Source organism: Nostoc sp. (genome assembly GCF_036917815.1).
Classification (GTDB): domain Bacteria; phylum Cyanobacteriota; class Cyanobacteriia; order Cyanobacteriales; family Nostocaceae; genus Nostoc.
The window spans coordinates 1-57,671 of sequence record NZ_JBALEK010000037.1; the positions used below are offsets into that span (position 1 = coordinate 1).

Genomic DNA, 57,671 nt, shown 5'->3' on the forward strand with positions numbered 1-57,671 from the left:
CGAGAGTTCAGCCCTTTGGTGACAGTAATCTGCTGTCGGACTGGATTAGTTATTTACGGACTGATTACCGTGATTCACTAATCAACGAATCGCACTCTTCAGAGAATGGCTGGTCTTGAGAAAACTGAATTGGGACAGGCTCTTTACCAACAAGAGAAAAATTAAAGTGTAAATCAGGTGTTGTTGCTCTACGGAGAATATCTCTGATTTCATAATCCTCCATTGCAACCGACTCAAAATTAAAACGTTTGTAATACCTCTTGTCGGCAGCTTGATGAGGTGCTCTCGTTGTAGCTTGAGGAATGGAAACTACATACAATACATGACCTGGGTTAGTAGTAATCAGTTCTATTTGTTTAATGATAAGTTCGTTGATACGAGGATGAATGTTTGAATTTATAGTCTGTTCTAATCTCTCTTTTGATAAGGCATTAGGATCAAATCCTGTATCAATTTCACTAGGGATCTGCCCATTTTCTTTTATACCGTAGATAATTCTGCCTCCAGCAGAGTTAGCAAAAGCTGAGACATCTTTGCTAAGTTCTATTTTCTTTTTATCAGTAAGTGGAAAGATTGCAGGAGATTCCTTATAATCAAGTTCAAGGCTTTCCTGAACTCTATCCTTAATCATAGAGAGAATAGTTTCTTCAGACCATTCTTTGAGTGGTGTCGTCATCGTTATCTTAAAAGCTCATAATTGAATGGAGAGCATTGCTTATCATTTATATTGACAAGCAATGTCATATTCTAACCTCACTTATCCTCTCGCACAGGCAACGGCATATCCAAAATCTCCATCAGCAAATCCAGACGGGAGGGGCGCGTTAGCAGTGGAACGATGTTCGGCAAACTGTAGTAGTCACCCGCGAAAGTGAACGTATCTACAGGTGCTTGCTGCTGCTTCAATTGACTCTCCACCCAGTTGTAATGAGTACCCACGCGGACAATCACCACATTAGGCATTATCGCCAACTCCCGGCAGTAGTTCTTGTAGACTTCACCGAAATAAGGAGCAGCATTTTCGCCCTCATCCGTCACTATAATAATCTGGTCAACTACCTGCTTCTTCTTCCGCATTGCTTCCAATGCACAGCCGATGCTAGTACCACCCCCTGCATTGATGTGCTGGAAGGCACGTTCCCAGTCGGTCAACTCCTTGCCTTTTGCCGTAACAGCGTAAGGAATAGTGTCAAAGGCGTAGACAAACAGTTCTGCCTTAGTGATACCAGAGATTAGGGCAGCGAGTTGCTTACCGATCGCGATCGCATTTTCCATTGAACCAGACTTATCCACCAATAAAGCAGTTGGACGAGCGATCGCACCGCGCCGTTTCACCTGTTCGTTTGTCACCTTTTCCAGTTGGGCAACGGTGTCTGCGTCAAAATCTCCCGCATCTGCCGCAATCTGTGCTTTGAATGCTGAGACACGCGTACTCTTAGACGCTGCTTCTAGTTTGGAATCAATCAGCTTCTTGACTTGTGGGTGATCCATTGCACCTCTAGTCTGGAGAGACTTGAGGTTGTTGATCGCTTCTTGAGGAGTCATGCTGTTGATTAACGCCACCAATACAACTGGTGTAAGTTGCTTGATTGCACCAATTGCGATCGTATAGGGAATGTTGAACTCCACAATCAGCCGTGCCTGTTCTACGGCACTTTCCGCCTTAGCAAGCTGCTTCAGCACATTTGCTAAGGAACCCTCTGGAGGAGTATCGCGGAATAGAATCGCATTTGCCCGCTCATTTGGCTTGATGTGCAGCGAAGCATATAAGTGCTTCATTGCTTTACGACCTCTGAGCGCAGCGCGATCGAACAGAGCGGGATTGCTCTCCCGTGTCTTCAAGTAACGCCGTACCGCAGTCCGAGCGGAACGAGGCAGTTTATTCTGCTGCTCCTTCATAAAGTCCACCACACGAGCCACTTGATAGGGAGGAAACTCTTGCAGCATCATAAATCCAGCATCTCGGTGTTCAGTTAAATTGCTGGTTAACAAATGAGCAACAAACACTTCCTTGTGATCGCGGACATCACCATGACGGTGATACCAAACTGCCAGGTGTCCGTAGAAGATTGGATCGAGTTCAACAATCAACTGATGAATTTCTGCGACTTGCTCAAGCTTGCGGTGAGGAGTTGTCAGCAAACTATTAAGCATTTCCAAACGCAGATCACGTTCTGCGGTGTTCATTATGAACCTCCTCTAGTTGTGATGGATGAGGAGGCAGATGTTGCACGCGGGGCGATCGAGTCACCGCGCAAGTTGTAGAAGCATTTTGTATAACTTATGCAGAGTTATGTAAGCCAGGACTTACGCAACTGGCATATTATTTTCAGTTCGTAGTGTTCGCGCAGCGTCTCGCAGAGAGGACTTTAATCCTCAAAATAAGGGCTAGAGCCGCTTACTAAAAACTACAAATCCGATTTTTTTGTGACACTTCCGTAAGTCCTATAAGCTTCTACGATCGGGGCGCGGCAACAGCTGCCAATTGAGAAATTTGATGTGATGAAATAAGATCACTTCGTGCAAGTCGAAAAAGCTGTTGATTCACACACGGGATTTGAACCCGTAGTTGCTTGATCTCAAGTCAAGCGCCTTACCATTCGGCTAGTATGTAAGCTTTTTCAGTTAGGGCACGAAGTGAAAATTTTAAGTTTTAGAAAGTTGATTTAAAATAAATCGAATTTCTTTCTTGTTACACTGCTGTTTACTAACAGCGTAAATCATTCGACCTCTATATATTGCCGCAGAACGATGAATTATACCTTTGACAACATCCGTCACATAATGAGTTGGTGGCGGTGGAAAATCTTCAAAGGTAATTAAATACCAAATCTCGTTTAGCTTCTGGTATTGATGATAATTATCAATGATGACAATATCAGTTTGTTCCTGCTTTGGCTTCTGCTTTTGAGGTACTTTCTCGGCTGCACAAAGAATTCCAGTTTCAGGATGAATATAGAAGCGATCGCGATGGTTTGTATCTAGCTGACTTCGATACCCTCGATAAGGCTTGGTATAAAAACCACCATCAATTATTTCTACATGCCGTTCAACATAGCCCCAAACATGATCGATAACATGCCGTCCTGCCATTGTGCTGGGATCTAATCGTTGACACAGTTGGCTGTAAACGTCATTCCAAGGCTGTCCAACTTTTGAGTGCAAAAACCGACGCAGAGGGCCAAGATGATCTGAAAGATACTTAGATTTATTTATTGGTTTAATCAGGTAGGGATTCAACAATCCATCCTGAATTGCATCCTCGGTGATTTTGTATAATTGCTTCTTAAAGCCAGTCACCTTTTTGAGGCTAATTCTTCTCCCACCGCGAGGACGCTCAATCACAATCTCGCTCAAACGATGTTCGCTCATATCTCACATTGTTTAAATGCAGTTGTACTAATTGAGTTGTTATTAAACATGAGTTAGCTAACATCATTGAACTCACCTCTGTATTGAGTAGCATATTATAGATAAATCCGATTTACAGCAGAAATCATGTATTTGAACCACATCTGTCGTAGGGGTACAGCACTGCTGTGCCTCTACCGCGTGGTCTATTTACCTGAAAATAGCTGTAAATAATTGAAATTCCGCACAAGTTAGCAAAGCAGTTTTCACAATTGCCTATACCAATTTGGCTACGCTCCCATCAAAGGGAGCGGCAGGAATCGAACCTGCATTCCGTTGCCGGATGGTGTGTGTAGGCTTTACAAGTTAGGGCGCGGAATTTAAGTCTTAAATCATTCCGTGCAAGTTCAAGAAGCTTTTTACAGCTACGGTCGCTCTTACCAAATATTGGCAGTGGGCACGCACGCTAAATCTGCGAGAGACTTAGAAATCATGCTTCGCTGATTCGATCGCTCGAACTTTACTACCTTAGGACCGTTATCAATGTGTATGTATGCTTCTTCTGTTAGGGCACGGATGACTCGGAAACTTAACCATAAACAGCTTCAGGGCGAACGATCAAATCACCACTAGGACGGCGATCGATTACGTAAGCAGAAAGGCGATCGCTATTCACATCTAAATGCCGAGCAACGCGCTCCTTCACTGCCACATCATTCATCCCTGCTGCGATTCCCAATTGGGTTTTTGGTACATCAACAGAACGTCCTTCAAATCGAATATGAACCATTGCAATCACCTCTTGTTATAATTACAAATTACGAATTCGTATTAGTGGATCTGATCGGAATTGAACCGATACCCTCCCTGTGAGAGTTACACTCACACCTCGTGCGAGTTGAAAAAGCTGTGGTAACACCGCAGGAATTGAACCTGCACTTATCGTTTTAGAGACGATCGCTCTACCATTGAGCAAGTATGTAAGCTTTTTCTGTTAGGGCACAAGTGACATCCGGGATCTCTACCGTTAGAGCTACAGACCCAAGGAAAGCATAATTGCGATGCTCTTATCTTGCTCCTAGAAGTGTCTACACAACTTCAACCGCAGTCAAGAAAGAGTGGAGCCGTCGGGAATTGAACCCGAATCCTGCAACCGTCCGTTTGTTGGCTTCGGAGCAGTCGAACACCAATCGCAGCCCCAAACAGTGGCATCTATGCAACTGTCTAGCTTCTGAGAGGTTTTAGTTTTGCCTTTGAGGAGGCTTTTGTTTTTATACTACAAATGTAGTACTAACTCTACAATATGTCAAGGGGATACTACAAATTTCGTATTCTAATGCGTGTTAAGTAAGTGGGCACAATAAAACCAAACTGTGTGAAGAAAAGTAAACAAGGCTCAAACTCTTTTTCCCCCAGCTAAGTGCCCCCAGCTAAGTGCCTTATCCCAACGATAATTATTTACGCCGACCTACTTATGTCATGTTCGCTTAATTACTTAAATCAGCCTCATCTCAATTCTGTATGAAGATGCGCTAAACCATATTTAAGTATAAGATAAAAATTTTAAGTCTAAGTATTGTTTATTGTTAGCGCTATTCTACGAAAACTGCTGTTCGCTGATAGCGCTAACATTTAAATTTGGTGTCTTTTCAAAATTACATTGTCAAAGATTGAGGATTTGTCTCAATCATTTTCGCTAAATCTTGCAAGAACGCCGCAGCATGGGCACCGTAAATAATTCGATGGTCAGAAGTAATATTAACTTGCATTTGTTGCCGCACGGCAAATAAACCATCGGGTGTTGCTACAACTTGCGGACGCGATGCCCCGATCGCTAAAATCGAACCTTGTCCAGGCGGTAAAATCGCATCAAATTTGTCTACGCCAAACATCCCCAAATTCGACAGGGTAAAAGTACCACTGTTATATTCTTGGGGCTGTAGTTGTTTTGCCCTCGCCCGTTCTACCAAAGACTTCCAAGTACGCGATAGAGAATAAATATCTACTGCATCTGCATTTTGTAGTACAGGTGTAATCAATCCGCCATCATCCATCGCCACAGCTACAGAAATGTTGATATCAGAATGATAAACAATACCCTGGTCTGAGTAGCTGGCATTTAAAAGTGGGTGTTTTTGCAACGTTACCGCTACAGCTTTCGCCAGTAGCGCTGTCATTGTCACGCCTTTGGATTTAATTTGTTTATAAAGTTTGTCTAATCCATCGGTGGTAATTGTATAACCGACACGGAAGACGGGCACGGATATGGTGGCTACCATGTTCCGCACTACAGCATTTTGAAAGGTAGTTAGAGGCACGATTTGACCAGGAACAGCCGTTACTACTGGCGTGGGTGCTGGTGTCCGAGGTGCTGGCGGTGCAACTGGGGCGCTGGTTGCTACGGGTGCTGCTGGGGCAACTGGGGCAGGGGCAGGTTGTTTGCCCTTATTAGACAACGCTTCTACATCTTCGGCGACAATGCGACCGTGGGGGCCACTACCTTGGAGTGTAGTTAAATCAACTTTGAGTTCTTTGGCTAACTTGCGGGCACGGGGTGAAGCTACAAGCCTTCCTTCTTTGTGGTTAGACCCGTTTTGAGATGCTAAGGCAGGTGTAGCGGCTGAGGCGGTGGCGGCGATTGGTTCAGGGGAAGAGGTAGTAGTAGCAGCCGCACCGGAGGAATTGGCGAGAGATTTCGCCTGTTCAATTTCAGCTTCCGTTTCGGCGATGAAGGCGATCGCAGATCCTACCGGGGCAGTTTCACCAGCTTCAACTATGATATGGGCAAGAAAGCCTTCATAAAAGGTTTCTACATCCATATCTGCCTTATCTGACTCTACAACCACCACTGTTTCGCCTTTTTCCACTTTGTCACCTGGCGATTTCACCCAGGAAACGATTTTGCCTTCGGTCATGGTAGAACTCAGAGCCGGCATAAATACTTCGTGAATGCTCATAGGGTGGTTTGGAAATCAATGGTTTATGGACTTTAACAGCTTTTGTCAGATCGAATTGTATCTTGGTGGGAGGGTTTTAGACTGTTTATATTTTAGGTTGGGTATTGGGCATCCCTTCTCTACGAGACGCTGCGCGAACGCTCCAATTAAAAATTATTATTATTCTTAATTTTTAATTAAAAAAAGGTCAGGGGTATCAATACACCAATATTTATATTTGATGTGGGTCGAAGAATATCTGACGAGAATCGCTTGATTATGGCGGAAGGGACTCATATCATGTCCGCTTGATTGCTTATTAAACCCGAAGAACCCCACCCCGCCAAAGCTATGCTTTGTCTCCCCTCCCCGCTTGCGGGGAGGGGTTGGGGGTGGGGTGTAATGACTGTGGTTAGCATAACTAATTATGCGGACATGATATCATGGGGTGATTTTGGTGAAGGATGAGTGTGAGATTGCACCTTGGCAAGTCGCGGTTAGCAGCATCACTAAAGACCCAGCTTTGAGATCAACGTCTGCGAGTTTTGTATCTTGCGTCACAACACAAGTTACTCACTGTTGACTCAATTTTGAGGGGTTAGAGGTAACTATGTCTGCGTTTTGCCAGGATGATTGCCTGAATCCTACTTGATGACAAAGTTAGACGGGTCTTGATCTCGTCGATGCTTAGTGGGAATGGGGGCTGGCTGCCCATCACCCGCAAGGGCTGCGGTTTGCTCTAGGGATTCCCTCAATCGCTTGGCTGCGTAGATGGACATATCTCGGGGTACATTAATGCGATCGCGCAAATATCGGAGACCGACATCAGATCCCGATGGAGGTATACAGTCTTCACCTGTCATCATCTGTGTTAAAGCACAACGTAGCGCTTGATCAAACAATTTATCATCTAAGGGGTTGACTCGGATGATATTAATGCGGTGTTCGATGGTTCGTTCAAGAGCTTCCATGCGGGAGTTTTCGGGTTCTGGATAAGTAACATCTGGTAGCCCAAACCAGGGACCATTATCCACCCGCGCTTTATTGAGAAGCATCTGGGTTTCGCCGTTTTCCCAACAGCCCCCCATCTGGGGCGGTAAATCATGTACGTGGGTGTGAAAGTCGCTCTGGGTACCGCAGTAGGTCAGTCGGCTTTCCATTGCCGCAAACCAGAAGCTCAAGCGAGGGTTTTCTTCTCGCAGTGAGTAGCCCTTGTAGTAGTAAAGGCTCGCATTCATCCGTTCGAGATATGGCGTAAAAATGACATCGACGATGCCGAAGCTATCTAGAAAGTAAGGGCTTGGGGTGCTACCCAGAGCCGACTCAACCTTAGCCACCACGGCCATAAATTGTTCTCGGTTGCGTTGTTCTTGTTGAGAGGAACCGACTCTAGAGCAGAGCCAAGCGCACCAGGCTCCAAATAAAAGTCGTTCTAATTGACGTAGAGGAATCACCGTGCGGTCTTCCATCCCTTGGCTCAATGGAGCAAAAACCTTTTCCAAAGCGATTAAAATGTCATCGCTTTCCTTAATAATCCGTCCATCTAGCTCGATCGCGGGGAGCATTCCTGATGGTACTTTGCGTTTGTACCAACTTTCTTTCTCCCCATAGCAGAACATTGTCACTTTTTCGATGCGGTAGGGGATCTGTTTTTCCTCTAGCCATAACCAAACTTTTTGACAGTAAGGACACCAGGCGTGGTTATCACGGTACAGCGTTACCCGCACATCAGATTCTGGCTGACCAAACAAGCGCAACCTGGCTCTAGCGTTGGTGAGACCATTAACGGTATCTATTTGGTAGTCCGTGAGAGTTTCTAGTTCTTGCCAGCTTAAGGGTGCGGTAGTCATAGGGTGAATTCCGTAGGGCAATACTTAGGACAATTCTGTACTCTACAATATTTTCAATTACAACAAGGCTTAATTTAACCGATAGGTTCCCCCACTTGGAAAAGATATTGGACAAATAGCAGCCTGAAAGGACGGTTACTATTACACTCACTAGGAATATTAAAAGGGTTTGGCGCAGCCTCACAAATAAATGGTATAAGAACTATTTATTTGCTAGACACTTGAGTTAGCTGCCCAGGCAAAAAAAAGCAATATATGCTAGGATTGTATCAAATTATAGCAATTATTCAAGAGCAATTTAGAATAATTTTGCGCTTTATTGAGTAAAAAAGCTAAAATCTACGATTTTTGGAGATTTTTAGGTTATGACAACCTCACAGGAGAGGATTATCCCGATAGACTTGCGAACGGAAATGTCGCAGTCTTATCTGGAATACGCCATGAGCGTGATAGTGGGTCGGGCGTTGCCAGATGCCAGGGATGGTCTAAAACCTGTGCATCGTCGCATTCTCTACGCAATGCACGAGCTAGGTCTACTTCACGATCGCCCTTTTAAGAAATGCGCCCGTGTGGTGGGGGAAGTATTAGGTAAATATCACCCCCACGGTGACACGGCAGTATATGATGCCCTGGTGCGGATGGCACAGGATTTTTCCATGCGATCGCCCCTAGTTAACGGGCATGGTAACTTTGGATCGGTAGACAACGATCCGCCAGCCGCCATGCGGTACACAGAATGCCGCTTGCAAGCCTTAACTAGTGCTGGTCTACTCCACGACATCGAATTAGAAACTGTAGACTTTGCTGATAACTTCGACGGTTCCCAGCAAGAACCGACAGTTTTACCAGCACGGATTCCCCAGTTGCTCCTCAATGGTTCCTCTGGAATTGCCGTGGGCATGGCCACCAACATTCCCCCCCACAACTTGGGCGAATTGATTGATGCTTTGGTGGCAGTGATCCACAATCCAGAAATCACCGACATTGAGTTAATGCAGTATGTCCACGGCCCAGACTTTCCCACTGGGGCGCAGATTTTGGGCACATCTGCCATTCGAGAAGCTTACACCACCGGGCGTGGTTCCATCACCATGCGTGGTGTCGCTAACATTGAAACCGTTGAACAGCGAGGACGGCCAGATAGAGAAGCAATTATCATCACCGAATTGCCCTATCAAACCAACAAAGCGGCGCTGATTGAAAAAATCGCCGAAATGGTCAACGAGAAGCGTCTAGAGGGCATCGCAGATATCCGGGATGAAAGCGATCGCGACGGGATGCGAATTGTCATCGAACTCAAGCGTGATGCTTATCCCCGCGTCGTTCTAAACAACCTCTACAAACAAACGCCACTGCAAGCCAACTTTGGCGCAAATATGCTGGCGTTGGTGAATAGCGAACCCCAAGTACTCACTCTCAAGCAGTTCTTAAGCGTCTTTTTGGATTTCCGCATCGAATCCATTGCCAGACGCACCCGCTACGAACTGCGGAAAGCTGAGGAACGCGATCATCTCCTGCAAGGATTATTAATTGCCCTGGCTCAGTTAGATCCAATTATCGTCTTGATTCGCCATGCTCCCGATGCACCCACAGCTAAAGGCGAATTAATCACAACTTACGGACTTTCAGAAGTCCAAGCAGATGCCATTTTGCAAATGCAATTGCGGCGCTTGACTGCCTTAGAAGCAGACAAAATTCGTCTAGAACACGATGAATTACAAGCGAAGATTACCGACTTGCAAGATATTTTGGCACGCCGGGAGAGAGTGCTAGAAATCATTGAAACCGAAGTCGGGCAACTAAAAACTAGCTTTGCCACACCCCGCCGCACGGTGATTTTACCAGGGGAAGGGGAATTAGATGACCGTGACCTAATTGCCAATGAAAAAGCGATCATTTTGGTGACAGAGCAAGGTTACATCAAACGGATGCCAGTCAACACCTTTGAAGCCCAAAGCCGTGCTACCAGAGGCAAAGCCGCAGCGAAGGTAAAAGATGATGATACTGTTGAGCATTTCTTAACTTGCTGCGATCACGACAGTATTTTATTCTTTAGCCAGCGTGGTGTCGTTTACTGCCTGAGAGCGTATCAAATTCCAGTGAGTTCGCGTACCAGTCGGGGGACACCAATTGTCCAAATGCTACCGATTCCCAAAGAGGAAAAAATCACCTCCATTGTACCCGTTGACGAGTTTAGCAACGAAGAATATTTGGTCATGCTCACCAAAGGTGGCAATATCAAGAAAACCGAATTGGCAGCCTTTAGCCATATTCGCGCCAATGGCTTGATTGCCATTTCCTTAGAAGAAGGCGACCAACTGCGGTGGGTGCGACGTGCCAGAGTAGAGGATAGTGTAATCATTGGTTCTCGTAACGGCATGGCGATTAACTTCCGGTGCAACCACGAACAATTGCGTCCTTTAAGTAGGGCGACTCGTGGGGTGAAAGCCATGAAACTCAAAAATAAAGATGAACTGGTGGGTATGGATATTCTGCCCGCAGCAATTCTAGAAACTTTGGATATAGTTACAGAAGCCGAAATTGAAGATATCGAAGTTATCGAAACAGAAGATATCGAAGTTATCGAAATTAATGAAGAGGCGGCAGAAGTACCTGCCAACGCCAGTATTGGCCCTTGGGTGTTGGTAATTACAATGGGAGGATATGGTAAGCGCGTACCAGTTGCCCAGTTCCGACTGCAAAATCGTGCTGGTCAAGGTTTAATGGCGACCAAGTTCAAAAACCGCAAACACAAAGATAAATTGGCAACCCTACGCATTGTCAACAACGATGACGATGAAATCATGATGGTGACAAATCGCGGTATTATCATCCGTCAAGCGGTAAATGCGATTTCTATCCAATCGCGATCGGCGACTGGGGTAAGAGTGCAACGTTTAGATGAAGACGACGCTATTACCGGAGTGGCAATAGTTCCACCTGATGCTGTCGATGCAGAAGAAGCAGAATAAAAAGCAGGGGGAGAGGTTAACTTCCTCACTCCCTTACTTGATTGCCTTAACTAGCGGCATTTCTATGGGGCTGACTGTTGCCCCTGTAGGCGCATGGTTCTTGGCTTGGATTGCCCTAGTACCCTTATGGGTACTAGTTGTCACTTCAGCCAAACGCAAAAACCAATCCCCCCCTGCTCCTTCATCTTCCCCTGCTCCCCCTGCTCTCCTCTGGGGTATCGGTTATCACGGTGTCGCCCTATCGTGGATTACGGGAATTCACCCGATGACTTGGTTGGGCGTTCCGTGGTGGCCGAGTTTGGCAATCACCCTTTTTTGTTGGGGATTTATCAGCCTCTTGGGAGGGATATTCGTTGCTATTTGGGCGGCTGTGATGGTTCGCTTGGGTGGACAAAAACCGTGGCTACGTATACTGATTGGTACAGCCGTGTGGTGCGGATTAGAAAGTCTATGGAGTGCTGGTCCTTTATGGTGGAGTTCCCTGGCTTACACACAAAGTCCGCATAATCTCGTAATTTTACATCTAGGTCAACTCTCTGGGCCTAATACTGTGACAGCAGCGATCGTTGCTGTTAATGGCTTAATTGCTGAAGGATGGACGAACCGCCAAGACGCCAAGGACGCCAAGATTTTCTCTGCGTCCTCTGCGCCTTGGCGGTTCGTTAATAAATACTGGGTTATCGCCACAGGACTATTAATTACCTTACACCTTATAGGTTTTATCTTATATAGCCGCCCCATCGCTCAACCCCCAGAAGCCGCCTTGAAAGTGGGGATTATTCAGGGTAATATCCCGAACCGACTTTTACGAAGTTCCGAAGGGTTTCGTCGCGCCCAAGAAAATTACACCAGTGGGTATATAACTTTAGCAAATCAAGGTGTAGATGCAGTCCTCACCCCAGAGGGAGCCTTACCTATTTTCCAGCGTAACTTGATGGCAACTGCCTTAGTCGCAGCAGTGAAAGAAAAAGGCGTAGTTGCTTGGATTGGGGCTTTTGGCGAACGGGGAGACAGTTATACAATTAGTTTGTTTACTTTTAATAGTAAAGGTGAAATTGTCAGCCGCTACGATAAAGCCAAACTAGTACCTCTGGGGGAATATATTCCCTTTGAAGGCATTTTAGGCGGAATCGTTCAACGTTTGTCGCCTTTGGATGCACACCAAGTTGCTGGTTCAGCAAATCAGGTATTTGACACTCCTTTTGGTCGGGCGATCGCTAGTATATGTTATGAATCTGCTTTTCCTGAACAATTTCGCCGACAAGCTGCTATGGGTGGGCAATTTATCCTCAGTTCTTCTAACGATGCCCATTACACTGCATCCATGCCATTCCAGCACCATGCACAGGATATCATGCGGGCAATTGAAACTGATCGATGGTCAGCACGAGCAACCAATACCGGATATTCCGCCTTTGTAGATCCTCACGGCAAAACCTTGTGGATGTCTGGATATAATACCTACGAAACTCATGCTGAAACAATTTATCGGCGACAGACACAGACTTTATATGTGCGTTGGGGTGATTGGTTAACACCGTTATTGTTGATCTCCTCTGGAGGAGCTTGGCTGGTAATTCAAGGTAGGGGTGTGATTTTGTCCAGACTTTAATACCTAATTTTACCCTTGCCAGTGACTCAAAAGTTGAGCAAAGTGGAAGCGATCGCTGTGGCAATGAAAGCTAAATTCTGGACATCCATAGCGACTCATTTAAACCACTTTTGAGGCTTTCCCCAAATGAATAAATTACTTATCGGCATTGGAATGTTTTTGGGATCTACTATTGGCAGCTATATCCCGATATTATGGGGTGGAAGTTTGTTCTCGATTACCTCGATCCTCTGGAGCGTTATCGGGGGACTTGTGGGTATTTGGATTGGGTATCGCATCTCAAAATATTTAGGGTTTATTTGAGTCGCCTTGGTTGGAGGTAGAAACCTGGTAACAGGTTAGTTTCGATACATTTTGTGGGATAGCGAGAAGTCTGATCTGAGGCTTGCTTAAATCAAAATTCTGGAGCATCTCGCCCTTGCTAAATAAGGCTTTCTCAGCTATTTCACCAAAGAAAATGTAGTGTATTAAATGAATAAAAGCTATACTTTGTCGATGTGAAAAAAATTACATTTTACTAGATAATAACTATTTATATACACATATCTAAAAAATTTACCATTATCCATAAGGGTGAAATTGCAATAGAGAATTTCATACCAAATTAAGTTTAAAAAAAGTGTGTGAGCGATAACTCGCGGATTTTAAAGTGTTTTAATAAAGTTATTACCCAAAGTTTAAAGAAGCAAAAACATGAAAGGTTTCAGGAAGCTATCGTCAATAGCAATGTTGCTGTTTGCCTTTGTGTCTCCGCCCTCATTAGCTGAAGCGAAGGATATTTCTCTAAGCAATACTCTGAATGAACAGAGCGTTGCGCCAGATGCCAACCTGGTTGGAAATCAAACCGGAGAGCTTTTGATTGCTCAAGGGCGGTTAGAACGACGGCAGATTATTCGACGACGGGAGCCGTTAAGACAACGCCAGATTATTCGACGGCGGGAGCAGTTAAGACAACGCCAGATGATTCGACGACGGGAACCGTTAAGACAACGCCAGATTATTCGACGACGGGAGCAGTTAAGACAACGCCAGATTATCCGACGAGGATATTGAGGACTGGTGATACAAATAACTAATGGTTAGTGGTGGTTGTATTACAATACAGTTCAGAATCAGCAACAAAACACTTGTAGAGACGGCGATTTATCGCGTCTCGAAAACCAAAAATTGTTGCCAGTAGCCCTTAACCCAAGCGTATTGAGTTATATTACACTTATTTTCAGGTAAGTAGATCGCGCGCTAGGGGCACACCAATGAGCAATGCTATGCCCCGACGATAAATGTGGTTCAAATACATGAAAACGGCTGTAACCACTAACCATTAACTATCGTTATAGCAATCCGATTTGATTTCTGAATCACTCGTAGAGGTAAGGGACTGGGGACACTTCGACAAGCTCAGTGCATCGCTGGGGACTGGTAAGAAGGAATAAAGGTGTACTGAGTTTTGTTCAAAAATCAAATATGAGTCCTATATGTTCTAAGGCAATATAGCAGTTCCCAGTTGAGTGAGGTACAAGAATCCCACCCCCAACCCCCTCCCCGCTCTTCGAGAGGGGGCTATTATGTACCTCAGTAAAGTAAGAAACGCTATAGCAAAAAATAAATTATCCATAACATGAAGGTGCGTTAGGCTAAAGCCTAACGCACTCTACAGCTTGGATATTTTTTAATTGGAAGTCCCTAATGGCTTGCCACTACCTCTCCTTCCAGGCGAACAAGCCGGTCTGCTAAAAGTTTTTCAAGGTCTTCTAATGCCTTGGTAAAACCTTTGATACCCTCGTCTAGTTTGTCAGTTGCCATCCGGTCAGCAGCGTGCATTTTGTCATAAGTAGCTTTGTCAATGGATATCTTGGCAATTTCCAAGTTTGCTACCTTGGCTGGGTCAAGTTTACGTGGTAGTTCTGCAACAGTTGATTGCAATTCAGCCAAAAGTGATGGTGAAATCGTCAACAAATCACTACCGGCAAGTTCAGTAATTTCCCCAATGTTACGGAAGCTAGCTCCCATAACTTCGGTTTTATAGCCGAATTTCTTGTAGTAGTTGTAGATTTTGGTGACTGATAAAACTCCTGGATCTTCGGCTGCTGGGTAGCTATCGCGTCCACTATCTTTTTTGTACCAGTCGAGAATGCGACCGACGAAGGGAGAGATTAGGGTGACACCTGCTTCGGCACAGGCGATCGCTTGGTGAAGACCAAACAACAAGGTAAGGTTACAGTGAATACCTTCTTTTTCGAGAATTTCCGCAGCGCGAATGCCTTCCCAGGTGGTGGCAATTTTAATTAACACGCGATCGCGACCAATGCCGGCAGCTTTATACTGGGCAATTAAGTCCCGTGCCTTAGTCAGGGTAGCTTCGGTATCGTAGGACAAGCGAGCATCTACTTCTGTAGACACACGACCAGGAATAATTTGCAAAATCTTTAATCCAAAGGCAACTGCCAAACGGTCAAAAGCTAGAGAAACTATTTGTCCTTGGGTAGCTCCAGCTCCAGCATCTTTCTTTGCTTGGAGTAAAGTTTGATCGACAATTCCCTGGTATTCTGGCATCTGCGCCGCAGCAGTAATCAGAGAAGGATTGGTGGTGGCATCTTGGGGTTTGAACTTTTCAATTGCCTGAATATCCCCTGTATCTGAGACCACAACGGTCACTTCTCGCAATTGTTCCAGTAAATTCTTAGACATAAAATACTCCGTGATGAATGTTACAGGATTTACTTGTTCCCCAGTTCTCTACACTCTTTACTGTCCCTTCAATTCTGATTCTGGCAATTTTTCTTAATCATTGCCCAAGTTTGCTTACTATCCAGAGCCACAGCCTTATTCTAAGTGCCTTATGCCGAAATTGGCTGTCCAATGGAATGCACTTTGATTAAACTAGTTGTTCCTGATTTACCAATTGGAACACCAGAGGTAATTACCACCTTATCGCCCTTATTGGCTAGACCCATCTCTACAACTGTGTTCACCACATTGGTAAACATCTCTTCGGCATTGTGGACTGGTGGAATGAGCAAAGCTTCCACACCCCAAGAAAGCGCTAGTTGGCGATAAGTGGTGATATCAGAGGTGAGGGCAATAATGGGAGAAGTTGGCCGGTATTTAGACACCATTCTCGCCGTATTCCCTGAAGAAGTGTTACAGAGAATTGCCCGTGAGCCTGTTTCATAAGCGATACGACACACCGATTCTGCCACAGATTCGGTAACGGTGAGACTACCCGCTTCATGACACCAGGAATGTCTGCTACCTTCATCTAGAGCCTGTTCTGTCCGCACGGCGATATTGTGCATCATCTGGACGGCGGCGACGGGATATTGTCCCACAGCTGTTTCACCAGAAAGCATGACTGCATCCGTACCATCTAAGATGGAGTTGGCAACATCGGTTGCTTCAGCGCGGGTAGGATCGGGGGCGCTAATCATCGACTCTAGCATTTGGGTGGCTGTAATCACCGGCTTGCCAGCCAGATTGCAACGGCGAGTTATATCTTTTTGAATTAGAGGTACTTCGTGAATTGGGACTTCCACCCCTAAATCGCCACGGGCGATCATAATCGCGTCGGCAACTTTCAGAATGGAGTCAAAGTTTTCTACTGCCTCTGCTCTTTCGATTTTGGCAATTAAGCGGATGGAAGCGCCAGCAGCTTCAATCATCCGTCTGGCGGGTTCTAAGTCTTGTGGCGATCGCACGAAGGACACCGCTACCCAGTCTACACCTAACTGAATCCCAAAGCGGAGATCCAGCAAGTCTTTTTCGGTGATGGAACTGACAGGTAAAGGAGTTTGGGGCAGGTTTACGCCTTTGTGCGTGGAAATTAGCCCGCCAATCTTCACTTGTGCCCGAATGCGATCGGCATCACGATTGGTAACAACCAACTTGACGCGACCATCATTAATCAAAATCGGTTCGCCTGGTCGCATCATGGCGAATAAAGTCGGCAATGGTAGAGGTATTTCCTCAATACTCTCACCCTTTTCTTGCAAAACAAAAGTGACTTCACTACCAGCTTCCAGATTTAACCCTTCCGGTGGTAAAGTTCCCAAGCGAATCTTCGGACCACACAGGTCTTGCATAATTGCGATCGGCTTTTGCTTCTCAGTACTAATCTGCCTGAGATAGTGAGCCGTTTGCGCGTGGAATTCATAAGCTCCGTGGGAAAAATTCAGCCGCGCCACGTTCATTCCAGCTTCTACTAAGGCTTGTAGCTTTTCAGGGGCAGATGTAGCAGGACCAACAGTACAAATGATTTTCGTTCGACGCATAGGGATTAGGGGTTGAGGAGTAACCTGCAAATTTGGATGCTTGGAGCGATCGCCCAAAGCATCCAAATTCACACGTGCTTCATATCACTCGTTTGCTAAAAAAAGATACTAGATGAAGTTTTATTTTCAGGGTATTTACCACCTGACCCAAATCCCAAAAGTCCCTAGTACGACACGGCGTAAATAAAGCAACCATTTTAAATAGCCAGAAAGCCTACAAAATAAGCATTCTTTCTTTTTACTTTTGCCTTTTTACTTTTGCCTTCTTGTACTAGTAGTCTGTCAATAAATAATTGATGGATAGATTCCTTGTAGAGACGGCGATTTATCGCGTCTCTCTAACCGTCAAAATTAATGGGACAGACTACTAGTAGTCTGTCAAGCTAGTTTTGAGGGGTTCGTAGTTGCGCTTTAGCGCTAAAGCGCAACTACGAACTAAATTAATACCCCTTAATTTAAACTTGACGGACTACTAGTCAAAAGCTAATGACTAATGACTAATGACTAATCAAACCACAGCTGCTGTCGATGCAAGTTTTTCCTTCTGTGACATAGACAACATCAGGTCAATCACGCGATTTGAGTAGCCCCACTCGTTGTCATACCAGGCAATTACCTTGAAGAAGTTAGAATTCAACTCAATACCAGCACCTGCGTCGAAGATACTAGAATGGGTATCGCCTTGAAAATCTGTGGAAACGACTTCTTCATCGGTGTAGCCCAAGATACCTGCTAGAGAACCTGCCGCCGCCTCCTTCATGGCAGCACAGATTTCCTTATAACTGGTGGCTTTGGCAGTCTTGAAAGTTAAATCAACTACAGAGACATCGGGAGTCGGAACTCGTAATGCCATCCCAGTCAGCCTACCCTTCAACTCTGGTAAAACTAGGGCTACGGCTTTAGCTGCGCCTGTGGAGGAGGGAATAATATTTTGAGATGCACCTCGACCACCGCGCCAGTCCTTCTTACTAGGTCCGTCTACGGTTGGCTGGGTGGCAGTCATAGCATGGACGGTGGTCATCAGTCCTTCCGTCAACCCAAAGTTGTCATTGATCACCTTAGCGATGGGAGCTAGACAGTTTGTGGTGCAGCTAGCATTGGAGACAATGATATCCTTGCCGGGGTCAAACAGGTGATGATTTACGCCCATTAATAGGGTAGGAACTGTATCAGGGTCTTTGGTGGGAGCGGAAATTATCACTCGCTTTGCACCTGCCTTTAAGTGGTTTGCAGCCCCTTCATACCCAGTGAAGAGTCCCGTAGATTCCACCACATAATCTGCACCTAATTGTCCCCAAGGCAATTCGGCTGGATTCCTCACCGATACACAAGGAATGAAGTGCCCGTCAATGAGGATGCCATCTTCTTTGGCTTCAACCTTGAACTTTAATCTCCCGTGGGTTGAGTCGTACTTTAATAGGTAAGCGAGGTTATCTGGTGGTACTAGGTCGTTAATGCCCACAAACTCAATATTGGGATTATCGATGCCAGCACGAAGCACAAGCCGCCCGATTCGACCGAAGCCATTGATACCAACTTTTAATTTAGTCAAGATTAAACCTCCCGTTGTGGAAAGTTGAACAAAAGGAGCAAGTTAAAAGTCAAAATAGATTGCCTTTTACTCTTTACACTCTGATCCTGACAGTCTCAGTCAGCTAAGGCATATTTACTTGGCATCTTTTAAGGATTGGGGATTTAACTTCAACTGGTTGTGTCCAGGATTCCCCAATTTGTCTAGGAAACGCGATCGCATTCAGCTTAAGCTTGTTGGGGTCACGAGCGATCGCTCTTTTGGTAAAAGTTTGTCATCTAATTACTTTATGCTTCTGCACTCTCTGCTACTCAAAGGCGATCGCACTGGTCACAATTGCGGGAAACTAAAAGCAGATCTATTAGGAAAGGAGAACCTAATGAGCTGGACTAAAGTTCTTGCAGTCGAAGCACTTTCCCCTGGTGCGCGAGAAGTGGTAAAAGTTGGCAACCGAAAAATTCTGCTTTTGAATCACGAAAATCAGCTTTATGCTGTAGATAACACCTGTCCTCACTTAAAATTACCTCTGAAAAGTGGGAAAATCAAAGATGGGGCAATTGTTTGTTCTTTCCATCACAGTGCTTTTGACCTGCGGACTGGCGAGGTAAAAGACTGGTGTTCTTGGCCACCTGGTGTAGGTAAGGTACTCTCGTTGGTTTCACAACCAAAAACATTGCCAGTGTTTCCGACTCGTGTAGAAGAAGGTAGCATCTGGGTTGATGTGCAAGAGGAATAACAACCTCTCCCTGAACTTAGGGACTGACAAATAAAAAAACATCCCAAATTTTTTGTGGGATGGGTGTCCCACCCCTCCCAGATTTAGAGCGCTCATGTTGCCCACCCCACAAAATGGATAATTTATTTCTTGGAAATCCCTTACCGAAACAGTGCTGAGTAAAAAAAGCAATACAAACCCCAGCCGATGAGTTTAGCTGGGGTTTTTCTCAAAATTGACCTATTTCAGAGATATAGGAACTGTTGATTGACACTCTCAGACACTTTAGTGTCTGAGATTCTCAAGAATCAGAATCTCCATAGATTTTGATTCGTAACGGCTATGCCAAATAGCCTCTAGACAGTCCGGTAAAACCATTCCGCTTACTTTTATATTCAGGGCTTATCAGAGTGCGATGCACCAAACCAACCATTTCGGTAAGTCGTCATTTAACTGAGCGTCCTGAAATAACTATAGCAGAAGATTCACAGCGACCTATTGTCGCTCGTGCCGTTTCCCTCTCACCACTAAAGTGACTGAGTTTCCCACATCCCGCGAGATTATATGAGAATAGGACTTACGCACAAGTTACGGAATAGCGAACCGCAGAGGCGCAGAGGACACGGAGAAATCAGAGTTTGAGAGATATTTTGCGTAAGTCCTGTGAGAAAATAGAACATCTTCTCAAGTAGTTTTAACGCTTTGCTGTGATGAAATGTTGGGTTGTGTATTACTGGCTGCTTCTATAGGAGCTGTAGCATTTTGAGACTCGCCTAAATTGACTTTGAATACCTTGTTCTGCTCTTGCTCCAGTTTGGGTAAAGTCAAAATTAAAATCCCATCTTTCAGGTCTGCCTTAACTTGTTGATTCTGAACTTTGGTTGGTAGAGGAATTACTCTAGTAAACTTGCCATACCGGAATTCAGAATGAACTTTAGCGTTAGATTGGGAATGTTTTTGGTAACGATGCTCACCAACAATGGAAACTGTATCTTGAGTGACCTGAACATCCAGGTCTTTAGCCTCAACGCCTGGAATCTCAACTCTTAATAGCAACTCTGACCCATTATCAGATAATTCAACAGCAGGAACCCATGCTGTTCTCGGTGATGTAGAAGTCTCAGAATTGCCGCGCTCGGCTACTGTCAGATCAGAAAAGAGTTGATCCATTTGACGACGTAGAATCTCCATTTCACGGAATGGTTCCCAACGAATGAGTGGCATATTTCAATCTCTCCTTAACTTTCTAATTCACTTTTGGGTAATCAAACAAAGTTTTAGAGGTATTTAGAGGTTTCAGATATTTAAGCAATTATTGAACCTCCAGTTTTTTAGAGAGGAGCTTTATTTGCTTTGCTTCTCTCTAGTAAGTAGTTTAATAAAAGAAAAACCTAAAAACAGTTGGGTAAACCGTACAGACATCGGTTGGATTTACCGTATCAAACTAACTGAATTTTCACGATATCTGGAAAACCTGTCTTCTATTTCTCTCACCTACAAGGAGAAGTCACTCTTGTTGCATGTGGCATCAGAGACGAATGAGTTAAGATACAACTCTCGCCCTGACTGGTTCCCAGCTTCTAGTCTGGGAACCCATTCTTGGAGGGCTGCCGCCTCCAGTACCTTGACGAGAGGCAGCAGCCCTCTTTGAATACATTCCCTCCAAGGGCAGGAGTCCTGGTTCCCAAAACCCAAATCTTTCTCTTGCGACATATACCTAAAAGCTAATGGTTTTCGCTTATGGCATTGATGGTCAAGACAGTAGCTATCTTACCATTCAAAATCCCCACCTTATGAGTACATTGAAGGTGGAGACTTCCGCGACACGTTAAGAACCGTGTTTTGATCACAGACAGAGCTATAGAACTAGTATTTAATTTTTGAAATACACCTAGGGTAGCCGGTGCGTTGCGGAGGTTCCTTCCGTTGTCGCAACTGGCGTTGTGTTAGCGTCGAAAGTAGGGTACCACAAGCTCTGATCAAATCAGCATGGTTGGTGTATGGGCGATGTCAGCTTTGTTGTATCTTCATACTCCGATCTTCCATCACAGAGATTTGGCGGTATTAAGCACTTCTCCTGCTTCATCTGCAACTTTTTCAGACATCTTGTGCGGAAGGGATGGTGGCAAGAGACAATGGTTTTATTTACAATTTTGTAACAGAGTTTTGCTTTCTGATTTTATGTTCAGTTTAATTCAATAAATTACTCTTGATTCAAAATTAACTTAGTAACTGATATGGATGCTCAAGAAATAAAAATTTTATTAGTTGATGACAACTTAGAGAATTTACATTTTTTATCAGACATCCTTCAACACCAAGGTTATCAGGTACAAAGTGTCATTTCTGGACAATTGGCAATCAATAGGGCGCTTGCTTCTCCCCCTGATTTGCTCTTGCTAAATATTCTCATGTCAAAGATGGATGGTTATGAAGTTTGTCAAAATTTGAAAAATAACTCTAAAAGTCAAGAAATTCCGATAATTTTTTTCGGTATTTTAGATGAATTACCTGAAAAAATCAACGTCTTTGATTTAGGAGATATTGACTATATTACCCAACCATTCCAAACTAAAGAAGTTTTATTACGCGTCAAAAATCAACTCACTATCCAAAGGCTGAGAAAACAGTTAAAAGAAAAAAATTCCCAACTGCAACAGGAGATTAAAGAGCGTCAACGGGTTGCAATTGAGTTAAATGTTTGCAACAAACAAATAGAAGATATTTTTAAAGACATTTCCGTTAGCATTAGCAAAGCCTTTTCTCTTGAAGTTTACCAAAGCCAACGCCTTTTAGTCGAAGCTGCCTTAAAAAAGAGTGAAATTCAATATCGCCACCTAGTGGAAACATCCCAGGATATGATCTGGTCGGTAGATATTGATGGACTAATTACCTTTGTCAACCCGGCAGTCAAGCAGATTTATGGCTACGAACCCCAAGAAATGATCGGGCGTGCCTGGACTGATTTCATCTCACCTACACAACTTGCTGAAGATCAAGTAGCCTTTGAGCGTGTTCTTCAGGAAAAACCTATCTTCCAACATGAAACTACCTGTATCGCTAAAGATGGTACCTTACTTTATCTGATGTTTAATGCGATCGCATTACGCAACGAAGAGGGTTTAGTTATAGGCATGACAGGCACTGCTAGTAATATTACTCAGCGTCGAGGAGTAGAAAAATTACTCCAAGAAAGCGCGATTAAGCTCCGCAATCATAACCTAGTGCTAACACAATTGGCACAAAATCAGACGCTTTATCAGGGTGATTTGAAAACAGCCTTGAGTAAAATCACTGAAACAGCTGTCAAGAATATTGGGATGGAACGAGCTAGTGTCTGGCTGTATGACGAAACAGGCATAGAAATCCAGTGTTTTGATCTATTTGAAGCTAGTCACAATCAACATACCGAAGGATTTTCCTTATCAGCAGCAGACTATCCAGCTTATTTTGGAGCTTTGCAGCAAGACCAACCAATCGCCGCCGATGATGCCCATACCGATGCCAGAACTAAAGATTTTTCTGCGTATTACTCAAGATTAAACATCACCTCTATACTCGATACACCCGTTAGGCTGGAAGGAAAGACTGTAGGAGTTTTATGTCTGGAGGCAGTGGGAGTTACTCATCATTGGACGCTAGAAGACCAAAATTTTGCTCGCTCTCTGGGCAATTTAGTATCCTTGGTGTTGGAGGCAAAAGAACGCCAACGCGCAGAAGCAGCGCGGCGGGCTTCTGAAGAAAAGTTAGCATCAGCTTTTCGGTCATCTCCCGATCCAATTGCCTTAATTACTGTTGCTAACAAACGCTACATCGAAGTTAACGACAGCTTTTGTCGGTTTTTTGGTTATTCTCGTTCTCAGGTGATCGAGCGCACCGATGAAGAATTGAATATTTGGGTGAATCCAAAAGAATATAATTTTCTCACCCACATCTTGCAACAAACAAAAGCCATCCGCAATTATGAGATTGATGTCTGCACTTCCACAGGAGTAATCAGGACAACATTGTTGAGTGCGGAAATGATCGAGATTGATGGGCAATGGTACGTGCTGGGCACCACGAAAGACATCACTGAACGCAACCAAGCAGAAAATGAAAGCCGTTTGTTGTTGTTGACTACCCAAGCCATTACTGGCGCGAGTGATGTCAACAGCGCTTTAGCAGTGGTTTTGCGCTTAATTTGTCACACCATTGGCTGGGATTTTGGTGAAGCATGGATACCTAATGAAGATGGGACTGTTTTAGAACACAGTCTCAGCTGGTACGGTGAGCAGAGCAGTTTAGAAGAGTTCTCCCGCGAAAGCCAAACTGTGAAATTTTCTCTGGGATTGGGACTACCAGGAAGAGTTTGGCAGAGCCAGGAGCCAGAATGGATAGAAGATGTTTCTTTAGTTGCAGAGCCAGTTTTTTTGCGATCGCCACAAGCCGCAAAGGTGGGATTAAAAGCTAGTTTTGGTGTTCCCATAATAGCTGGAAACCAAGTATTAGCTGTTTTAGTGTTTTTTAAACGTAGCTCAGTATTGATAGATCGGCGTTTGCTCTTGTTAGTCAGTGCTGTTGCAGCTCAGTTGGGTGGGTTGATTGAGCGCAAAACCTTAGAACAAGAACTCGCAATCAGAGAAGCTCGCCTCAATGCCTTTTTTAGTAGCGCTCCTGTCGGCATGACCATTATAGATACACAGCTGCGGTTTGTGCAAATCAACCAACTGCTGGCGGAGATTAATGGACTACCCCAGCAAGATCATATTGGCAAGACCATCGATGAAATCTTACCTCATATCGCCCCTCTAGTAGAACCAATTTATCAACAAGTTTTGTTGACTCGTCAACCCATTCTCAATCAAGAATTAAGCGCCGCATCAATTAAAGAACCAGATATTATCCGCCACTTCTTAGTTTCTTATTTTCCCATTCCTGGTGAAGACCATCGCCCCTCTGGTGTCGGCACAGTTTTAGTAGAAATAAGCGAACTACAAACAGCGCTACGCGAACGCAAACGTGTTGAACAAGAACTGCGTTTAGCCAACGAACGCCTACAATATCTCCTCACCTCTAGCCCTGTAGTCATTTATAGCAGCAAAACATCAGAAGATTTTAGAACTACCTTTATCAGTGAAAACGTTAAAGAAATGGTGGGCTACGAAGCGCAGGAATTTATGGAAAATCTTAGTTTCTGGCTCGATCGCGTTCACCCACAAGATATTGAACTGATCTCAGTCAAATTTTCCCATCTTGTTGAGCAGGAATACATTTCCTACGAATACCGTTGGTTACACGCTGATGGAACTTATCACTGGTTCTACGAAAAGATGAGGTTAATTTATGACGAAGCTAACTACCCGATAGAATGTGTTGGTTATTGGGCAGATATTAACGATCGCAAATTGGCAGAATTAGCTTTGCAGTCAGGTCAACAACAATATCAAATTTTAGCAGAAGCTTCACCAGCTTGTATATTTCACGCAGATATAGATGGGAATATCTTATATTTTAATCAACGCTGGAGTGAGATTAGTGGATGTAGTTTAGAAGAATCTCTGGGCACAGGTTGGTTAAATGCGGTACATCCAGAGGACCGCGAGCAGCTATTGTTGGTATGGAATCAAGCAAGAACCGCCAAAAAAATGTATAAGTACGAACATCGATTTTTGCGTGATGATAGTACAGTTGTCTGGGTAATTGGTCAGGCTTTGCCAGAATTTAGAAATGATGGAGAAATTAAAGGCTACATCGGTACAATTACAGATATTACTGAGAGAAAATTGGCAGAAGAAGCCTTGCGTGAGAGTGTAGAACGAGAAAGAGCGATCGCCCAAGTGATTCAAAGGATGCGCCAAACACTGGATTTAGATACTATATTTGCAGCTACAACCGAAGAATTACGGCAAGTACTCAACTGCGATCGGGTTGTTGTCTATCGTTTCAATCCCCAGTCGAGTGGTGAATTTGTCTCCGAGTCGGTGGGTAATGGTTGGATTTCTCTAATAGAAGAACACAACAATGATCCTGATCTCACAGAGGGTGTCTTACAAGATGGCCGTTGCCTAGCAAAAATTTTGGATAGCGCAAATAACCAGGTGGAAGATCCTGATCTGCGAATAATCCAAGGTGCAAGTTTCCTCAGTATCCCAGACATTTACAACGCGGATTTTCATCCTCTTTATATCAACCTGTTAGAGCGCTTTCAGGCAAAAGCCTACATTATTGTCCCTATTTTATATGGTACTCAGCTTTGGGGATTACTGGCGAGTTATCAAAATTCCGATGCCCGCCAATGGAAACCAGGAGAAATCAACATCGTAGTTCAAATAGGAAATCAGTTAGGTGTTGCTTTACAGCAGGCACAATTGCTAGCGCAAACTCAAAGGCAGTCACAAGCATTGCAAGAAGCTGTGATTATTGCTGATGCTGCCAACCACGCCAAAAGCGAGTTTCTCGCCAACATGAGCCACGAACTACGTACCCCACTTAACGCCATCCTCGGTTTTACCCAAGTCATGAGCCACGATCATACTTTATCCCCTGAACATCAGCAAAATCTAGCAATCATCAATCGTGCTGGCGAACATCTCCTGAACTTAATCAACGACATTTTGGAAATGTCTAAAATTGAAGCCGGCAGAATCACATTAAACCTTAACAATTTTGACTTAATTCGCCTCTTAGAAAACCTGGAAGAGATGTTGCGTTTTCGCGCCAGCTCCAACGGATTAGAATTGATATTTGAATATACATCTGACCTCCCTCAGTACATCCAAACTGACGAAAGTAAACTGCGTCAAGTCTTGCTTAACCTTTTGGGAAATGCAATCAAATTTACCGATACTGGGAAGGTAACGCTACGGGTGGGACTGGGGACACTTCGACAAGCTCAGTGCATCGCTGGGGATTGGGGAGAAGGGGAGCAGGAGAGCAGAGGAGCAGGGGAGCAGAGGAGAATAATTAACGCCCAATACCCAATTCCTAATACCCAATCCCCAATACCCAATCCCCAATACCTAATCTTCGAGGTACAAGACACCGGTCGCGGTATTGCCCCGCAAGAAATTGACTTGCTGTTTGAGGCTTTTGGGCAAACTGAAACCGGAAGAAAATCGCAACAGGGAACAGGCCTAGGTTTAGCAATTAGCCGCAAATACGTGCAACTAATGGGGGGAGATATTAGCGTCACCAGCGCTATTGGCAAGGGAAGTAAATTTGCTTTTGATATTCAAATTGGTCTAGCCGCAGCTAGCGAAATCCAGATCAAAAAAACTAAAGGCCAAGTTATTAGTTTAGGACCCGCTCAAAGCGAATACCGCATTTTAGTGGTTGATGACTCCATAGACAGCCGTTTAGTACTAGCGAAAATTCTCATATCTATCGGCTTTGCAGTCGAGGAAGCAACAAATGGTATCGAAGCGATCGCACTTTGGCAGACATGGCAACCACATCTGATATTAATGGATATGCGAATGCCGATTATGGACGGCTATGAAGCCACAAAAGTTATTAAAACTAGAGAAGAAACCTCAATCCAAAATCGCAATACCATTATTATTGCCTTAACTGCTAATGCCTTTGAGGAACAACGAGAGGCAATGATCAAAGCGGGTTGCGATGATTATATTAACAAGCCTTTTCGCGAGGAACAATTACTAGAAAAATTAAGCGAATATTTAGGAGTTCAATATATTTATCAAGAAGAAACCTATCAGCTAATAAAGACAAAACAACAAGGAATAAAATCAATGTTGACACTTGCAGATTTAGTTCCTTTTTCATCTGAAATCTCACCTGAATGGGTGAAAAATGTGTACACTGCCGCCGCCCAATGCAGCGATGATCTAATTTTAGAATTGATTGAGCAAATCCCTTTTGAAAATGCGTTACTGCGAGACTTTATAACAGATTTAGCTCATAATTTCCAGTTTGATAAAATTATGGAATTGATGAGTATTGCCGGACTATTATCCAGTTAATAGGAGTTGTCAATTGGGTACCAATAAGATCCCCCCTAATTGGGATGTTTGAAAAGTCCTCCTATCGGTAGCAAAAAGTTTTAGATCCCCCTAAATCCACGCCACTTGCTCATGGGGGAAACCCCCTTGGCGCTAGCCTCTCCCTTTGGGAGAAGACCGCAGTGGCTCCCCAAGTAGATCGACTGGCATGGGTTAGGGGGGATCAGTAAGTGCCTAAAATTACAGCCAACCACTTTTCAAACAACCTCTAATACCAATTATGTATGAAGATGTGCGATCGCCGCTCTTAAACCTTGGGGCTTCAAGTTAATTTAATTAAAGGTTTGTAGTGTGCCCCTTTAGGGGATCTTGCTACGCGTAGCGTCTCCTAGAGAGGAGTTGAGTCCAATTCTAACGGCTGGAGCCGCTCACTACAAAATAACCACAAACTTTTTTACATTACTTAATGTACTTCGATTTATACTATTTTTCAAAAAAAGATGCAATCATTGCATCGACACACCCTGATTTCAATCTTGGCAACTTGAATCAGGATTATATTTTTGTTAACATTTCCAGAAAATTCAGGTTAAGTAACTTTCAAGACAAAAATGTGTCAATAAAAGTAATCAAATGTAATTAAGGATACAAATCATTGGTGCTTAGGAATAAAAAGAAGTGTTGAAGAAAGTTGTGATCGTTGGGGCTATGACTCTACTGTTTTTGGGAGGGCCGTTGATGGGCAATGCTTTTGCCCAAACACCAGTCGCGGCGGTGCCTGCTGCTGATACTGGAGATACGGCATTTATGCTGATTTCAGCAGCACTTGTGCTACTAATGACACCAGGATTGGCGTTTTTCTATGGTGGGTTTGTGCGATCGCGCAATATCCTAAACACATTGATGATGAGTTTTGTGTTGATGGCGATCGTGGGAGTCACCTGGATTCTATGGGGCTATAGTCTTTCCTTTGCGCCAGGTTTACCATTCATTGGTGGATTGCAATGGTTAGGGTTGAATGGTGTCGGGTTAGAGATAACCGATTATCTCAAAGGGTCAAACCCGCCGGAAGTCGTCTCTTATGCGGGAACGATACCCCACCAGGCATTCATGATCTACCAAGCCATGTTTGCCATTATCACCCCAGCCTTAATCTCGGGAGCGATCGTAGAACGGATGAGTTTCCGCGCCTATTCGCTGTTTGTGCTACTGTGGTCAATCTTTGTTTACGCTCCCTTGGCACACATGGTCTGGGCGAAAGGTGGATTTTTAGGTTTGTATGGTGGTTTGGGTGCCCTCGACTTTGCAGGTGGCACAGTAGTTCATATTAGTTCTGGCGTTTCAGCTTTAGTCGCTGCGATCGTCCTTGGGCCTCGGAAAACCCATCCCGATCGCCTTAGTCCACCACACAACGTTCCATTTATTTTGCTGGGTGCTGCTTTGTTGTGGTTTGGTTGGTTCGGCTTTAACGCTGGCAGTGCCCTATCTGTTGCGAGTGGAACTTCTGGGAACTTAGTGACAAATGTGGCAACAACAGCCTTTGTTGCCACCAATACGGCGGCGGCGGCGGCAGCTTTAATGTGGCTAATTTTGGAAGCAGTTTTACGGGGTAAACCGACAGCCGTGGGAGCAGCTACGGGAGCCGTTGCTGGTTTAGTGGGCATCACACCCGCCGCCGGATTTGTCACACCGCTATCAGCGATTTTAATTGGTTTCATCACCGCCTTTGTTTGCTTCTATGCCATCAGTTTCAAGCACAAGCTAGAAATTGACGATGCTTTAGATACCTATCCCGTGCATGGGGTTGGTGGTACAGTGGGGGCAATTTTGACCGCAGTCTTTGCCACGACCCAAGTCAACGGCGGAGGTAAAGACGGAGTGTTGCGTGGTAATTTTGGTGAATTGGGAGTTGAACTAGTAGCGATCGCCGTTGCTTATGCGATCGCAGGTGTTGGGACGTGGATTATTCTCAAGGTGATCGATGCGACAATCGGGCTACGAGTTAAAGAGGAAGCCGAATTACAAGGTTTGGATATCAACGAACACGGCGAAGAAGGTTACAATTCCGAGTTTGGCGATCGTCCCATTCAGTAGGGAGTTATGATATAAATGGTCGATGACCCGCCAACTGTATGGAACATAAGGGCTAACATCAAAGTAGTAGTAAGATACTTGCCGTAGAAACATCAGAGACTGGATAAAGAACACTGTTAGCTGGTTGACTATTGTCGTGAATCCAAGCGGTGTTGTACGAAACAAAAATCAAACTGCCTGTGGTAGACGGGCGGCTGCCTGTGGAGGCTGTGTAAGACCATCACGGGATTTAGTTCTCGACTTCTAAAGGAAGTTCCTAACGTGGCAACGGCGGATGAGACGGGAAACTCCGAGGACGAATAAAACCGTCATTGTTTTTCTGAGATTGGAAGCCCCAACTTCAGCGTTGGCGCAGCCTCTCGAAGAGAAGCAAGTTGGGGTACTTCACAATTGTGTAATTTGCGATCGCTAGCGTTAAAATTTGATTCAAATAACTGGTAAATTTCGCTAGTCGTGTCTACTTCATTTAAAACCTTTCCTATCTGGGCATTTTTCTCGCTGTTAACCAACGGCATCCTAATGTTGGCGGTCATTCTGCTAATTTGGCAACAGCAGAGATTGGCCGCTTTTTTTGGGAGAATAACATCCCCAGAGCCAATCAACGTGAACAACTCAGCCCAAATTGCTACATCTGATTTGGGTCGCCGTCACCAACTCACTTATCAACAGTGGGTAGACATCCTCAAGCAAGAAGCCAAGGTCGCTGCTGACCAACATCCTCCGCATTTAACTATCCTGGTGGGAGATTCTCTGAGTTTGTGGTTTCCCCCTGAGTTATTACCCGAAGGTAAAAATTGGCTCAATCAAGGAATTTCTGGCGAAACCAGCAATGGACTCTTGAAAAGATTGAAGATATTTGACCGCACCCAGCCAGAGGTGATTTTTGTGATGATTGGCATTAATGACCTAATTCGGGGCGTAAGCGATGGGGTAATTTTAGATAATCAGCAGCAAATTATCAGTTACCTGCAAAAGACGCATCCCACAGCGCAAATTGTTGTCCAGTCGATTTTGCCACACGCGGCAGAGGCAGCAACCTGGAAAGGACGAGATAAACTTCTGGCTGTTACCAACAGTCGCATTCGTGAGTTGAATCAGCAACTACAAAGCATATCTACCAAAAAAGGTGTCAAATATCTCGATTTATATCCCCTGTTTACCAACAAGCAAGGAAATCTCCGCCGCGAATTTACTACTGATGGCTTACACCTAAGTCCTGAAGGCTATATAGTTTGGCGTTCTGGATTGCAGATTTATAGCGAGATCGAATTAAAATCCCAGCATCAGGAAAGAGGAGAAGGGAAAAAAGGCTAAAGGACAAAAAGAAGTAATATCTTTGAAGACAACTCTGTATCAATCGCGTCTTGGCGCGAGAAAATAAGAAATAGTGGTTTAAGTAGACAAATCTAATGGATACAAAAGCTTTTAAGCGCAGCCTCCAACATTCCGAAAATTACAATCGTAAGGGCTTTGGTCATCAAGCAGAAGTTGCTACCCAGTTGCAGTCTGAGTATCAGAGTAACTTGATTCAAGAAATCCGCGATCGCAATTACACTCTGCAACGCGGTGATGTGACAATCCGACTAGCACAAGCCTTTGGTTTTTGCTGGGGTGTAGAACGGGCTGTAGCGATGGCTTATGAAACTCGTCAGCACTTCCCCACAGAACACATTTGGATTACCAACGAGATTATTCACAACCCTTCTGTAAATCAACGAATGCAAGAGATGGAGGTAGAATTCATCCCCATTGAAGGAACTCAAAAAGACTTTTCTGTTGTTGGCACTGGTGATGTAGTTATATTACCCGCTTTTGGGGCTAGCGTTCAAGAAATGCAGATACTTCACGAGAAAGGCTGCAAAATTGTTGATACAACTTGTCCTTGGGTATCTAAAGTTTGGAATACAGTAGAAAAGCACAAAAAAATCGATTATACTTCCATCATTCATGGTAAATATAAGCATGAAGAAACAGTTGCTACTAGTTCCTTTGCTGGCAAGTATTTAATAGTGTTGAACTTGTCAGAAGCAGCTTATGTTGCTGACTATATTATTAATGGTGGGAACCGTGAAGAATTTCTGACAAAATTTGCTAAAGCTTGTTCAGCAGGATTTGACCCCGATCGAGATTTAGAAAGAGTTGGTATTGCCAACCAAACTACCATGCTTAAAGACGAAACTGAGCAAATCGGCAAGCTTTTTGAGCGGACTATGTTGCAGAAGTATGGTCCGACTGAGTTAAATCAGCATTTCCAAAGCTTCAACACCATTTGTGATGCCACCCAAGAACGGCAAGATGCGATGTTGGAGTTAGTAGAACATAATTTAGATTTAATGGTAGTAATTGGTGGGTTTAATTCCTCGAATACTACTCAATTGCAACAAATTGCTTTTGAGCGGGGAATTCCTTCTTATCATATTGATACTGTTGAACGGATTAAATCAGGAGATTCCATAGAACATCGGCAATTAAATGGGCAGTTAATAACTACAGAAAACTGGTTGCCAAATGGAGAAATTGTGGTGGGAATTACTTCTGGTGCTTCCACACCCGATAAGGTTGTAGAAGATGTGATTGAGAAGATTTTTGCTGTGAAAACAATAGCAGCAGTAGTTTAAATTGTCCTGACTTTTCACGTTATGTGGAAAAGCCACGAAAAACCTAACCCCCTAACCCCCTTCCCTACGTTCGCGCAGCCTCTCGAAGAGAGGGAACGGGGAAAATTCAAAGTCTCTCTCCTTTTAAGAGAGAGATTTAGAGAGAGGTTTTCCAGATCCCGTGAAAAGTCAGTTAAATTGTCAGGGCAATTAATGAATTGCCCTGACAGCGTATATTTTTGTGTAAATCCTAAATAAATTAACGTGAGTTCGATGAACCTCTCCCTCCCAGCCTCCCTCTCCGAAACGGAAAGGGAGGAGCAAGAAAAATTCCGCTTTTTGCTCCCCTCTGTGCGTCGGAGAGGGGCTGGGGAGAGGTCAAATAAGATTTGTCGAACTCACGTTAAATTACTTCTGAGATATCGCTGCCCGTAAACTGTAATCACCAGATTCTCCAGCTTCAAAAGTGTTAGCCAACAGATAATAGACACCATTTTCTGGTAGAGTCACAGTCAATCGAGCATTAAAATTCTTTGGGGAAATGTCGTCATTTTCTGCTATAAGTCGTTCTTTAGCAGGAAGCAGCAAGTACAAGTGAGGGTCTATTTGGTCACTATCCATCTCAATAGTTATCTGTTGACCTGCTTTACCTTCAAAGACATAAGTGTGAAAATAGCTATTATTTGGTAAAGTGCGATCGCCATTTTTCAGGCTTGCTTGTAAAACTTTACCATTCATGGGTAAATCCGTGTCTTCATTATTAGTAGGTTGTTTACGCCCACTTGCTAACTGAGCATTACCTTGTTCTACGGCTACCAAAAAAGGCTGAATTAATTCAGTAGGAATTGCAAAACTAATACCAATAAATCTTTTTATTTCGGTGTCATTAAAAATTGCACTATTAACACCAATTACTTGCCCATTAGAGTTGAGCAATGGCCCTCCAGAATTGCCAGGATTAACAGCTGCATCATGTTGGATTAAGCCCAATTTTTTATCAATGCGACTGATCACACCAGAGGTTAAAGTATTTTGCAATTCCAGACTCAGGGGAGTACCAATAGCATAGACAGATTGACCTACTTGTGCTGAACCGGATGTAGCTAAACGCAGGTAAGGGAGATTTTTTTGATTGCGAATCTTGAGTGCGGCTAAATCTAAACCTCCAGATCCAAAACCAACCACATCAGCTAAAACTTGTGTACCATCAGCCAGTACTATTGCAACAGTTTTAGAACTATCTTCGACAACGTGAGCATTAGTTAAAACTAGACCATCTGGACTCACAATAAAACCACTACCATGTCCATCTGTAGTAGCGATCGCAACTACAGCCGGACTAGCTTTTGCATATAACTGAATCCGGTTTTGTTCTTCAGAATTTTCGGCGACAAGAATAGTTGATTTGATTTTTTCAGCCTGTTTACCTAATAAAGTAGGTTCACATTCTTGAGGGCTTTTGGCAATAGCAGGTAGTTGGCAACCAAATAAACTACTAATACAAACTCCCCCAATCACAGTTGTCAAGATTGCTGAAGTTCCTATTGTTAAAAATTTTCTGTTCATTTTTCAACCATCCTTAATAAGTAAAATAACCTTAGTAACAAAAAAATCCGCATGCTTTCTGCTCAGGAGACGATTTCAAAAATTGTTCTTTTTCTACTATTCTCTAGGCTTCTCCATGAGACATGAAATATTTAACTTCTTCTACTAACAAGTATCTTATTCTGATCCACCGAAGCAACTCACAATTTGAGAATAAATTCACCAATAGAAGATATTACACTATTTGAGTGAAGTTTTTTTCAACATTATCAGCTTCAGTTTCGCTAACAGACTTCAGTCTGAGGGTACTCCTAGACCCCCAGAGAGAGGTTTAAAGGAGGGTACAAACCGGGAGTATCTGACCTTTGCAAATATACCAGGCGATTAGAAATCGCGGCTACACAAACGTTCGCCCTTGGCGTTCCCGAAGGGTAGGCCGCCTACGCGGACTCAAAGAATTTGAAACCCACGCAGGTGGGTTTTGTCTGTATAGCCGCGAATTCCATTCGCCAGGGCAGGTGTGTTTTTACAGCGATCGTAAATAGACCATGCTGTAGGGGCACAGCAATGCTGTGCCCTTACGAAAGATGTGGTTTTTAAACTTATCCATATTTGGTATTTATTGTCAATGCGTAAGTCCTATAATCGTTTACGATCCTGTGAATGAGGTGATTGTAGAATGGAAAAATTAGAGCAATATCGAGCTTATATTCAAGAGTTATTAGCAGCTTATGCTAGTCGAGGTTCGTCAAAAAGTGAAATAGAAAAACAAGTCATTTTTGATACTCTTCATGATCACTATCAATTAGTCTACGTAGGCTGGAAAAATCGACGACGGCAATATGGCTGTGTTTTGCATCTCGATATCAAAGATGGGAAGATTTGGATACAATACGATGGGACTGAGATTGGCATTGCTAATGATTTAGTAAAATTAGGAGTCCCAAAGGAAGATATTGTTTTGGCATTTAATGAACCGTTGGTAAGGCAATACACGGGATTTGGTGTGGGTTAAAAAGGCTAAAAGTACTCCCTATTGCTGTTATTAATTTGTTTGGGTATTTTTTCCTCAATTGTGTCAATAAACGATTGTAATCTGAAAACGCTCTCTGATAATCTTTCAATTCAAAGATTTAATTGGTTCATTTTTCTAGTTTGATAGTGAATAGAACTAAGATACAGTAGATTTAAAGTTGGTGAAGTATACAAACTAAGCCTGGTAGCCAGAGATAAACCCTGTTTTACTTCTGACTCCTACTCCTGAATTCTGCTGTAAGCTGAAATCTTTGAGAGGATGTCTGAGAAGTATCAAATATTTATTGATCCCCCCTAACCCCCCTTAAAAAAGGGGGGAATAAGAGTCTTAAAGTTCCCCTTATTAAGGGGGATTTAGGGGGATTTCCAAGGGTTATAAACACAAACTATTGCTTTGTTCGCAATGCTTGAATACTAGGATGGGAAAGGAGTTTTCGCGCCTCATCAATTAGGTGTGTTCCCCAAAGATTTTGCTTGAGAACCTCGATATCAGCAAAACTTTTATCTAAATGCAAGGCGGCTTGTGCCATGTTGAGAGCTTTTTGTTGCTCACCTTTGGCATATAAAGCAACGGCCAATGCCATTTGCGCTTCTGCTACACTGCTATTGATCTGAACAGCTTTTTCCCACTGCCCAATTGCTCCATCTACATCTCCATTTTCATATTTGATGTAGCCAACATTGATGATAGCTGCTATAAATTTTCCATCTTTAGCGATCGCCTGATTGTAATCTGCTAGTGCGGCGCGATCGCTTCCTTGTTTCTGGTAGATAACACCCCGCCCAAAGTATGCGTTAGCATTATCAGGCTGAAGTTTAATAACTTGGTTATAATCTGCTAGTGCTGCTTGATAATTTTTTAGTTGAGCGTAAACATTACCCTGCCCCAAATAAGCGTTAGCATTATCAGGTTGGAGTTTAATACCTTGACTATAATCAGCTAGCGCCCCTTGATAATTTTTCAATTGAATGTAAACATCACCCCGCACCAAATAAGCGTTAGCATTATCAGGTTGGAGTTTAATTGCTTGACTAGAATCAGCTAATGATCCTTGATAATCTTTCAACTGAAAATGGACAACCCCCCGTGCCAAGTATGCTTGTACATTATCCGGTTGGAGTTTAATACCTTGATTGTAATCAGCAACAGCTAAATCCCATTTTTTCTGCTCATAATAAACATTTCCCCGATTGTTGTAACCTTGAGCATCCTGAGGATTAATCACAATGACTTTGGTGTAATCAGCAACAGCTAAATCCCATTTTTTCTGCTCATAATAAACATTTCCCCGATTGTTGTAACCTTGAGCATCCTGAGGATTAATCACAATGACTTTGGTGTAATCAGCAACAGCTAAATCCCATTTTTTCTGCTTAGTGTAAAGATCCCCCCGATTGTTGTAAGCTAGAGCATACTCAGGATTAATCGCAATAGCTTTGGTGTAATCAGCTAGTGCTAAATCCCATTTTTTCTGCTTAGTGTAAAGATTCCCCCGATTGTTATAAGCTAGGTCTAACTGAGGATTAATCGCAATAGCTTTGGTGTAATCAGCAAGAGCTAAATCTGATTTTTTCTGCCCATAGTAAAGATACGCCCGATTGTTGTAAGCTAGAGCCAACTGAGGATTAATCGCAATGGCTTTGGTATAATCAGCCAGCGCTCCCTGATAATCTTTCAAATCAGAACGGACAAGACCCCGCATGAAGTAGACTTGTGGATTATCAGGTTCAAGTTTGATTGCTTGATTAATATCAGCTAGTCCGCCTTGAGTATCTTTAAACTGAACGCGGATACCACCCCGCAAGGCGTAAGCAAGAGTAAATTTAGGCTGGAGTTTAATCGCTTGATTGAAATCTGAAAGCGCTCCCTGATAATCTTTCAAATCAGAACGTACAGCGCCCCGCGCTAAGTAGACATCAACATTATCAGGCTGGAGTTTAATCGCTTGATTGTAATCAGCCAGCGCTCCCTGATAATCTTTAAGCTGATAGCGTAAACCACCCAGCACTAAGTAGACTTGTGGATTATCCGGTTCGAGTTTAATTGCTTTATTAATATCAGCTAGTCCGCCTTGAGCATCTTTCAACATATAGCGGCTACTACCCCGCAAGACGTAAGCAAGAGCAAAGTCAGGCTGGAGTTTAATCACTTGATTGACATCAGATAGTGCCCCTTGATAATCTTGCGATTGAAAGCGGATAGCACCACGCACGAAGTAGTTAAAATAAAACGGCTGAATCTGAATCGCCTTATCAAATGTTGCTAGCGCCTCTGGATAGCGTTGTAAGTTGAACAATATCAAACCACGAAAGAAATAAAGGCTTCCATCGTCGTCATTATATTCAATAGCTTTGTCAATGGCTGCTAAAGCCAAGGCATATTTTTTTAAGTCTGATAATAGATTACTTTTTCCCTTCCAAGCTTCATAATAATCAGGTTTTAGCATAGTTGCTTTATCAAGAGCAGCTAAAGCTTTTTCAGGATCTTTACTTTCAGTTGAAGAGTCTAAAGCTGCACCAAGGACAAAATAAGCTTGATAGAAATCTGGTTTACGTTTAACAATCTCTTGTACAACAGATATTGTTTCTGAAATTCTTTTAATACGCCACATTTGATTAGCATATTGAAACAAATCATTTTCACTAGCATTTACTGATGGTTTTTTGATTGCAAATAATGGATGATTCATCAATAAAGCAATTTCTGAATCCTTGAGGTTTGCTGGCTTAGTACTAACAACTTTTAATGATTCCTTCTTCAGTCCTGCTTGTGTAGCTAAACTCAAAATGCTACTACTGGGTACTCCATATCCAAAACCGATTTCAGTTTGGCTGATTTTTCTATTTTCAATACCTGCATTAATCCCAATCACTTGTCCACTAACATCTAGCACTGGGCCACCACTCATTCCAGGTAGTGACAAATTGGAATATACTAGTCTATATCCTCCCTCTACGAATGCCTGAGACAAAAGATTACTTTCTGCATTAACAACTAATCTTTCTCCAACTGAAAGGTATCCAGGAGATAGTTTTCGCTTACCTTTATTCTCTCCTGGAAATCCAGATATAAATACCCATGTTTCTACATTGCCAAAATTAGAGCCGTTATATTTAGAAAGTGCCTCTCCTACGGAAAGATTATATTTAGAAATTGTGGCTACAGAGTAAGTTTGATTACTAGTAAATTTAACCAACGCTGCATCTATTCCCTCTGGTTTAAATATATTCTCTTGCTGCACTGCATAATGCTTACCATCAGGGGTAATAATTTCGTAATTGTCGGCATTATTGACTACATGACGTGCAGTAGCTACATAGTAAGTTTGTCCTTCTTTTGCAATAATTACTCCTGAACCATTCCCGTTATTTGTGGAGTCAATCTGCACAGTAATCTGTTGGGCGATACTATCAACTTTTTCAACGAATGTATTACCTGCTGGTTTTATCGCTTGTTGCTGATTGCGCCATTGTGGAGGAATAATTGCTAAATTAGGTGCAACTTTCGCTAAAGTTTGAATGGGGACTGCAAAACTTAGTTTTTGCAATTGCTGAAGTTTTTCTGCACTGGGTTTTGTTCCATCTTGATAAGAATAAGCATCAGTTAAAATGGCATTGTTTGTTAACCCATTTATCCCGATTAATTCACCAGATTGATTTAATAAAGCCCCTCCACTCATTCCTTGTCTAACTTCGTTGGTATAACCAATTTGATAACCCCCAACTAATGGTTGAGTAGATAACAGAGAGATTTTGCCATTACTGATAACTAATTTTTTGCTATCATCAGGAAACCCAGCAGCAAAGACTTCTTGATTTTCTGATATATTTGAGGTGCTAGCTAAAGCTACGATTTGATAGTTGTCTTGGGATTGAAACTGCAAGACGGCTAAATCATTACCTTTTAAAGAATCACCTTTACTAATAACTGTAGCTGTATATATTTTGCCATCAGGTGTTTGAATTCTATAACTTCCCTTATTGCTGATAACATGGGCGCTGGTAAGGACGGTGTAAGTTTGCCCTTGTTTACTAATTAATACTCCACTTCCACCCTTGGTGTTACTCAACACTTTGATCGTGACGGCTTGGGCTAGTTGACGAATTTCTTCTGAGGATAGAGAGTTATTTGCCAATACAGAACTAGGTTGATTAGCTACTTGCTGGGATGTCGCAGCGTCGCTGATTGGTAGTAGGAAGCAAGTACTTAAGATGGCGAGAATCAACGAATTGAATTGGTTCATTTTTGTATTTAGATAAAATTCCCGCATTCCTGAATAGGAATATAAATTTTTCTTTGCCTCTCTGCGTGAGTTTTTCATACCTTCAATCAGCAACGCGAAATTTCAGTATTTTGTAGAAAATCGTGGTGAATTAAGGGTTGATTTTGAAACGCAGAGGAACGCAAAGGTCGGCGCAGAGGGTAGGCAGAGTTTTATTTAGCCAAAATTGATCTTATTCCTTCTCAACGGGGGCTGTTTGCAGAAACTTCTTGATGTCAATTTTGTAGTAGACTGGTTCTTGTTTAGTGCTATGCTCTAGTGGTTTAGTACCACGTCCTCTAAGAATGTCTTTGAGGTCATCCAGAATCTGTAGAGGATCATCTTGAGGTCGTAGAGTTAGCAGTGTGGTATCACAAGCAGCGTCTTCTTTTTTGGCTGTGCAAATTACTGGTTGATTATTGACTGTACCATTGGCGATATAAGCCAGACTTTGATTGTTGTAAGCAGTCTGGAATCGAGAGGATACTAGTTCACACCGTTCTTCTGGGGTAACAGTCTTACTATTAAACCATGCATATTTCCAACGTATAATGGCAATTTTGCCCCGTTCTGTCCAAGCGTAAGTAGTGGGGAAGCGCAGATTAGTTGCTTGATCGTAACCCGAAGCACAGATAAAACGAACTTCATCATCCGCTTTCGCTTGACTAGGTATAGAAGTGATACAACCAACAGTCAAAGCACAGCCAGTCAATAAAGAAATGATTGGTTTTAGTTGCATAATTTCTCTCCTGAAATCCTGAAAAACAAGGCTTTTGGAATAATTGCGAATTGGATATTTTCTCACAACCAGTACAATTAGTACAGATGAAAATCAAATTTGATTCTTAAGATTCATCTTAAAATCAAATTTACACACAATTGCATCTTTGATAAAAAATTCATCTATTTCAGTTGCACAGCTATTAAGGTGAAGTTTTCTTCACCATTTTCAGTATGTATCTGAGACTTGCTAAACTAAATATGGAATTTTTGCATGATAACTACTTCTTTTATTGTTATCCCCATTTTTTTAGTTGGAGAAATATAACTCTGACTTGTCACGTTCTATGGAAAAGCCCACGAAAAAACTAACCTCCTAAACCCCTTCCCGCATCGGGAAGGGTAAAAATTTAAAGCCTCTCTCCTTTTAGAAGAGAGATTTAGAGAGAGGTTTTTCAGATACCGTCAACAGTCAGAAATATAACTGCCACTAAAACAATCTAATCTTGGTAAGTGCCACAAAGTCAAGTAACCCAAAAATTCCTGATTAATTTGAAGCATCACTTATTAGTGAAAACTATGTTTATCGAATTTATATATTCTTTGATTTGGGTGAAATGCGAAATAATGGTATCATTCGTAGCAAAAGTTGGGTGTCATGGTACTTATTTAAGCAAAAGTTGCTATCTATAACCCCGACTTCTTGAAGAAATTGGGGTTATGGATCTAGCTTAAGAGGATATTTTAAAAGTAGTTAGCTGTGACTTTAATCGAATTATTACCCCCCTTAATCCCCCCTTATAAAGGTGGGAAACAAGAAAATCCGGTTCCCTCCCCTTTATAAGGCAGGGCTGATTCATTCCCCAAAAGACCTTAATTTACAAGCGTATCAGTCAAAAAAATCAGGTTTTTAAACACTCTAATTGGGTCAAAAACCAGGCGATCGCACTTAAATTTACCGATTGAAACAGTAATTTTTCGATTACCAACTCACTAAATTTTCTGGTTGATACTCTTGACAAAATTCTGATCTGAACGAATGAAACAGCCCTGCTTTATAAGGGGAGGGTTAGGGTGGGATAAAGAAATATTTGATACATCAATCATGACTTTTAAAACATCCTCTAAGTAAGTGCCATTCCACCCTATTTATGATTTACTACTGTAGTTAAAATAGACGAATGATAACGAGAAAAATGCTGATTAATCAAGAAAAGTTTGAAAATATATATCAGAATGAATTAACGCCGAAACAAAAGAAAGTATTACCTTTATTTTTAGCTGGACAAACGGATGAACACATAGCCAGAGAACTTGGCGCTACGCATCGTTCTACAGCTAGTCATCAACTCAGAAATATATCTACAAAATTTGGTTTTCCTCCTGAAACTGAACCAGATTATCGTTGTAATCTGATTGAGATGTTTGCTAAATATAAGCCAGAGTTAGTTAGTGTTAAAGCTTTAGAAAAATGTGGGCATATTATCCAGAATATTCGCTTCCCAGAAGGGCCGGAACCACTAAATTCTGCTTTTTATCAAGAACGTTCTCCTATTGAATCTCGTTGTTATACTGCTATTAAAGAACCAGGCGCACTAATTCGGATTAAAGCACCTAAGCAGATGGGTAAAACTTCACTGCTGAAGAGAATTATGGCTGAAGCCAAAAAAAGTAGTTATAGTACGGTTTATTTGAATTTTAGTTTAATAGAAAAAAATAAATTTACTAACGCTAATGATTTTCTCCGCAGTTTTTATGCTTATGTGATTAATCAATTACCTTCAGCACCTCCGCTAACAGTCTGGGATACAGACATTCCGAGTATGGTTAACTGCACTCTGACATTCCAAAGTTTGCTTAAACAATTGGATGGTGTTTTAGTTTTAGCTTTAGATGAAGTAGATAAATTATTTGAATACCCAGAGATTTATGAAAACTTTTTTCCGATGTTGCGTAATTGGAATGAAAACGCTAATGAGTCAGATACATGGGAAAAATTGCGGCTGTTAGTAGCACATTCTACAGAAGATTATGGACGCTTAGATATTAATCAATCTCCTTTTAATGTGGGATTACCAATTAAATTGGAAGAATTTACTGAAGAACAGGTGAAGAGTTTAGCTATCCGACATGGATTAGATAGTAAAAATATTCTTCCTCTGATGTCTCTAGTGGGGGGACATCCTTATTTGGTGCGGTTAGCACTTTATTATTTGGTATGTCAGGATGCAACTATTGGGAAATTGCTGCAAGAGGCCACTACAGATACAGGAATTTATAGTGAACACTTACGCCGACATTTGGAGACTTTTCAAGAAAATCAAGAGTTAGGAAGGGTATTTAAAGAGATAGTGAGTAATACTCAAGGAATTAAAATAGAGCGTAAGAATCGGCAATTTTATCAATTAGATAGCATGGGAGTGATTAAATTTAGCAATAATTTTGTGATGCCACGCTGTAGATTGTATCATGAATATTTTGGCGTAGGCGTAGCCCGCCGCAGGCATCGCTTGTAATTAAATCTAAACGAACTGCCAATACGACAAAGGCGCAGAGGGAAAATGGGATTTAGTAACTATTATAAAGTCGGTGGTAGTTTAAATGCTAATCATCGCACTTATGTAGTCCGCAAAGCAGATGCACAAATCTTTGAACTGCTGAAAGCTGGGGAGTATTGTTTTGTATTTAACTCGCGTCAGATGGGTAAATCTAGTTTGCGAGTTCAAACAATCAAAAAACTTAGAGCAGTAGGAATCAAATGTGCTTCTATTGATTTAACTATTCTTGGTAGTCACACCAGCCCAGAAAAATGGTATAAAGGATTTGCCAATCAGCTATTATCTAGTTTTGAAATAGATGATATAGATTTTAATAGCTGGTGGTTACAGTATGACTCTTGGACGGAGGTACAGAGATTAAACTTACTTTTCGAGTTATTGCTGTTAGAGAAATTTAGTTCTAATATTATCATTTTTATCGATGAAATTGATAGTTTAATCAAAAGCAATTTTAAAGATGATTTTTTTGCTTTAATTCGCGCCTGTTATAATCTCCGGGCTGAATCTCCAAAATATGAGCGTCTAACTTTTTGTTTGCTTGGGGTGGCTACACCAGGAGATTTGATTCAAGAAAGGGAACGCACGCCGTTTAATATTGGTAGTTCAATAGAATTAACTGGGTTTAGCTTTACAGAAGCAAAGGATGCTTTAATTGCAGGGTTAGAAAGTCAGGTAGAACATCCAGAAGCAGTATTGCAAGATGTTTTAAGTTGGACTGGTGGACAACCATTTCTCACTCAGAAGTTATGCAGTTTAATTGTGCAAGAAACAGAAAATAGCTATCTCAATGTTAATGAGCTAATTCAAAATTATATCATCGATAATTGGGAAACTCAAGATGAACCTGAGCATTTAAGAACAATCCGCGATCGCATTCTCCGAAATGAGCAAAAAGCTGGTAGATTACTAGGATTATATCAGCAGGTTTTATACTCAAGCAAGGGAGTTGCTATAGATGGTAGTCAAGAGCAAACAGAATTAAGACTCTCAGGTTTAGTAGTCAAAAAAGACGGTTATTTAAAAGTATATAATCCTATCTATCAAGCAGTTTTTAATCGAAGTTGGCTCAAACAAGAATTAGACAAACTCCGCCCCTATAGTGCAGCAATTAATAACTGGTTAAATTCCCAACATGAACCATCCGGGCTATTGCAAGGTAAAGCCTTAGATGAAGCGTTAATATGGGCTGTTGGCAAAAGTTTAAGTAATTCAGATTACGAATTTTTACAGGAAAGTCAAAAAGTTGCTACAGAATTACAAATTGAGGTAAATCAGAAATTAGCAGAAGCTAGTCAAAAATTAACTAAAGCTAATCTAACCGTTAAGCGAAAGTTAACTGATGCAAATAAAAAAGCAAAATACATAGTTTGGATTGGAGGAACTATCGCAATTATCCTCATATTAATAAGTGTGATTGTGGGACAAAATCAATTGCAAACAGCCAAAGAAGCTACAAGACTTACACAAGTTGGCTATAACGCTGCACAGCAATTTCAATCTAAACAACTTGAAGCTTTACTTTTAGCTATGAAGGCTGGAGAAGATTTAAAACATCTGGTAAAAAATCAGTCTTCTTTGGGAGAATATCAAACAATTAGTCCGTTGTCGGCTTTACTAAATATCCTCGTGAACATTCATGAATATAATCAATTTGATAGCGGACAAATAACACTCAATAATCTGGCTTTTAGTCCTGATGGCAAAATCATTGCTTCTGGTGGTAATGATGGTAGTGTTAAATTGTGGAATCAGAATGGAACTGCGATCGCTACCCTGATTGGACATAAAAATAAGCTGAAAAGTATTAGTTTTAGTGAGGATAGCAAAATTATTGCTTCTGCTAGCCAAGACGGAACTATTAAACTCTGGCAGCGAAATGGTACTCTCATTAAAACCCTTTCTGGACATCAAAATTGGGTAATTAGTGCTACATTTAGTGCGGATAACACTATTGCCTCTGCTAGTAAGGATGGTACTATAAAACTCTGGCAGTCAGATGGTACTCTGATTAAAACTATACCACTCAAAAGTCATGCAATCACTAGTGCTACCATCAGCCCTAATGGTAAAATTATTGCCGTTGGTAACGAAGAAGGAAATATTGAACTATGGAAAAGTGATGGCACTTTCATCACAACCATTGTTGGGCATAAAGGTTGGGTGACAAGTATTAATTTTAGCCAAGATGGAGAAAAGATTGTTTCCGGTAGTGATGACAAAACTATCAAACTTTGGAAAGCTAATGGTACTCTAATTACAACAATTGAGGGGCATACAGCTAGGATAAATAGTGTCAGTTTCAGCCCTGATGGTAAAACAATTGCTTCTGGCAGTAGTGACCAAACTGTAAAAATCTGGCAACTGGATGGGACTCTAATTTATACTTTCGTTGGACATGGTGATTCTGTAGCTAGTGTGAGTTTCAGCCGTGATAGCAAAATCATCGCTTCTGGTAGTGAAGACGGAATTGTGAAACTCTGGAAGCTGAATGCAGACATGATGACTACATTAACTGGGCATAAACGTGGAATAACAAACCTGAATTTCAGCCGTGATGGTAAAATCATTGCTTCTGGTGGTGACGAGGGTACTGTGAAACTATGGCAGCGAAATGGAACTTTAATTGCTAACCTGACAGATAATCAAGGTTGGATAAATAGTATCAGTTTCAGCCCCGATAATAGAACTATTGCTGTTGGTACTGATCAAGGAACTGCTAAACTTTGGAAAGCCAATGGAACTCCAATTTATACTTTAACTGGACATAAAGTTGGAGTAACAAGCGTTAGTTTCAGTCCCAACCAAGAAATAATTGCTTTTGGTACTGACCAAGGATCTATTAAACTCTGGAAGTGGGACGGAACTCTAATTAAAACCTTCGCTGGGCATAAAAATTGGGTAACAAGTGTCAGTTTCAGCCCCGACGGTAAAATTATTGCTTCTGGTGGCGATGATGGAACTATTAAACTTTGGCAATTGGATGGGACTTTAATTACTACCCTGACTGGACATAGAAAGGATATTAATAGTATCAGTTTTAGTCCTGATAGCAAAATTATTGCATCTGGAAGTACAGATCAAACTATCAAACTTTGGCAACTAGATGGAACTCCTATCACTACCTTGACGGGACATAGCGCTTCAGTTACAAGCATAACTTTCAGCCCCAATAACAAGATTATTGCTTCTGGTAGCCAAGACAAAACTATCAAACTTTGGCAACAAGATGGAACTCCTATTACTACCTTGAATGGACATAGTGCTTCAGTGACAAGCATAACTTTCAGGCCCGATAACAAGATTATTGCCTCTGCTAGTAAGGATGGTAAGGTGATTTTGTGGAGTTTGGATTTAGATGATTTATTAACACGGGGATGTCAATGGCTCGAAGACTATTTTTTCACTAATCCAGAAGCTCGTAATAGTTTGCATCTATGTAGCAAAAGCCATAGAATAATGTGAGTCTAAAATTTTTTCACCGACTCAAAAAAATGGCTGTTTATGAGCAAATTGGTCAAGGCTATGACTTGACTCGTCGTGCTGACCCTGACATTGCTGCCCGATTAGCTGTTCACCTCCAAATCAAATCAGATTCTTCATATCTAGATGTGGGGTGTGGTACTGGAAATTACACGCTAGCTTTAGCAAAATATGGTGGTCTTTGGCACGGAGTAGACCAGTCAAAACAGATGATTGATGCTGCTACAAATAAGAGTAATATTGTAGCTTGGCAAGTTGCGGAAGCTGAAGCCTTACCTTATGCTGATGGAAGTTTCTCTGGTGTGTTATGCACGCTAGCGATACATCATTTTGCTGCACTAACTCCTTCTTTTCGGGAGATTTACCGTGTGTTGGCGGCTGGTCATTTTGTATTGTTTACTGCCACACCGGAGCAAATGAGCAAATATTGGTTAGTCGAATATTTTCCAGAGGCTATACATAAATCTGCTGAACAGATGCCAAGTTTAGAAAATGTCAAATATGCTCTCAATGAGGCAGGTTTTAATTCAGTAAATATCGAACCTTATTCTATTTCAGAAAACTTACAAGACCTATTTTTATATAGTGGAAAACACCGTCCTGAAATGTATTTAGACGAGAATGTACGTTCTGGAATTTCTACCTTTGCTTTGCTAGCTTCGGCGGATGAAATCGCCGCAGGGTGTCAAAGGTTAGCAGCAGATATTAGGACAGGGCGGATTACCGATATTGTCAATAAATATGAAAATAATCACGGAGATTACTTGTTTGTAATCGCCGATAAAGTAGCAACTTGATCTAAAGAGTGAAGGTTGAAGCAGCAATATTTTTATCCAATCAGCGTCTCGTACTCATCATGTGACCCAATCCAGATCCAGTAATAATCTTCACCTTTCTTAAATGCTAGTACCCGATATCCACCACTAATACTGACTGACCACAAATCATTTCCTACTTTTTTGAAATGCAAAGACGGATGAAATTTATTATTAATCCAAAGGCGATATGCTTTTCTAGCTTGCTCTTGAACTTAAGATGAAAGTGCAGAATATGAGCGCCAAAAATCAGGGGTTGTTAAGGATTTCATCTAACGGTTTCACCCGATTAGCTTCAATATCTGCTTTTGCACGCTGGATTAGCTGATCCAATCGACCCGATTTTGCATCTGCTTGAATTTGCTTATCCCAAGCATCATTGAGATATTCTTGGAGCCAGTTTGATAAATCCCGCATTTCACCTTCAGACAGTTGCATAATAGCGGCTTCTATTTCTGGGAGTGAGTTCATCCTGTTATCCTCAATCCAGCACTGTCAATTATCCTACCAAAAATAATTCAGAATTAGAATTAGTGGCAAGTCTTAGTTATGAAGTAATAATTATTAATCATGAATTAGTATGATACAAAAATGGCTTTCGATCGTCGGCATTGGGGAAGATGGATTACAGGGGTTAAGCGCGATCGCTCGTTCTCTAGTGGATCAAGCTAAAGTAATTGTGGGAGGCGATCGCCATTTAGCAATGCTCCCTACAGATGATCGACGTGAGAAACTAGTCTGGACATCCCCCATTAGTGCTTCAGTAGAGGAAATCATCCAGCGTCGGGATCAGTTAATCTGCGTACTAGCAAGCGGCGATCCGATGTGTTACGGCATTGGTGTCACCTTGATGCGGCGAATTCCCCTCTCTGAAATGACTATTATCCCCGCACCTTCAGCTTTCAGCCTCGCCTGTGCCAGGGTTGGATGGTCTTTGACTGAGGTGGAAACCTTGAGTTTGAATGGTCGTCCATCCTCCCTACTCCAGTCTTACATTTATCCGGGAGCTAGGCTGTTGATTTTGAGCGAAGGGAAGGACACACCCGCCATCGTTGCCGAAATTTTGACAAATCGCGGCTATGGTGGCAGTAAGATTACCGTCTTGGAGCGTATGGGCGGTACTCATGAAAGAATTATCGAAGGTATGGCTGTATCCTGGAGTGAAACTGAAGTTGCTGCCTTGAATGCGATCGCAGTTGATTGTATTGCTGATGTTGGTGTTATCCCATTACCAAGATTACCAGGACTACCAGATAACGCCTATCACCACGATGGACAGTTAACGAAGCATGAGGTTAGGGCAATCACCTTAGCAACTTTAGCACCCACACCGGGACAACTTTTGTGGGATGTTGGCGCGGGTTGCGGCTCAATTTCTATCGAATGGATGCGGAGCCATCCTCGATGTCGGGCGATCGCGATCGAACAAAACTCCTCTAGACTACTTTACATTGCCGATAATGCCACCACTCTCGGTACTCCAAATCTACAAATCATTGAAGGTAAAGCGCCCCATGCCCTGAAAGACTTGCCAGCACCAGATGCAATTTTTATTGGTGGCGGAGTAACAGCAACAGGACTTTTTGATGTTTGCTGGGAAGCACTGCGGCCAGGCGGGCGTTTGGTGGCAAATGTCGTGACGGTAGAGGGTGAGCAAACTTTATTTCAATGGCATGAACGAGTCGGTGGTGATTTAACTCGTATTGCTATCCAGCGCACAGAACCTATTGGTAAATTTTTGGGCTGGCGAGCAATGGCACCTGTAACGCAATGGATAGTTGTAAAATCTGAAAAATTGAACTAGGGATTGGGGATTAGGGACTAGTACAAGAAGGCAAAAGTAAAAAGGCAAAAGTAAAAAGAAAGAATGCTTATTTTGTAGGCTTTCTGGCTATTTAAAATGGTTGCTTTATTTCCGCCTTGTCGTACTAGGGATTAGGTACTAGGGATTAGGTACTAGGGATTGGGGACTAGGGATTAGGTACTAGGGATTAGGTACTAGGGATTAGGTACTAGGGATTAGGTACTAGGGATTGGGGACTAGGGATTGGGGATTGGGGACTCTTAAGATTTGAATGGGGATTCAGACCCGAAGCAAATCTTAAAATAATTTCTTCCCCAGTACCCAGTCCCCAGTCCCCATTTAGGGACTTGCGTGAAAATAAAGTACCAGTAAACCGAGTTTAGACTGCGCTCAACTCTCGACGGCTGAGGGTTGAGCGCAGTCTAAACCCGGTTGGTTGGGACACTATTAACCCGCAGATCCCTTAGCTATTCTTCAGCAACCCAGGCACCATGAAACCCATAAGGCACCCTCTGGGGAATTATTACCCGCGCTACAGGTTCAGATGTTATGTCTTGAGCATTCACCACTACCAATTCTGAAGTGTTTGAACCCTCATCGTGGACGAAAGTTATAAGCCAACCATCATCTTCAGCTATTGCACCAGGACGCGGCGCAAACACAGCTTCACTGCCATAGCGCCCCTCTCCAAATTCATGGGTTTGGGACTTTCCACTGCTGAAGTCGTACTTGATAATACCTTCAAATAAAGGTAGGGGACTGTTTGCCACTTTGTTAGTGTAGCCATATCGGGTTTGTCGCCCCAATAGATTTTCGTTGACGCGAGGGAATTCGGAAACGACATCATCCAACATTTCTTCACGCACTGTCCCCGTACTGAGGTTAAACCGCCAGCGATGCAAACGAGGAATATTTGCCTCTGGGTCAGGTTGCGAATCATCGGAAATCAAAACAGTGGTAGAACTCATGCGACAGGCGATAAGCACCACTTCGTCTCCCTCTTCGTAAGCGTTGAGGGTATGGAAGACGTAGCAAGCAGGACTTTCAAACCAGCGAATATTACTGTTGTCACCGTGACGTGGTATAATGCCAAAACGACTAGAGCGATCGCGTTCAAACATCATTACAGGTTCTCTGCGTTGCGCTCTTTCGGGGCTGAAAGTCATGGGCAAATCCATGAAAATCGTGTAGTTTTCTGTGATGGCAAAATCGTGCATCATCACCCCTATTGGCAGGTCAATTGGCACTGTCCGCAACAGTTCCCCTTGTGCTGAAACCACACCATATTGCAGGTAAGGCGGCACGATAAGAGAGTAGCCAAAGAAGATCATTTCACCTGTCACCGGGTCTACCTTGGGATGGGCTGTGAAGGCAGAAACCAGTTTGCCATTGTAGCTATACTCGTCAAGGGTTGCTAATTCAGGAAGCTTGATGGCGTGAGGTTTCCCACCCTCGTTCAGCGCCAACATCTGACCAGCGTGCCACACCAAGGCAGTGTTGCCGGTATTTTTGTAAGCACCCTCAGGATTATCCATCTGCGGTGGTTCTAACAACCCAGTCCAAAGAGCCTTACCCGCTTCTCGTTCTTTTTTCCATCCGGCTGTCTGCACGTAGCGGTTACGATAAGTGGCTATGCCGTTGGTAATTTGCACACCATGCAACATCCCATCGCCATCAAACCAATGATATTGACCGATAGGTGTCCATTGAGGGTTAGGTCCATTCCGTACAAACATCCCCGATAGTTCAAGGGGTAATTCACCGATGACTGGCAATTTGTCGGTGGTGATTTCTTCATTAATTGGAGCAAAGTTGCCATCGAGATACGGATTTACTGCTATTGTTACCATTGTCTTGATTTAACTGTACATTTGAGTTTGCGATCGCGCCCACGTAGAATTTTTGAGGACGTTGGGAAATTTTTGCAATCAATCTGCAAATTAAACCTTTTTCTCTAGCTGTTTAATTCGTTTGATTTGCAGGAAGTTCAGCTCATCTTCAGAAAAGGGTGTGCTAAACCAGGTATCTAATATTTCTTTAGCGATCGCTTCTGTAGTTGCACGTAAACTTAATATAGCAACGGACAAAGAGGTTAGGACATTAACTCAAAGCTGCATGAATCCCAGAGACTTTGTTGGCGGCAATAGATGCGCCAGTCAGCTAAAACACATCTAACTTGCATATTAAAATTTTCTCAATATCTTGTGGAGTGGGCAACATGAGCGCCCTGCCCCTCTTCAACTAAGGCTTCTGACTACCCGCTTCTTGCGGTGCAGGAGTAATGGGAGCGCCATTAGTTATGTTGAGAATACCCGAAACAACAATTTTCTCCCCAGCTTTTAGTCCTTCGATAACTTGATAATTATTCCCCTCAATCACTCCCAATTTCACGGATTTCTGTTGAGCTACTAAAGATGGCGCTCCAGCTTTCGGCTTTTCGGCTGACGCTTCAGCTTTCGGCTTTGACGTTGGCGCTTCAGCCACAAACACAAAAGTCTCCCCACCCAAACGAGATACTGCTGTAACTGGAATCAAAATTCCTGGATGTTCGTCCCAGATGACTTTGGTTTGCACTGATTGAAGATTACGCAGTCGATTTCTCGAATTGCCAAAGTTGGCTTTCACCAAAACTGTTTGCGAATCTGAACTGGCATTTGGGGATATAAAACTGATCTTACCCGTTGCGGTGGGTTTGCCTTGGGCGTCTAACATTTGTACAGGTAATCCCAAGCGCAACTTTCTGGCTTGATTTAGCGGAATGGATATATTCAAATCTAAAGAGTCGTTTTTGGTCAATGTGGTGAGTTGATCCCCCTGTGCCACATACTGTCCTACCTTGACTGGGATATTACCAACAATACCTGTGAAAGGAGCTAGGACTTTTGTGTATTGTAGTTGCACTTGAGCCGACTGCACTTGAGCCGCCGCTTGGCTGACTTGCGATCGCCCTTGGGCAATATCTTCTGGGCGGTTACCGTTCACCTGCTGCCTATAGTATTGTTTCTGCTGTTCTAAGGCAGCACCTAGCTGCTGGATATTAGCAGTTCTGCTTTTGCGGAGTTGCTCTAAATTTTTCTGGGCTGCAACCAGCGCCGCTTCAGCACTAGCTTTGTTTTTGACGTATTCATCTAGGCTATCTTGGGAAGTTGCCCCTTCTTTTGTTAATTGTTCGTATCGCGTTGCTCGTGCTTGTGCTAGTACTAGATCGGATTTGGCGGAATTAACTTGAGCCTCAGCCTGCTGAATTTGCTGTGGTAGCGATCCAGATACGGCATCTTGATATTTTGCTTGGGCTTGATCTAGCTGGGCTTTGGCTTGGGAAATTACTTCTCTTCGAGTCCCGGCTTTGAGTTCGGCAAGATTTGCCTCTGCTTGTTCTAGTGCTGCTTGTTTTTGTCGTAGCTGGGCTTGGGCATCATCAACTTCTAGGCTAATAATTACTTGCCCTTCTTGAACACGGTTGCCCTCTTTGATGAAAACCTGGGCAATTCGTCCTCCAACCTGTGGCTTAATTGGTACAGAGAGTGGTGCCTCAAATTGGCCAATATACTCTGAACTCTCCTGGACAGTTTCAGTTTCCACAGTTGCTAGCTTGACCGGAATTGCCATCGGTGGACCACCAGGCGCTCCAGCAGCCGATGGTGCATTGCTAGCATTACTAGTTTGCCACCAGCGCCAACCAAAACCAACACCTGCAATTAACAGGATAATTCCCAAGATTAGAGGCCAACGCCGCTTTTGAGGTGGCTCTGGCGATCGCTCTGGCAATGGTTGCGACTCTTGACTAGAATCATTAGTAACAGTCGGCTGTTCTATTTCAACGGGAAGGGGAGAGTCAGGTAACTCAGAATAGGACATCTTCGTTTTCTCGTCTTGTGGATTTAGACTTGGGCAATCTACTCTTCGCTAAAAAAGCATTATTTGAATAGTTTTTTAGCCCTTGTTTTTCTATATTGGTGACAAAATTTTTGGGTATTCGGGCGATCGCTCACGATGTCTAGTACCTAAAACGAACCAATATCCTTAATCACATTATGGTTATTTTGTACACTACTTAACTCCTATTTTTAAACTGTAATTTATAAAACTTTCTTAGTCACTACAAACCCAGTGCCTTAGCTCAGAGAGAAAGGACGGTTTATCTTGTTGTAGGCAGTCAACTGAACCTCCTGCTTCCTTCAATGGCAAACTGCTATTATGCTCTTCCATCATCTGCTTACAAAGCCTTACATCTAAGTTTTCCATGACTGTTTGCAAGCGCTTGCTTGCATTATAACCACATAGCAGACGATATTGGTATAATCTACAGATGAGTTTATCGCTCTTAAGCCCTAGTGAATACTGATCTTAGGGAATAAAAAGGTATGGAGCGATGCCTTCTCTGCGAAACGCTACACGTAGCAAGATCCCCGAAGGGTAGGGTCAACTATGCCTACGCTGATTAATTCAGCTTTATTAATCAAGGTTGCGAGTTTCATCAAGTTATTCTCACCAAGAACCAGTTTTTTCTAGAGTCCTATTTTTGACAAGTCTCAACTTCCTACATTTAGGTCACCCGATCGGTTGATTTTGAACTCACCCGAATGGGTGATTTAATTTATCCCAATCAGGGTTTTGTCTGTCTTGCCCAATCCCCAATCCCCTTCAACCATCCATAACTGAGTCTTTAGAATCCAATTTCGGCAAGATCCCCACAGTTGATTTTCGGTTAGCAACAATATGAGAAAGCAGCCCTTCATACTTATCAAGTGCTTGCTCCAAGGAGTAGTTTTCTTCAGCAAACTTTCTTCCTGTGTTACCTAGCCTCGCACCTAAAGCCGGATTAGCATATAAATCATGCACCGCAGCGGCCATTGCATCGGGTGATTCTGGCTCAACAATTATCCCACCACCACTGAGTTCGATCGCTCTAGCAGCAGTACCAGTGGCGGGAACTGAACCCACAATTGGGCGACCACTGGCCAACAACAATGGTATTTTTGAAGGCATATTGAAGGAAATCACATTGCGCTTTTGCACAATCAGCCCTACATCAGATGCTGCTAGCATTTCGGGTAGTTTTTCTCGCGGTTGTAATGGTAGCAGCAAAACATTATCTGCTCCATTTAAGAGACAACATTCCTGCAACATTTGCAATGCTCTTGATTCGCCAACAATCACAAAGACAATATCTTTGATATGACGCAAGCAAACGGCTGCTTCTATTACTGTTTCTAAACCTTGCGTGAGAGCAATGTTGCCCGAATAAAGTACTACAAATTTCCCATCTAGTTGATGACTAGATATCCAGGAGTTTTTCTCTTTTGGTAAAGGGCGGATAAAAGTTACATTCACCCAATTGGGAATACAAACGATTTTATTAACAGGTACTCCCTTATTCACTAAATTCTCACGAAACCCATCAGCGATGACACTAATCGTGTGTGCAGTCCGATAGGCAAATTTCTCTAGGGCTGCAAGAATTCGGATCATCCACTTGTTTTTCAATAACCCGATACGCACGGCAGCTTCTGGTAGAATATCTTGCACATTCAGAACTACTGGGCAGTTGTATAACCAACCAAATATTGTTGCTGGTAAGGTACCTAGTAGAGGCGGGACTGTTAAGATAATCACATCCGGGCGTCCGCCTTTAAAGGCTTGGGGTAAGCTCGTGAAAATAAAGCTTAACTCCAGTAACAGCCGATCCACGAGATTAGGTTTAGACTTAATCCGCAGGTAACTTCGTTGAATTTTGACGCCATTTTTTTCTTCAGTCAGATACCACTTATCCCGATACCCATCGTAAATTTCGCGCTGAGGATAGTTGGGCATTCCCGTAATCACTCGCACTTGGTGACCTCGCTTTACTAGTCCTTCTGCCAATTCAGTCATTAATGGAGCAATTCCAATTGGCTCTGGATGATAGTTGTAGGAATAAATCAGAATGTGCATGAGCTATTTGTGAATTTTGTGAAGACAGCCTGAGATGAGCAGATTTATTCATTAATTAATAGCCAGTAGGGTCTGCTACTTTTATTACTTGTTTTAACTTGTAAGATTGCTTGATTGAAATTGGTTTAAACATTGCTTCTGAATTTTCTTAGTGATTTTCAAAAGATAATTTTTATACTGCAAAAAACACTTAAGCATCAAAATATTAGCTTGTATAAACAGGTGAGGTTCTTATAGACATAGGCTTTAGTTTCTGGTGATTATGACAATAGTTGATCTGGTTAATTCTGACTAATGCCTAAATTTACACTTGGGGGATTGTAGCATTATATTCAAGGTTGTGCATATAACCCTCATACCGCCCTTTAAACTGGCACATTAACTATTTTTAACCAAGTCATCAGTATTGTATTCATTTGATTCACTCAGCATTGGCTCAAGTCTAGCTAGGCGCTAACAGCACTCTTTTCAAGAGTGTTGATGACGAAGCAGTGAAGTTGAATGATAACCCCACCAGTTCACTGAACTAGTGGGGCTATAATAGAGATTCAGTAAATTGGACCAAACAACTTCTGAGTGGAAGTATCAAAGTTGAATTTAAAGAAATCAGATTGTGACACTCCACCAGTAACGGTGTTATAAGTTCCCAGAAAATTTTTAGATGGGTCTAAGAAGGAGACATTCAAGGATTGTAAAAAGTTGGTTGCTCCACTACCAGCTTCGGAAATGATTGTTGGTGCTGTAGCTTCGTCGTAGCTGAATGAACCTGTGGCTGAATAACCACCATTACCTAGCCAGTTAAAGTTTAACTCAACAGCTTGAGCTGGGTTGTTAGCAGCAGCGATGCCTTCTCTACGAGACGCTACGCGAACGGCGGGCTACGCCTACGCTACACCAAAAGCAGCACTGGTTGCTGCGATCGCAGCGATTTTGGTGAAAATGCTTTTCAATGTCTTTTTTGGTCACTGCATTAAAGGCAGAGCTATTTCATTCTCAATGTAAGCAATATATGCTATAATGCAATGCTCTATTGCATTATAGCATATACTCCCGTGTCTCAAATTGCAATTATAAAAGCCTTTGCAGCATATGAAGACCATCGTCCTCGTGCTGGAGTGAGGCACACTCTTCCAATCTATTAACTTCAACCTGCTGTTCATCTTTAGTCGAAGCAGTTTAGCAGCAGCTATTAGAAACAACTAATCGGACATTAAAAAACTCATCATTACCAATCTTGGTTGCGCTGCTGAGTGGAGTATATCGTCATAGTCAATGCATGGTACAAAATGCAATGCAAGACTTGTTTAGTATCTCAATTTTTTGCTCATCACACCCCCTGAATAGTTACCCAAATAGTAGTCAGCAAGCAGTTATTAGAAATGAGAACAGTTGCATTTTGCCAACTTATATTAGTCTGTGTCCTAACAATAGTATGGTGTATCATTGCTCATACCCACCAAGCCTATGCATTGAATATGGAAGGGGGGAATCGTATTGCTTTATCAAAATCAGAGTCGAAAGTGGAGATTGTCAGCCAAATCACTGAACAATTTGCTCAAACAAAACCAGCAGATAATTTTTTGCAAGCTGAACTATCAAATTCGACGCGCCAACCCAGTCCTTATAAACCAACGATTGTTTTCGTTTATGTGGCGTTAAACACCATATCTCAGATTAGCTTGCCTGACAAAACATACAATATAGCAGCAGAAGTCGTTCTAGAATGGCAAGATGGTCGATTGGGTTTCACTCCCAATAGTAAAGAAACAAATGCTTCATTAAAATTTAATGGTGATGATGTCAAATCTATTTTGGGAAAAATCTGGTCGCCAAGTTTCACAATTGGTCATGAAATTCAGCCACGAGAAATACAAAATCGCTCAGTCTCCATTGCTCCAAACGGTTGGGTGAGAGTATACGAACAGTTTAATGATATTGTGAAATTTGATGCAGATGTCCACACTTTTCCCTTCTGTAACGAAACACTCACCCTAGCTATTGATTCTGCCCTTGACGATCGCAGTAATGTCACATTCGATCTCCAAGAGTTTAAATTTCCTTCCCCAGACCCATCAAAGCAGATTATTGGACGCTGGTTAATTAAAAATATTGATGCTCGCACGCAAGGTCTTAATCGTCTTGATTCCAAACTCGGTTTTCCAGAAGTAGTTGTATCCATTGACGTTCAGCATAAACCGCAATACATCATTTTCAACTTTTTTCTACCGCTATTTGTCATTTTTGTTGCTTCTGCTGCCGTAACCTGGATTGACCCAGCCAAAACTGCCTCTTATGCCTCTCCGCGATTGGGTGGGACGTTAACGCTAATCCTGACGACAATCGCTCTCAAACTAAGTCTAGCTAAAGAAATTCCGGCTGTAAATTACATTACTTTGACCGATGCAGTTTTTGGGATTACCGTTTTCGCCCTGCTCTTAAGTTTAATTACGTCTAGTACGATCGTCTATTTAAATGAAACAAAACAAGAAATGCTATATAAACGAATCAATGTAACCTTCCGCAAAATTTATCCATTCTTATATGTCGGGTGCATGGCTGGTATTGTTTTGTTTTTCTTCACGGTGAATTGGAACCTTTGATGATCACTTGGAGTATAGACGCTGCTAACTTTTAGAAAAATATATAGCAGATGCAATATCTTAGAGGATGTTTTAAAAGTCCCGAAAGGTATAATTTTGCAGTTATGCACTGGGTTAAGTGCAACGCCAAATCAAGGTTTCGCCATTTCCTGAGATGCTTTGCTGTGCTAAGTATGAGAGCAAAAGACCCTTTTAAACATCCTCTAAGTAACCTTCTACAAGCTAGATAACACCTATTTATGACAAAATTGTTCGGTCGGCGGAAGTTGATTATTTTTGGCTCCACTGTGGTTTCTAGTCTATTTCTGAAAGCTTGCAGCAGCAAACCTTCTACAAGCAGTAGTCGGAAAACTTCTCTGTTAGCATTTACTACTTTTGGAGAGACGATCAAAGTTGGGATTTTACACTCACTTAGCGGCAGTTTGGCAATTAGTGAGAAGAGTGTTGTTGATGCCGAACGATTAGCGATTGAAGAGATTAATCAAGCTGGTGGTGTATTAGGTAAACAAGTTGAAGCAATTGTGGAAGACGGCAACTCTGACCCTGCTACCTTTGCGAAGAAAGCGAAGAAGCTGATTGAGCAAGACAAAGTAGCGACGGTATTTGGTTGCTGGACTTCGGCAAGCCGCAAAGCTGTACTTCCGGTATTCGAGTCGAACAAGCACTTGCTATGGTATCCATTGCAGTATGAAGGGCAAGAGTGTTCTAGCAACATCTTCTACATGGGAGCCGCTCCTAACCAGCAGATTGAACCTTCGGTTGATTGGTTGCTCAAGCATAAAGGCAAAGAATTCTTTCTCGTTGGTTCTGACTACGTTTTTCCGCGTACTGCCAACAGTATCATCAAGGCACAACTGAAAGCTAATGGGGGTAAAAGTGTTGGCGAAGATTACATTCCTTTGGGCAGTAACGATGTCCAGTCTGCGATCGCTAAAATTAAGCAAGCTTTACCAAATGGAGGTGTTATCTACAATACCTTAAATGGAGATACTAACATTGCATTTTTCAGGGAATTACAAGCCTCTGGTTTACATCCCGATAAATATCCT

At 42.6% G+C, this 57,671-nt stretch carries 36 protein-coding genes, 1 tRNA gene and 1 pseudogene (1 of these 38 running past the window's edge); 17 read left to right on the top strand and 21 right to left on the bottom strand.

Features of this window, described 5'->3' with window-relative positions:
* Positions 1-64 precede the first annotated feature (64 nt).
* The 7 genes from V7K97_RS10300 to V7K97_RS10330 all read right to left on the bottom strand — a co-directional run bounded on the left by V7K97_RS10300 (position 65) and on the right by V7K97_RS10330 (position 8,137).
* Positions 65-676 (bottom strand): AlbA family DNA-binding domain-containing protein, encoded by a 612-nt coding sequence (locus tag V7K97_RS10300; protein WP_334800812.1) that lies wholly within the window; start codon positions 674-676, stop codon positions 65-67.
* A 77-nt stretch (positions 677-753) separates the two neighbouring features.
* Positions 754-2,187 (bottom strand): vWA domain-containing protein, encoded by a 1,434-nt coding sequence (locus V7K97_RS10305; protein WP_334800813.1) that lies wholly within the window; start codon positions 2,185-2,187, stop codon positions 754-756.
* A 358-nt stretch (positions 2,188-2,545) separates the two neighbouring features.
* Positions 2,546-2,614: transfer RNA gene (locus tag V7K97_RS10310), tRNA-Ser, on the bottom strand.
* A 32-nt stretch (positions 2,615-2,646) separates the two neighbouring features.
* A complete protein-coding gene (locus V7K97_RS10315) occupies positions 2,647-3,372 on the bottom strand; it encodes a hypothetical protein (protein WP_334800814.1) in 726 nt (241 codons plus the stop codon).
* A gap of 568 nt (positions 3,373-3,940) precedes the next feature.
* On the bottom strand, positions 3,941-4,141 hold the full coding sequence (locus tag V7K97_RS10320; RefSeq protein ID WP_012407952.1) for a hypothetical protein: 201 nt from the start codon (positions 4,139-4,141) through the stop codon (positions 3,941-3,943).
* 865 nt (positions 4,142-5,006) lie between these two features.
* Positions 5,007-6,308: a dihydrolipoamide acetyltransferase family protein gene (locus V7K97_RS10325; RefSeq protein WP_334800815.1), complete on the bottom strand. Its 1,302-nt coding sequence runs from the start codon at positions 6,306-6,308 to the stop codon at positions 5,007-5,009.
* A gap of 623 nt (positions 6,309-6,931) precedes the next feature.
* Positions 6,932-8,137, bottom strand: coding sequence for a glutathione S-transferase family protein (locus tag V7K97_RS10330; protein WP_334800817.1), 1,206 nt, complete (start codon positions 8,135-8,137; stop codon positions 6,932-6,934).
* Between the two features lie 365 nt (positions 8,138-8,502).
* Here V7K97_RS10330 and gyrA point away from each other — a divergent pair, with 365 nt between their 5' ends.
* From gyrA to V7K97_RS10345, 3 genes are all read left to right on the top strand, one after another.
* Entirely contained in the window at positions 8,503-11,109 is a 2,607-nt protein-coding gene (gene gyrA, locus V7K97_RS10335; RefSeq protein ID WP_334800818.1) for a DNA topoisomerase (ATP-hydrolyzing) subunit A, read from the top strand.
* A complete protein-coding gene (lnt, locus tag V7K97_RS10340; RefSeq protein WP_334800819.1) occupies positions 11,090-12,721 on the top strand; it encodes an apolipoprotein N-acyltransferase in 1,632 nt (543 codons plus the stop codon). The genes gyrA and lnt overlap by 20 nt, the downstream gene beginning before the upstream one ends.
* A 693-nt stretch (positions 12,722-13,414) precedes the next feature.
* Positions 13,415-13,774 carry a hypothetical protein gene (locus V7K97_RS10345; RefSeq protein ID WP_334800821.1) on the top strand — a complete coding sequence of 120 codons (360 nt, stop codon included), beginning with the start codon at positions 13,415-13,417 and terminating at the stop codon, positions 13,772-13,774.
* Positions 13,775-14,404: 630 nt separating this feature from the next.
* Here the strand turns inward: V7K97_RS10345 and V7K97_RS10350 are convergent.
* From V7K97_RS10350 to gap, 3 genes are all read right to left on the bottom strand, one after another.
* On the bottom strand, positions 14,405-15,409 hold the full coding sequence (locus V7K97_RS10350) for a transaldolase (RefSeq protein ID WP_334800822.1): 1,005 nt from the start codon (positions 15,407-15,409) through the stop codon (positions 14,405-14,407).
* 149 nt (positions 15,410-15,558) lie between these two features.
* Positions 15,559-16,989, bottom strand: coding sequence for a pyruvate kinase (pyk, locus tag V7K97_RS10355; RefSeq protein ID WP_334800886.1), 1,431 nt, complete (start codon positions 16,987-16,989; stop codon positions 15,559-15,561).
* A 508-nt stretch (positions 16,990-17,497) separates the two neighbouring features.
* Positions 17,498-18,541: a type I glyceraldehyde-3-phosphate dehydrogenase gene (gap, locus tag V7K97_RS10360; RefSeq protein ID WP_334800823.1), complete on the bottom strand. Its 1,044-nt coding sequence runs from the start codon at positions 18,539-18,541 to the stop codon at positions 17,498-17,500.
* Positions 18,542-18,899: 358 nt separating this feature from the next.
* On the opposite strand from gap, the gene V7K97_RS10365 reads away from it, so the two are divergent.
* Complete coding sequence (locus tag V7K97_RS10365) at positions 18,900-19,256, top strand: Rieske (2Fe-2S) protein (RefSeq protein WP_334800824.1); 357 nt, start codon at positions 18,900-18,902, stop codon at positions 19,254-19,256.
* Positions 19,257-19,919: 663 nt separating this feature from the next.
* On the opposite strand, the gene V7K97_RS10370 is transcribed toward V7K97_RS10365, so the two are convergent.
* Positions 19,920-20,459 (bottom strand): Hsp20/alpha crystallin family protein, encoded by a 540-nt coding sequence (locus V7K97_RS10370; RefSeq protein ID WP_334800825.1) that lies wholly within the window; start codon positions 20,457-20,459, stop codon positions 19,920-19,922.
* A 1,013-nt stretch (positions 20,460-21,472) separates the two neighbouring features.
* Here V7K97_RS10370 and V7K97_RS10375 point away from each other — a divergent pair.
* Positions 21,473-27,199 (top strand): PAS domain S-box protein, encoded by a 5,727-nt coding sequence (locus V7K97_RS10375; RefSeq protein ID WP_334800826.1) that lies wholly within the window; start codon positions 21,473-21,475, stop codon positions 27,197-27,199.
* 687 nt (positions 27,200-27,886) lie between these two features.
* Positions 27,887-29,272: an ammonium transporter gene (locus V7K97_RS10380; protein WP_442938904.1), complete on the top strand. Its 1,386-nt coding sequence runs from the start codon at positions 27,887-27,889 to the stop codon at positions 29,270-29,272.
* Positions 29,273-29,580: 308 nt separating this feature from the next.
* On the opposite strand, the gene V7K97_RS10385 is transcribed toward V7K97_RS10380, so the two are convergent.
* Complete coding sequence (locus V7K97_RS10385) at positions 29,581-29,805, bottom strand: hypothetical protein (protein ID WP_334800888.1); 225 nt, start codon at positions 29,803-29,805, stop codon at positions 29,581-29,583.
* On the opposite strand from V7K97_RS10385, the gene V7K97_RS10390 reads away from it, so the two are divergent.
* Entirely contained in the window at positions 29,726-30,586 is an 861-nt protein-coding gene (locus tag V7K97_RS10390; RefSeq protein WP_334800828.1) for an SGNH/GDSL hydrolase family protein, read from the top strand. The two genes, V7K97_RS10385 and V7K97_RS10390, sit on opposite strands and share 80 nt — an antisense overlap.
* 95 nt (positions 30,587-30,681) lie before the next feature.
* Positions 30,682-31,890, top strand: coding sequence for a 4-hydroxy-3-methylbut-2-enyl diphosphate reductase (locus tag V7K97_RS10395; RefSeq protein WP_334800829.1), 1,209 nt, complete (start codon positions 30,682-30,684; stop codon positions 31,888-31,890).
* A 387-nt stretch (positions 31,891-32,277) separates the two neighbouring features.
* Here V7K97_RS10395 and V7K97_RS10400 read toward each other — a convergent pair whose 3' ends face one another.
* The gene (locus tag V7K97_RS10400; protein ID WP_334800831.1) at positions 32,278-33,435 is read right to left on the bottom strand and encodes a trypsin-like peptidase domain-containing protein; all 1,158 of its coding nucleotides are present in this window, start codon (positions 33,433-33,435) and stop codon (positions 32,278-32,280) included.
* A gap of 344 nt (positions 33,436-33,779) precedes the next feature.
* On the opposite strand from V7K97_RS10400, the gene V7K97_RS10405 reads away from it, so the two are divergent.
* Together V7K97_RS10405 and V7K97_RS10410 are read left to right on the top strand one after the other, a co-directional pair.
* The gene (locus V7K97_RS10405) at positions 33,780-33,959 is read left to right on the top strand and encodes a hypothetical protein (RefSeq protein WP_334800832.1); all 180 of its coding nucleotides are present in this window, start codon (positions 33,780-33,782) and stop codon (positions 33,957-33,959) included.
* Between the two features lie 134 nt (positions 33,960-34,093).
* Positions 34,094-34,429 carry a XisI protein gene (locus V7K97_RS10410; RefSeq protein WP_334800833.1) on the top strand — a complete coding sequence of 112 codons (336 nt, stop codon included), beginning with the start codon at positions 34,094-34,096 and terminating at the stop codon, positions 34,427-34,429.
* A 406-nt stretch (positions 34,430-34,835) separates the two neighbouring features.
* On the opposite strand, the gene V7K97_RS10415 is transcribed toward V7K97_RS10410, so the two are convergent.
* Together V7K97_RS10415 and V7K97_RS10420 are read right to left on the bottom strand one after the other, a co-directional pair.
* On the bottom strand, positions 34,836-38,693 hold the full coding sequence (locus V7K97_RS10415) for a serine protease (RefSeq protein ID WP_334800834.1): 3,858 nt from the start codon (positions 38,691-38,693) through the stop codon (positions 34,836-34,838).
* A gap of 211 nt (positions 38,694-38,904) precedes the next feature.
* Positions 38,905-39,450, bottom strand: a complete 546-nt coding sequence (locus tag V7K97_RS10420) for a COP23 domain-containing protein (RefSeq protein WP_334800835.1) — start codon at positions 39,448-39,450, stop codon at positions 38,905-38,907.
* A 1,162-nt stretch (positions 39,451-40,612) separates the two neighbouring features.
* Between V7K97_RS10420 and V7K97_RS10425 the strand changes: the two genes are divergently transcribed.
* The 3 genes from V7K97_RS10425 to V7K97_RS10435 are packed head-to-tail and all read left to right on the top strand — an operon-like array spanning position 40,613 to position 46,266.
* The gene (locus V7K97_RS10425; protein WP_334800837.1) at positions 40,613-41,947 is read left to right on the top strand and encodes an AAA-like domain-containing protein; all 1,335 of its coding nucleotides are present in this window, start codon (positions 40,613-40,615) and stop codon (positions 41,945-41,947) included.
* Between the two features lie 45 nt (positions 41,948-41,992).
* Positions 41,993-45,451: an AAA-like domain-containing protein gene (locus tag V7K97_RS10430; protein ID WP_334800838.1), complete on the top strand. Its 3,459-nt coding sequence runs from the start codon at positions 41,993-41,995 to the stop codon at positions 45,449-45,451.
* Entirely contained in the window at positions 45,448-46,266 is an 819-nt protein-coding gene (locus V7K97_RS10435; RefSeq protein ID WP_334800839.1) for a class I SAM-dependent methyltransferase, read from the top strand. Before V7K97_RS10430 ends, V7K97_RS10435 begins: the two co-directional genes overlap by 4 nt.
* 32 nt (positions 46,267-46,298) lie before the next feature.
* On the opposite strand, the pseudogene V7K97_RS31985 reads toward V7K97_RS10435, so the two are convergent.
* Positions 46,299-46,487, bottom strand: a pseudogene (locus tag V7K97_RS31985) (ParE family toxin-like protein); the annotation flags it as partial.
* Between the two features lie 46 nt (positions 46,488-46,533).
* Positions 46,534-46,755: a hypothetical protein gene (locus V7K97_RS10440; protein ID WP_334800840.1), complete on the bottom strand. Its 222-nt coding sequence runs from the start codon at positions 46,753-46,755 to the stop codon at positions 46,534-46,536.
* Positions 46,756-46,864: 109 nt separating this feature from the next.
* Here V7K97_RS10440 and cbiE point away from each other — a divergent pair, with 109 nt between their 5' ends.
* Positions 46,865-48,088, top strand: a complete 1,224-nt coding sequence (cbiE, locus tag V7K97_RS10445) for a precorrin-6y C5,15-methyltransferase (decarboxylating) subunit CbiE (RefSeq protein WP_334800841.1) — start codon at positions 46,865-46,867, stop codon at positions 48,086-48,088.
* Positions 48,089-48,555: 467 nt separating this feature from the next.
* Here cbiE and V7K97_RS10450 read toward each other — a convergent pair whose 3' ends face one another.
* From V7K97_RS10450 to V7K97_RS10465, 4 genes are all read right to left on the bottom strand, one after another.
* Positions 48,556-49,938, bottom strand: a complete 1,383-nt coding sequence (locus tag V7K97_RS10450) for a carotenoid oxygenase family protein (RefSeq protein ID WP_334800842.1) — start codon at positions 49,936-49,938, stop codon at positions 48,556-48,558.
* A 90-nt stretch (positions 49,939-50,028) separates the two neighbouring features.
* Positions 50,029-50,175, bottom strand: coding sequence for a hypothetical protein (locus V7K97_RS10455; RefSeq protein WP_334800843.1), 147 nt, complete (start codon positions 50,173-50,175; stop codon positions 50,029-50,031).
* Between the two features lie 154 nt (positions 50,176-50,329).
* On the bottom strand, positions 50,330-51,946 hold the full coding sequence (locus V7K97_RS10460; RefSeq protein WP_334800844.1) for an efflux RND transporter periplasmic adaptor subunit: 1,617 nt from the start codon (positions 51,944-51,946) through the stop codon (positions 50,330-50,332).
* A gap of 786 nt (positions 51,947-52,732) precedes the next feature.
* Positions 52,733-54,022 (bottom strand): glycosyltransferase family 4 protein, encoded by a 1,290-nt coding sequence (locus tag V7K97_RS10465; protein ID WP_334800845.1) that lies wholly within the window; start codon positions 54,020-54,022, stop codon positions 52,733-52,735.
* A gap of 843 nt (positions 54,023-54,865) precedes the next feature.
* Between V7K97_RS10465 and V7K97_RS10470 the strand changes: the two genes are divergently transcribed.
* The 3 genes from V7K97_RS10470 to urtA form a co-directional block, all read left to right on the top strand.
* Entirely contained in the window at positions 54,866-55,024 is a 159-nt protein-coding gene (locus V7K97_RS10470; protein ID WP_334800846.1) for a hypothetical protein, read from the top strand.
* Between the two features lie 377 nt (positions 55,025-55,401).
* Entirely contained in the window at positions 55,402-56,622 is a 1,221-nt protein-coding gene (locus tag V7K97_RS10475; RefSeq protein ID WP_334800847.1) for a hypothetical protein, read from the top strand.
* A gap of 239 nt (positions 56,623-56,861) precedes the next feature.
* On the top strand, positions 56,862-57,671 hold the 5' portion of the coding sequence (gene urtA / locus V7K97_RS10480) for an urea ABC transporter substrate-binding protein (protein ID WP_334800848.1). The gene runs 495 nt beyond the window's last position; only the first 810 of its 1,305 coding nucleotides appear in the window; its start codon is at positions 56,862-56,864; its stop codon lies off the right edge, out of view.

What these genes read in the sequence shown, in the direction of transcription:
- V7K97_RS10410 (WP_334800833.1), top strand. Translation starts at nt 34,094, where the DNA reads ATGGAAAAATTAGAGCAATATCGAGCTTATATTCAAGAGTTATTAGCA.
- V7K97_RS10345 (WP_334800821.1), top strand. Translation starts at nt 13,415, where the DNA reads ATGAAAGGTTTCAGGAAGCTATCGTCAATAGCAATGTTGCTGTTTGCC.
- V7K97_RS10450 (WP_334800842.1), bottom strand. Translation starts at nt 49,938, where the DNA reads ATGGTAACAATAGCAGTAAATCCGTATCTCGATGGCAACTTTGCTCCA.
- V7K97_RS10370 (WP_334800825.1), bottom strand. Translation starts at nt 20,459, where the DNA reads ATGCCACTCATTCGTTGGGAACCATTCCGTGAAATGGAGATTCTACGT.
- V7K97_RS10350 (WP_334800822.1), bottom strand. Translation starts at nt 15,409, where the DNA reads ATGTCTAAGAATTTACTGGAACAATTGCGAGAAGTGACCGTTGTGGTC.
- V7K97_RS10385 (WP_334800888.1), bottom strand. Translation starts at nt 29,805, where the DNA reads ATGACCGCCAACATTAGGATGCCGTTGGTTAACAGCGAGAAAAATGCC.
- pyk (WP_334800886.1), bottom strand. Translation starts at nt 16,989, where the DNA reads ATGCGTCGAACGAAAATCATTTGTACTGTTGGTCCTGCTACATCTGCC.
- V7K97_RS10395 (WP_334800829.1), top strand. Translation starts at nt 30,682, where the DNA reads ATGGATACAAAAGCTTTTAAGCGCAGCCTCCAACATTCCGAAAATTAC.
- V7K97_RS10330 (WP_334800817.1), bottom strand. Translation starts at nt 8,137, where the DNA reads ATGACTACCGCACCCTTAAGCTGGCAAGAACTAGAAACTCTCACGGAC.
- V7K97_RS10420 (WP_334800835.1), bottom strand. Translation starts at nt 39,450, where the DNA reads ATGCAACTAAAACCAATCATTTCTTTATTGACTGGCTGTGCTTTGACT.
- gyrA (WP_334800818.1), top strand. Translation starts at nt 8,503, where the DNA reads ATGACAACCTCACAGGAGAGGATTATCCCGATAGACTTGCGAACGGAA.
- V7K97_RS10400 (WP_334800831.1), bottom strand. Translation starts at nt 33,435, where the DNA reads ATGAACAGAAAATTTTTAACAATAGGAACTTCAGCAATCTTGACAACT.
- V7K97_RS10315 (WP_334800814.1), bottom strand. Translation starts at nt 3,372, where the DNA reads ATGAGCGAACATCGTTTGAGCGAGATTGTGATTGAGCGTCCTCGCGGT.
- V7K97_RS10440 (WP_334800840.1), bottom strand. Translation starts at nt 46,755, where the DNA reads ATGAACTCACTCCCAGAAATAGAAGCCGCTATTATGCAACTGTCTGAA.
- V7K97_RS10305 (WP_334800813.1), bottom strand. Translation starts at nt 2,187, where the DNA reads ATGAACACCGCAGAACGTGATCTGCGTTTGGAAATGCTTAATAGTTTG.
- cbiE (WP_334800841.1), top strand. Translation starts at nt 46,865, where the DNA reads ATGATACAAAAATGGCTTTCGATCGTCGGCATTGGGGAAGATGGATTA.
- V7K97_RS10415 (WP_334800834.1), bottom strand. Translation starts at nt 38,693, where the DNA reads ATGAACCAATTCAATTCGTTGATTCTCGCCATCTTAAGTACTTGCTTC.
- V7K97_RS10300 (WP_334800812.1), bottom strand. Translation starts at nt 676, where the DNA reads ATGACGACACCACTCAAAGAATGGTCTGAAGAAACTATTCTCTCTATG.
- V7K97_RS10475 (WP_334800847.1), top strand. Translation starts at nt 55,402, where the DNA reads ATGAGAACAGTTGCATTTTGCCAACTTATATTAGTCTGTGTCCTAACA.
- V7K97_RS10465 (WP_334800845.1), bottom strand. Translation starts at nt 54,022, where the DNA reads ATGCACATTCTGATTTATTCCTACAACTATCATCCAGAGCCAATTGGA.
- V7K97_RS10320 (WP_012407952.1), bottom strand. Translation starts at nt 4,141, where the DNA reads ATGGTTCATATTCGATTTGAAGGACGTTCTGTTGATGTACCAAAAACC.
- lnt (WP_334800819.1), top strand. Translation starts at nt 11,090, where the DNA reads ATGCAGAAGAAGCAGAATAAAAAGCAGGGGGAGAGGTTAACTTCCTCA.
- V7K97_RS10460 (WP_334800844.1), bottom strand. Translation starts at nt 51,946, where the DNA reads ATGTCCTATTCTGAGTTACCTGACTCTCCCCTTCCCGTTGAAATAGAA.
- V7K97_RS10380 (WP_442938904.1), top strand. Translation starts at nt 27,887, where the DNA reads ATGACTCTACTGTTTTTGGGAGGGCCGTTGATGGGCAATGCTTTTGCC.
- V7K97_RS10365 (WP_334800824.1), top strand. Translation starts at nt 18,900, where the DNA reads ATGAGCTGGACTAAAGTTCTTGCAGTCGAAGCACTTTCCCCTGGTGCG.
- V7K97_RS10375 (WP_334800826.1), top strand. Translation starts at nt 21,473, where the DNA reads ATGGATGCTCAAGAAATAAAAATTTTATTAGTTGATGACAACTTAGAG.
- V7K97_RS10425 (WP_334800837.1), top strand. Translation starts at nt 40,613, where the DNA reads ATGATAACGAGAAAAATGCTGATTAATCAAGAAAAGTTTGAAAATATA.
- V7K97_RS10325 (WP_334800815.1), bottom strand. Translation starts at nt 6,308, where the DNA reads ATGAGCATTCACGAAGTATTTATGCCGGCTCTGAGTTCTACCATGACC.
- V7K97_RS10430 (WP_334800838.1), top strand. Translation starts at nt 41,993, where the DNA reads ATGGGATTTAGTAACTATTATAAAGTCGGTGGTAGTTTAAATGCTAAT.
- V7K97_RS10470 (WP_334800846.1), top strand. Translation starts at nt 54,866, where the DNA reads ATGCCTTCTCTACGAGACGCTACGCGAACGGCGGGCTACGCCTACGCT.